Source organism: Halomonas sp. YLB-10 (assembly GCF_003856855.1).
GTDB lineage: Bacteria > Pseudomonadota > Gammaproteobacteria > Pseudomonadales > Halomonadaceae > Halomonas > Halomonas litopenaei.
Window position 1 is genome coordinate 283236 of the sequence record NZ_RRCU01000004.1, and the last position, 54911, is coordinate 338146.

Annotated in this window: 53 protein-coding genes (2 of these 53 cut by a window edge); 15 read left to right on the forward strand and 38 right to left on the reverse strand. The window is 65.9% G+C overall.

Annotated features, from left to right (window positions below):
• From EBB56_RS11220 to EBB56_RS11245, 6 genes are all read right to left on the reverse strand, one after another.
• A protein-coding gene (locus EBB56_RS11220; protein WP_108447706.1) for a sodium:solute symporter family protein crosses the window boundary here: on the reverse strand, positions 1-114 show its 5' portion. It extends 1479 nt beyond the left edge of the window; 114 of the gene's 1593 nt are visible here — the first part of the coding sequence; its start codon is at positions 112-114; the stop codon falls past the left edge of the window.
• Complete coding sequence (locus tag EBB56_RS11225; protein ID WP_045993193.1) at positions 111-311, reverse strand: hypothetical protein; 201 nt, start codon at positions 309-311, stop codon at positions 111-113. The genes EBB56_RS11220 and EBB56_RS11225 overlap by 4 nt, the downstream gene beginning before the upstream one ends.
• A 136-nt stretch (positions 312-447) precedes the next feature.
• Entirely contained in the window at positions 448-1701 is a 1254-nt protein-coding gene (locus EBB56_RS11230; RefSeq protein ID WP_045993194.1) for a M20 family metallo-hydrolase, read from the reverse strand.
• A 334-nt stretch (positions 1702-2035) separates the two neighbouring features.
• A complete protein-coding gene (locus EBB56_RS11235; RefSeq protein ID WP_124804388.1) occupies positions 2036-2695 on the reverse strand; it encodes an outer membrane beta-barrel protein in 660 nt (219 codons plus the stop codon).
• 363 nt (positions 2696-3058) lie between these two features.
• A complete protein-coding gene (locus tag EBB56_RS11240) occupies positions 3059-4072 on the reverse strand; it encodes a ketopantoate reductase family protein (RefSeq protein WP_045994244.1) in 1014 nt (337 codons plus the stop codon).
• On the reverse strand, positions 4069-6003 hold the full coding sequence (locus EBB56_RS11245) for a DNA topoisomerase III (RefSeq protein WP_045994243.1): 1935 nt from the start codon (positions 6001-6003) through the stop codon (positions 4069-4071). The genes EBB56_RS11240 and EBB56_RS11245 overlap by 4 nt, the downstream gene beginning before the upstream one ends.
• Before the next feature lie 206 nt (positions 6004-6209).
• Here EBB56_RS11245 and EBB56_RS11250 point away from each other — a divergent pair, with 206 nt between their 5' ends.
• Positions 6210-7454 (forward strand): AarF/ABC1/UbiB kinase family protein, encoded by a 1245-nt coding sequence (locus EBB56_RS11250; protein WP_108447712.1) that lies wholly within the window; start codon positions 6210-6212, stop codon positions 7452-7454.
• A 68-nt stretch (positions 7455-7522) separates the two neighbouring features.
• A complete protein-coding gene (locus EBB56_RS11255; protein WP_045994241.1) occupies positions 7523-9364 on the forward strand; it encodes an SEC-C domain-containing protein in 1842 nt (613 codons plus the stop codon).
• A 215-nt stretch (positions 9365-9579) separates the two neighbouring features.
• Here the strand turns inward: EBB56_RS11255 and EBB56_RS11260 are convergent, their stop codons facing one another.
• On the reverse strand, positions 9580-10956 hold the full coding sequence (locus tag EBB56_RS11260; RefSeq protein WP_045994240.1) for an AmpG family muropeptide MFS transporter: 1377 nt from the start codon (positions 10954-10956) through the stop codon (positions 9580-9582).
• 215 nt (positions 10957-11171) lie between these two features.
• Between EBB56_RS11260 and rfaH the strand changes: the two genes are divergently transcribed.
• From rfaH to ccoM, 3 genes are all read left to right on the forward strand, one after another.
• Positions 11172-11714, forward strand: a complete 543-nt coding sequence (gene rfaH, locus EBB56_RS11265) for a transcription/translation regulatory transformer protein RfaH (RefSeq protein ID WP_045994239.1) — start codon at positions 11172-11174, stop codon at positions 11712-11714.
• Positions 11715-11736: 22 nt separating this feature from the next.
• Positions 11737-12243: a peptidylprolyl isomerase gene (locus EBB56_RS11270; protein WP_108132719.1), complete on the forward strand. Its 507-nt coding sequence runs from the start codon at positions 11737-11739 to the stop codon at positions 12241-12243.
• Between the two features lie 195 nt (positions 12244-12438).
• Positions 12439-12552, forward strand: coding sequence for a cytochrome c oxidase subunit CcoM (gene ccoM / locus EBB56_RS22275; protein ID WP_286985057.1), 114 nt, complete (start codon positions 12439-12441; stop codon positions 12550-12552).
• Positions 12553-12734: 182 nt separating this feature from the next.
• On the opposite strand, the gene EBB56_RS11275 is transcribed toward ccoM, so the two are convergent.
• Positions 12735-14456 carry a proline--tRNA ligase gene (locus EBB56_RS11275; RefSeq protein ID WP_045994237.1) on the reverse strand — a complete coding sequence of 574 codons (1722 nt, stop codon included), beginning with the start codon at positions 14454-14456 and terminating at the stop codon, positions 12735-12737.
• A 305-nt stretch (positions 14457-14761) separates the two neighbouring features.
• Here EBB56_RS11275 and EBB56_RS11280 point away from each other — a divergent pair, with 305 nt between their 5' ends.
• Complete coding sequence (locus EBB56_RS11280; protein ID WP_260425336.1) at positions 14762-15247, forward strand: hypothetical protein; 486 nt, start codon at positions 14762-14764, stop codon at positions 15245-15247.
• A gap of 134 nt (positions 15248-15381) precedes the next feature.
• Here the strand turns inward: EBB56_RS11280 and EBB56_RS11285 are convergent, their stop codons facing one another.
• A complete protein-coding gene (locus tag EBB56_RS11285) occupies positions 15382-16593 on the reverse strand; it encodes a benzoate/H(+) symporter BenE family transporter (RefSeq protein WP_231498638.1) in 1212 nt (403 codons plus the stop codon).
• A 271-nt stretch (positions 16594-16864) separates the two neighbouring features.
• Between EBB56_RS11285 and EBB56_RS11290 the strand changes: the two genes are divergently transcribed.
• A complete protein-coding gene (locus tag EBB56_RS11290) occupies positions 16865-17458 on the forward strand; it encodes a helix-turn-helix domain-containing protein (protein ID WP_045994260.1) in 594 nt (197 codons plus the stop codon).
• Positions 17459-17477: 19 nt separating this feature from the next.
• Here EBB56_RS11290 and EBB56_RS11295 read toward each other — a convergent pair whose 3' ends face one another.
• The 6 genes from EBB56_RS11295 to EBB56_RS11320 all read right to left on the reverse strand — a co-directional run bounded on the left by EBB56_RS11295 (position 17478) and on the right by EBB56_RS11320 (position 23177).
• Positions 17478-18524 (reverse strand): N-acetylmuramoyl-L-alanine amidase, encoded by a 1047-nt coding sequence (locus EBB56_RS11295; protein WP_124804389.1) that lies wholly within the window; start codon positions 18522-18524, stop codon positions 17478-17480.
• 44 nt (positions 18525-18568) lie between these two features.
• Positions 18569-19375, reverse strand: a complete 807-nt coding sequence (locus EBB56_RS11300; RefSeq protein ID WP_124804390.1) for a DUF3307 domain-containing protein — start codon at positions 19373-19375, stop codon at positions 18569-18571.
• The gene (locus EBB56_RS11305; RefSeq protein WP_124804391.1) at positions 19372-20004 is read right to left on the reverse strand and encodes a hypothetical protein; all 633 of its coding nucleotides are present in this window, start codon (positions 20002-20004) and stop codon (positions 19372-19374) included. Before EBB56_RS11305 ends, EBB56_RS11300 begins: the two co-directional genes overlap by 4 nt.
• A gap of 157 nt (positions 20005-20161) precedes the next feature.
• A complete protein-coding gene (locus EBB56_RS11310; protein ID WP_124804392.1) occupies positions 20162-21340 on the reverse strand; it encodes a VWA domain-containing protein in 1179 nt (392 codons plus the stop codon).
• Complete coding sequence (locus EBB56_RS11315) at positions 21340-22185, reverse strand: MoxR family ATPase (protein ID WP_124804393.1); 846 nt, start codon at positions 22183-22185, stop codon at positions 21340-21342. Before EBB56_RS11315 ends, EBB56_RS11310 begins: the two co-directional genes overlap by 1 nt.
• Positions 22186-22259: 74 nt before the next feature.
• Complete coding sequence (locus EBB56_RS11320) at positions 22260-23177, reverse strand: NAD(P)-dependent oxidoreductase (protein ID WP_124804394.1); 918 nt, start codon at positions 23175-23177, stop codon at positions 22260-22262.
• A gap of 237 nt (positions 23178-23414) precedes the next feature.
• Here EBB56_RS11320 and EBB56_RS11325 point away from each other — a divergent pair, with 237 nt between their 5' ends.
• Positions 23415-24056, forward strand: coding sequence for a LysE family translocator (locus EBB56_RS11325; protein ID WP_124804478.1), 642 nt, complete (start codon positions 23415-23417; stop codon positions 24054-24056).
• A 22-nt stretch (positions 24057-24078) separates the two neighbouring features.
• Entirely contained in the window at positions 24079-24846 is a 768-nt protein-coding gene (locus EBB56_RS11330) for a metallophosphoesterase family protein (RefSeq protein ID WP_124804395.1), read from the forward strand.
• Here EBB56_RS11330 and EBB56_RS11335 read toward each other — a convergent pair.
• The 5 genes from EBB56_RS11335 to EBB56_RS11355 form a co-directional block, all read right to left on the reverse strand.
• Positions 24843-25691: an alpha/beta fold hydrolase gene (locus EBB56_RS11335; RefSeq protein ID WP_260425337.1), complete on the reverse strand. Its 849-nt coding sequence runs from the start codon at positions 25689-25691 to the stop codon at positions 24843-24845. The genes EBB56_RS11330 and EBB56_RS11335 overlap by 4 nt on opposite strands.
• Positions 25692-26200: 509 nt before the next feature.
• Entirely contained in the window at positions 26201-27334 is a 1134-nt protein-coding gene (locus EBB56_RS11340) for a nucleoid-associated protein (protein ID WP_124804396.1), read from the reverse strand.
• A gap of 73 nt (positions 27335-27407) precedes the next feature.
• Complete coding sequence (locus tag EBB56_RS11345; RefSeq protein WP_108132729.1) at positions 27408-28169, reverse strand: ABC transporter permease; 762 nt, start codon at positions 28167-28169, stop codon at positions 27408-27410.
• A complete protein-coding gene (locus EBB56_RS11350) occupies positions 28166-29098 on the reverse strand; it encodes an ABC transporter ATP-binding protein (protein WP_045994269.1) in 933 nt (310 codons plus the stop codon). The genes EBB56_RS11345 and EBB56_RS11350 overlap by 4 nt, the downstream gene beginning before the upstream one ends.
• A gap of 166 nt (positions 29099-29264) precedes the next feature.
• The gene (locus EBB56_RS11355; RefSeq protein ID WP_124804397.1) at positions 29265-29810 is read right to left on the reverse strand and encodes a cytochrome b; all 546 of its coding nucleotides are present in this window, start codon (positions 29808-29810) and stop codon (positions 29265-29267) included.
• 355 nt (positions 29811-30165) lie between these two features.
• Here EBB56_RS11355 and EBB56_RS11360 point away from each other — a divergent pair, with 355 nt between their 5' ends.
• On the forward strand, positions 30166-30618 hold the full coding sequence (locus tag EBB56_RS11360; protein WP_045994271.1) for a cupin domain-containing protein: 453 nt from the start codon (positions 30166-30168) through the stop codon (positions 30616-30618).
• 220 nt (positions 30619-30838) lie between these two features.
• Here EBB56_RS11360 and EBB56_RS11365 read toward each other — a convergent pair whose 3' ends face one another.
• On the reverse strand, positions 30839-31117 hold the full coding sequence (locus EBB56_RS11365) for a peptidylprolyl isomerase (RefSeq protein WP_045994272.1): 279 nt from the start codon (positions 31115-31117) through the stop codon (positions 30839-30841).
• A gap of 166 nt (positions 31118-31283) precedes the next feature.
• On the opposite strand from EBB56_RS11365, the gene EBB56_RS11370 reads away from it, so the two are divergent.
• Positions 31284-31820 (forward strand): DUF523 domain-containing protein, encoded by a 537-nt coding sequence (locus tag EBB56_RS11370; RefSeq protein ID WP_185696421.1) that lies wholly within the window; start codon positions 31284-31286, stop codon positions 31818-31820.
• An 11-nt stretch (positions 31821-31831) separates the two neighbouring features.
• On the opposite strand, the gene EBB56_RS11375 is transcribed toward EBB56_RS11370, so the two are convergent.
• A complete protein-coding gene (locus tag EBB56_RS11375; protein WP_185696422.1) occupies positions 31832-33127 on the reverse strand; it encodes a ChaN family lipoprotein in 1296 nt (431 codons plus the stop codon).
• Positions 33128-33456: 329 nt separating this feature from the next.
• Between EBB56_RS11375 and EBB56_RS11380 the strand changes: the two genes are divergently transcribed.
• The gene (locus tag EBB56_RS11380) at positions 33457-34665 is read left to right on the forward strand and encodes a methyltransferase (protein ID WP_124804399.1); all 1209 of its coding nucleotides are present in this window, start codon (positions 33457-33459) and stop codon (positions 34663-34665) included.
• Positions 34666-34828: 163 nt separating this feature from the next.
• Here the strand turns inward: EBB56_RS11380 and EBB56_RS11385 are convergent, their stop codons facing one another.
• Entirely contained in the window at positions 34829-36127 is a 1299-nt protein-coding gene (locus tag EBB56_RS11385; protein ID WP_045994275.1) for a sodium:proton antiporter, read from the reverse strand.
• A 558-nt stretch (positions 36128-36685) separates the two neighbouring features.
• Between EBB56_RS11385 and EBB56_RS11390 the strand changes: the two genes are divergently transcribed.
• Positions 36686-37345 carry a DNA-3-methyladenine glycosylase gene (locus EBB56_RS11390; RefSeq protein ID WP_108132734.1) on the forward strand — a complete coding sequence of 220 codons (660 nt, stop codon included), beginning with the start codon at positions 36686-36688 and terminating at the stop codon, positions 37343-37345.
• A 132-nt stretch (positions 37346-37477) separates the two neighbouring features.
• On the opposite strand, the gene EBB56_RS11395 is transcribed toward EBB56_RS11390, so the two are convergent.
• The gene (locus EBB56_RS11395; protein WP_124804400.1) at positions 37478-37951 is read right to left on the reverse strand and encodes a secondary thiamine-phosphate synthase enzyme YjbQ; all 474 of its coding nucleotides are present in this window, start codon (positions 37949-37951) and stop codon (positions 37478-37480) included.
• A 181-nt stretch (positions 37952-38132) separates the two neighbouring features.
• On the opposite strand from EBB56_RS11395, the gene EBB56_RS11400 reads away from it, so the two are divergent.
• Entirely contained in the window at positions 38133-38582 is a 450-nt protein-coding gene (locus EBB56_RS11400; protein WP_108447732.1) for a carboxymuconolactone decarboxylase family protein, read from the forward strand.
• An 87-nt stretch (positions 38583-38669) separates the two neighbouring features.
• Here the strand turns inward: EBB56_RS11400 and EBB56_RS11405 are convergent, their stop codons facing one another.
• The 5 genes from EBB56_RS11405 to EBB56_RS11425 all read right to left on the reverse strand — a co-directional run bounded on the left by EBB56_RS11405 (position 38670) and on the right by EBB56_RS11425 (position 45448).
• Complete coding sequence (locus EBB56_RS11405; protein ID WP_124804401.1) at positions 38670-39494, reverse strand: phytanoyl-CoA dioxygenase family protein; 825 nt, start codon at positions 39492-39494, stop codon at positions 38670-38672.
• Positions 39491-40693: an acetylornithine deacetylase gene (argE, locus tag EBB56_RS11410; RefSeq protein WP_185696423.1), complete on the reverse strand. Its 1203-nt coding sequence runs from the start codon at positions 40691-40693 to the stop codon at positions 39491-39493. The genes EBB56_RS11405 and argE overlap by 4 nt, the downstream gene beginning before the upstream one ends.
• 25 nt (positions 40694-40718) lie before the next feature.
• Complete coding sequence (locus EBB56_RS11415; protein WP_052704477.1) at positions 40719-42134, reverse strand: YfcC family protein; 1416 nt, start codon at positions 42132-42134, stop codon at positions 40719-40721.
• 91 nt (positions 42135-42225) lie between these two features.
• On the reverse strand, positions 42226-43764 hold the full coding sequence (hutH, locus tag EBB56_RS11420; protein WP_124804403.1) for a histidine ammonia-lyase: 1539 nt from the start codon (positions 43762-43764) through the stop codon (positions 42226-42228).
• Between the two features lie 286 nt (positions 43765-44050).
• Positions 44051-45448 (reverse strand): PLP-dependent aminotransferase family protein, encoded by a 1398-nt coding sequence (locus EBB56_RS11425; protein ID WP_124804404.1) that lies wholly within the window; start codon positions 45446-45448, stop codon positions 44051-44053.
• A 107-nt stretch (positions 45449-45555) separates the two neighbouring features.
• Here EBB56_RS11425 and EBB56_RS11430 point away from each other — a divergent pair, with 107 nt between their 5' ends.
• The gene (locus EBB56_RS11430) at positions 45556-46167 is read left to right on the forward strand and encodes a LysE family translocator (RefSeq protein ID WP_045994283.1); all 612 of its coding nucleotides are present in this window, start codon (positions 45556-45558) and stop codon (positions 46165-46167) included.
• Positions 46168-46214: 47 nt separating this feature from the next.
• Here the strand turns inward: EBB56_RS11430 and EBB56_RS11435 are convergent, their stop codons facing one another.
• The 9 genes from EBB56_RS11435 to EBB56_RS11470 form a co-directional block, all read right to left on the reverse strand.
• A complete protein-coding gene (locus EBB56_RS11435) occupies positions 46215-46631 on the reverse strand; it encodes a RidA family protein (RefSeq protein ID WP_045995003.1) in 417 nt (138 codons plus the stop codon).
• 138 nt (positions 46632-46769) lie between these two features.
• Complete coding sequence (locus EBB56_RS11440) at positions 46770-47111, reverse strand: MliC family protein (protein ID WP_108447738.1); 342 nt, start codon at positions 47109-47111, stop codon at positions 46770-46772.
• A 104-nt stretch (positions 47112-47215) separates the two neighbouring features.
• A complete protein-coding gene (locus tag EBB56_RS11445; RefSeq protein ID WP_221621165.1) occupies positions 47216-49132 on the reverse strand; it encodes a sodium:proton antiporter in 1917 nt (638 codons plus the stop codon).
• 332 nt (positions 49133-49464) lie between these two features.
• Complete coding sequence (locus tag EBB56_RS21890) at positions 49465-49635, reverse strand: hypothetical protein (RefSeq protein WP_157033145.1); 171 nt, start codon at positions 49633-49635, stop codon at positions 49465-49467.
• 17 nt (positions 49636-49652) lie between these two features.
• The gene (locus EBB56_RS11450; RefSeq protein WP_124804405.1) at positions 49653-49862 is read right to left on the reverse strand and encodes a hypothetical protein; all 210 of its coding nucleotides are present in this window, start codon (positions 49860-49862) and stop codon (positions 49653-49655) included.
• A 176-nt stretch (positions 49863-50038) separates the two neighbouring features.
• Positions 50039-50953, reverse strand: coding sequence for a hydroxymethylglutaryl-CoA lyase (locus tag EBB56_RS11455; RefSeq protein ID WP_124804406.1), 915 nt, complete (start codon positions 50951-50953; stop codon positions 50039-50041).
• Entirely contained in the window at positions 50953-53103 is a 2151-nt protein-coding gene (locus tag EBB56_RS11460; protein ID WP_124804407.1) for an acetyl/propionyl/methylcrotonyl-CoA carboxylase subunit alpha, read from the reverse strand. Before EBB56_RS11460 ends, EBB56_RS11455 begins: the two co-directional genes overlap by 1 nt.
• A complete protein-coding gene (locus EBB56_RS11465) occupies positions 53100-53957 on the reverse strand; it encodes an enoyl-CoA hydratase-related protein (RefSeq protein WP_409360209.1) in 858 nt (285 codons plus the stop codon). Before EBB56_RS11465 ends, EBB56_RS11460 begins: the two co-directional genes overlap by 4 nt.
• A gap of 29 nt (positions 53958-53986) precedes the next feature.
• Positions 53987-54911, reverse strand: the 3' portion of a protein-coding gene (locus EBB56_RS11470; protein ID WP_124804409.1) for a carboxyl transferase domain-containing protein. It continues 683 nt past the right edge of the window; 925 of the gene's 1608 nt are visible here — the last part of the coding sequence; the start codon falls outside the window, past its right edge; its stop codon occupies positions 53987-53989.

The window sequence follows — 54911 nt, forward strand, 5'->3', positions numbered from 1 at the left end:
CGAGCCCTGCTCACCCATGACGTAGAAGTCGTCCTTGTTCTTGATACGGCGTGCCAGCAGGGCCGCCACCGCCACGTAGGCGGTCAGTACGATGGCGAAGATGGCCAGGGTCATGACAGGTCTCTCAGGTCAGATGAAGTCTTGTTGTGGTTGGTGGTGTCGGCTGAAGACGAAGCCGCTGCCTCGTCCTTCAGGCGACGAATGGTCGGCCGGTATTCGCGCAGCAGGATGACGCCGACGATGACCACCGACAGGGCGGTGGTCAGAAAGGCGTTGGCAAACAGCAGCAGCACATGGGAGTTGATGTCCATAAAATGTCTCTTGTTGTGAATGGCCTGAGCGTCCGGGGAGCGAGTCGGCTGATCGGGCAAAGGGCCTTTGATGCTATTCCGACTCGATGAATCGAAATCGATTCATTGTGTGTTGTTCAGGGCGCTGATGGCGATCTCAGTCGCGCTCGGCGCGTGCCAGCACCGCGTCGCACAGCAGTTGGGTGCCCAGCGCGCAGTGCTCAGGCTCGGCGTATTCGGCCTCGTTGTGGCTGATGCCGTCGCGGCAGGGCACGAAGATCATCACCGTGGGGGTGACGTGGGACAGGTGCACGGCGTCGTGCCCGGCACCGCTCATCATGCAGGGGGCATCGAGCTCGCGCGCCTTGACGGCCTCGCGCAGGGAGTCGATCAGGGCGTCGTCGAAGGGGGTGACCGGAGAATGCCAGCGGCGCTCGAACGTCAGCTCCACGCCCTCGGCGTCGGCGGCGTCCCTGGCCAGACGTTCCAGTTCGGCATCCAGTGCATCGAGGCGTTCGTCGCTGACGTGGCGCAGGTCCAGCAGCAGGCGGACCTCGCCGGGGACCACGTTGCGCGAGGGCTCGACCACCTGGAAGTCGCCCACGGTCAGGCGCGCAGCGCTGTCCGGATCCGCCATGACCACCTCGCGCATGCGCTGGATCATGGCGGTGGCGGCGAGCAATGGGTCACGGCGATAGCTCATCGGCGTGGGGCCCGCGTGGGCCGACTGGCCGCGCAGGCTCAGGTCGTACCAGCGGATGCCCTGGACCCCGGTGACGATGCCGAGGGGATGGCCCTGCTCCTCGAGCACCGGGCCCTGCTCGATGTGCAGCTCGAAGTAGGCGTCGAGCTCGGGTTCGCCCAGGGGCAGATCGCCGGCCTCGCCGCAGGCCGCGATGGCCTCGCCCAGGGTGACGCCCTTGCTGTCGCTGGCGCCGAAGAAGGTCGCCTCATCGAGGCGGCCAGTCCAGACGCCGCTACCGCCCATGGCCGGGGCGAAGCGGCTGCCTTCCTCGTTGGTCCAGACGATCAATGACAACGGTCGGCGGGTGGTGATGGCGTTGTCGTGAAGGCTGCGCAGCACCTCCAGGCCCGCCAGTACCCCCAGCACGCCGTCGAAGCGTCCGCCCAGCGGCTGGGTATCCAGGTGGCTACCCATGGACACCGGGGGCAGGTGGTCCTCGCGTCCGGCACGCCGGATAAACAGATTGCCGGCCTTGTCACGCTGCCAGGTGCAGCCCAGCGCCTCGACCCAGTCCAGCAGCAGGCGGCGCCCATCTGCATCTTCAGGGGTCATGGCGAGGCGGCGGCTGCCGCCGTTGGGGGAAGGGCCGACCTCGGCCATCTGCATCAGGCTGTCCCACAGGCGGTTGGCGTCGATATCGATGGAACGGTGGGGTGTCGATGACATGGCAGGAGATTCCTTGTGATTTGGTGTTATGCCAAACCACCAAGCTATTCTCATGCCGTACTCAGAAAAATGTCATTAAAACAAGCGCATAAAGATGAGGTATGGCGCAAGGCGACGTCAAGAGTCACTGCGTGTAACGCGAGCGAGTCGATTCCGACTCGGTTTGCCGGCGGTGTTAGGCTCAGTCCGAAAAGTCGACGAGCGAAGGTTAGACAAGGCAAAAATCGGTGAGACAGCGCAGTTTACGTGGTGTAAATGAGCATGTTGACCGGGCTGGCGCACCAGCCGATTTTTAACGCCGTATTACCGAGCGCAGGCACTTTTCAGACGAGCCCTAGAAAGGGAGGTGGAACGAGGCCGTAATCATATTCAGATGCTCAAGCTCGGGGTCATTGACCTCCTCGAACTCGACCTGGCCGATCCAGCTGCGGGTCATCCAGCGGGCCCCGAGACCCTGGACCCGAGTGGAGCCACTGGTGGAATCGAAGGTGTTGCGACCGGTGACCGGATCGCTGACCCACTGGGCCATGCCGGTCTTGCCGTAGACGCCGAAGTGGCCGACACGGAAGCCGGCGACCAGGCTGCCCCCCAGGCTGGTCACGTCCTGGACATGCTGGCTGTCGCTGGAAGACATGGGTACGTCATCGCTTTGTCGATAGCGCAACTCGGCCCCCAGGTCCCAGCCGCTTTCCTGCTGTGGCGCCATGCCGGCGGTCAGGCGGAAGCCGGAGGTGTAGCCGTCGGGGGTGTGGACCTTGTCACCCTGCACCAGGACGCCGCTGTCGAGCCTGACGATTTCCTGGCCCATGCCGGAGAAGGCCGGGGTGGCCGAGTGGGAAGCGTCATTGTCGGCCAGCGGGTCGGCAGCGTCTTCGCTCGCCAGGACAGGGGCCGAGAAGGCGACAAGGGTCAGTGCCGCAAGCAGGCCCGCCAGCAAGGTGTGCGACGTCGGGCGTCGAGCGGGGAGAGAGGGCAAGCGACAAGCAGTCATCATGGTTGTCCTGGCGGAATAGCCTCCGCGGGTGGCACCTGATCGATCATGCTTCGGTTTTATTCAAGGGCTCGGCACTCAATTCTAGACTCAGCCAACTTAAATCTCAGCAACCTCAGCTCTCACCTTGGCTCTCAATCTTGACGCGGCTCATTTTGACCGAGGCTGATCGAGAACACGGCGCAGTGTGAGCGCAGCTCGTAGTGAACATGGCTCACAAGGGCAAGACCGTATGCGGGGACACGGACTTGTTCGAGGGCCGGCCCGGCAAGGTGATTCGAGTCGATATTCAGGTGGGAGTCGAATCACTGCCAACCGTTAAAATAGCAATCGCTTTTGTGTACCGCCAGCCTGGGTTTGCTCGTTTCAGGCATTCAGAAAGCGCCAATGCGCGTCGAGCTGGGGGCAAGGGAGGCCCAGGCGTGTGGCGGCCTCGCGCAGCGGGCCGAGGATGGCGTCGTGTTCGGTGGGCCGGCCGGCCTCGATATCCTGCAGCATCGAGGCACGGTTGGCGGCGGTCCGCTCGATGACCTGCCAGACCAGGGCGCGCCAGGCGCGGTTGCCATCGTTGACGTCGCTGGCAGCAATGTTGATGGAGGGAACGTCGATGGCGGGAGCGGGAATCTCCAGTGCCGCCAGGATCTGCGCCACCTCGTCGACGGTGGCGTCGACCATGTCGCGGTAAGGATGCCCGCGCAGCTCGCCATTGCGCAGTCGGTAGCGTGCCACCAGGGGGTTGATGGCGGCGTTCACCGCCAGCTTGTGCCACAGCCGGGTGGCGATATCGTCCACCGCCTCGGTGGCCAGGCCGGCGGCGCTCAGGGTGGTGGCCAGTGATCTGGCCAGGGCTTGGGTCTGGAGGGCTTGGGTCTGGAGAGCGTCAGTCCGGAGGGGGTGGGTGTGGGGGCCGTGGCCTTCGCCTGGATGGCCGTCGAGGCCACCGTCGAGATGACCGATGACGGTCTGACCCTGGCCGGCGTGGACGACGCTGTCGTCCGCCTTGATAAAGGCGCCCTCAGTGGTGGAGGCGCACAGCACCGGCCCGCTCCAGGTATCGGTCAAGGGTCGCTGCACGCGCAGCCCGTTCTGCCACAGCACCAGCGGTGTGGCGGCAGGCAGATGGTCGGCCACCGCAGCGAAGGCTGCCCTGGCGGCGTAGGCCTTGGTGGTCAGCATGACCTGGTCGACATCGACACAGGCAAGGCGTGGCTCGGTGGTGGTGGCCAGTTCAAGGCGCTGGGTCGTGCCATCCGGTGAGGTCAGGGTCTGGTTCGTCGGCAGCGGTCGCCGCCCCAGCAGGCGTACGCTCTGGCCGCCAGCCGCAAGCCGACAGGCCAGCAGGCGGCCGATGGCGCCGGGACCGATGATCAGTGTGGTCATGTGGTGCTGCCTTTACGGGAGGGGCGGCGTTTACGCCCGGCGCTGCGGCGTGGCGAGTTGGTGCGGCGGCCTCGCTTGCTGGCGGGGCCGGCTTCCGGCGACTCGCCCTGGGCGGCGCCGAGGGCGGCACTCAGCCGCTGACTGTCGGCGCTGCCCACCAGCGTGCGAAGGTCCTCGACCAGCTGGGCGACGAAGGGTTCCGGTTCGGCCTGGGCTTCGGCGATGCCTTCCAGCCGCTGTTCCCACAGGGCGGTGCGCTCCGGGCGGCTGACCGCTTCGGGCAGCGAGTGGATCAGACCCACCCCCAGGCGTGTGGCGCGCAGCGCCTTGGCCTTGCGCACCAGATAGCCGCGCTCCAGCAGCGTCTCGATGATGCCGGCACGGGTGGCCTCGGTACCCAGACCGTCGGTTTCCCTGAGGGTGCGGCGTACCTCGGGGTCCTCCACGTAGCGGGCGATATTCATCATGGCCTTGATCAGGCTGGCATCGGTAAACGGCTCCGGTGGGCGCGTCTCGCGCTGTTCGACCTGGGCCTCCAGTGCCTGACAGGCCTCGCCCTCGACCAGCGCCGGCAACGGCGGTGGCTCGTCACGGGTGGTGAACAGGGGCTTCCAGCCGGGCACCAGCAGCGTCTGGCCGGAGGCCTGGAAGCGCTCGTCCAGCAGGCGGAACTCGGCCTTCACCTCCTGGGTTTCCAGCGTCGGATAGAACTGGGCCAGCACGTTGCGCGCGATCAGACGGTAGACGTCGGCTTCCTGACGCGACAGGCGCTCGGCAACGAAGGGCTTGCCGGTGGGGGCAAGAGCGTGGTGGGCGCCGACCTTGGCGTCGTCGAAGGCGCGTGAGCGAAGCCCCATGTCGGCGTTGGCCAGCCAACCGGACAGGGTGGTGTCATCGCGACAGGCGCTGGCCAGTTGGCCCGGCAGGCTCGCCAGGTGTTCACGCGGCAGGTAGCGACAGTCCGAGCGCGGATAGGTGATCAACTGATGGCGCTCGTAAAGGCGCTGGCAGATGTCCAGCACCGCCTTGGCCGAGAGCCCGTGGCGGCGTGCCGCATCGACCTGCAGCGCCGACAGAGAGTAAGGCAAGGGCGGCGGCTGGCGACGACGACGGGAGTCCACGCTGCTCACCTGGCCTTCAGCACCCGGCAGGCGCTCTGCCAGCGTCTGAGCAGGAGCGGCGTCGAGCAGCCGACCGCGCTCGTCCAGGCGATGGGACTCGCCGGGGACCCACCAGGCCTTCAAGGTGCCGGCGCCGACGCGCAGGTGAGCCCACAGCACATAGAAGGGGTAGGGCGTGAAATGACGGATCTCCTCATCGCGGCGCACCACCAGGCCGAGCACCGGCGTCTGCACGCGCCCCACCGACAGCACGCCATCGTGGCCCGCCTGGCGGCCGATCAGGGTCCAGGCGCGGGTCAGGTTGATGCCGTACAGCCAGTCGGCGCGGGCGCGGGTCTGGGCGGCGCGGTAGAGCGGGTAATACCTGGCATTGTCCTCGATCCGCCCGAGTGCTCGAGCCACCGCAGGCCGGTTGAGGTCGTTGATCAGCAAACGCTGGACGGGCCCCTTCCAGCCCAGGTGCTCGATCACCTCCTGGACCAGCAGCTGGCCCTCGCGGTCCGGGTCGCCGGCGTGTACCAGTTGGCGTGCCTGTTTCAGGCGCGCACGAATCACCGACAGCTGACCGCGGGCCTTGGGCCTGGGCACCAGCTTCCACTGACCGGGCACGATGGGCAGGTGGTCGCGTCGCCAGGGCTTGAAGGCCGGGTCGTAGGCATCCGGCGGCGCCTGCTCCAGCAGGTGGCCGAGGCACCAGGTGACCTCGGTGTCGCCGACGGACAGGTAGCCGTCTTTTTTCTGTGCTGCCCCGGGCAGCGCCTCGGCGATGGAGCGAGCCAGGCTCGGTTTTTCCGCAATGATCAATCGCATAGCGCACCGGTGCGGGTGAATCGTCTGGATATTCTTCCAGTATGTGTGATGAGATGCCAGGTGTACCATGGAGTGAAAAGTGTACAAGTCCTATATCATTTTTGTGTGCAGATGCGGGTAAGGTGACCGTCTTGTGACGCGCTATCCTCCCGGTGAGGCCAGCGTTGCCAGCATCTTGCAGGGCGCCCGTACGGGCAGGAGGCAGCATGCGTCAGTCAGGCCGGACACGCCGGATGCTCGGGTTGTCCGCTCGTACCGGATCGACCCTGCTGCGCTCGAGAATCGGCGGCAAGGCCGATTGGCAGGCGCTCGGCGAGTCGCTGTTTGAAGGCCTCTCCGAGCTCAAGGGGCCGGCGATGAAGATCGCTCAGGTCATGTCCCAGTGGGATGACCTGCTGCCCCCGGCCCTGGCCGAAGAGCTTGCCCGGCTACAGAAGGATGCTGCTCCGGCGCCCTGGGCCGAGATCAAGGTGGCGCTTGAGGCAGAGCTCGGCGACCTCGATGCCCTGTTCGACGAGATCGAGCCCGAGCCCTTTGCCAGCGCCTCCATGGGACAGGTGCATCGGGCCCGGACCCGGGACGGTCGTACCCTGGTGCTTAAGGTGCAGTACCCGGGGCTCGATCGGGTGCTGGAACAGGACCTGGTGCAGGTCAGAAGGCTGCTGCGACTGGGTCGCTGGCTCAAGGTGTCCCAGGCACGCCTCGATGCTCTATTCGACGAACTCGCCGATGGACTGCGGCGCGAGCTCGACTATCGCGCCGAAGCGGACGCACTGGAGCGCTACCGGCGGCGCTATGCCGATCACCCCGACCTGGTGATGCCGCAGCCCGTGAAGGAACTCAGTGGTCCAAGGGTGCTGGCGATGGAGTATCTGCCGGGGACGCCCCTGCGTGACCTCGAAGGTGCCGACGATGCCCTGCGGCAGCGGGTGTCGCGCACCCTGGCGGACTGGATCACCGAGGAGCTGTTCACCCACCACGAGTTGCACGCCGATCCCCACGCCGGCAATTTTGCCGTCGATGAACAGGGCCGGCTGGTGGTGTATGACCTGGGTGCCGTGATCGCGGTCCCCCGGGAGCGGCTGGCCGGTCTGGTGGCGCTGCTTGGGGCAACCCTGGACGGCGACCCCATGGCCATGGATGAGGCCGTGCGCGGGCTCGGCGGTCGACAGGGAGAGGGCGCGCCGCTGGCGCTGTATCGCGAATCCGCGGAAGCGGTGTCGCCGCTGTTTGCGCCCGGTGAGCAGGACTTCGGCGATGTACGGGTGCATCGGCGTCTGCGCGAGCTGAGCCCCCGGGTGTGGGGCGCGCTGGACCGCCTGCAGCCCCCTGCCGGCATGCTGTTGCTGGCGCGTACGCTCAATGGTCATTACTGGAACCTGGTGCGGCTCGAGGGGCGCCTGGACATGCATTCACGGAGTGCACAGTTGCTGGATGCCTACGCCGTCTGAGGCGCGGGTCTGCCCAGCCGGTGCATGCACTGTTAGACTGTGCCGTTTTCAATTTCGGGGAGATAGCGATGCTGGCGTTATGGGTGGATCAACTGCTGGGTTTTGCCGCGGGCGCCCTGGCAGCCATTCGGCAGGATGAACGCTATCCGAGCTTGATGAGCTGGGCGCGCGAGGAGGGGCCTGCCTGCGTGGGCGGTGACAAGGCCCTGGCCCAGGCGCTGGCTCCCGAACTGTGGTCCCAGACGCCCCTGGCACGTCTCGACTTCGCCTGTGAAACCCTGGCACGCCCTGGCCGCAACGAGCCTTGCTGGTGCGACTCTGGACGCAAGATGAAGCAGTGCTGCGGTGCCGTCAGCCTGCCCGGTCACCTGCCGCCTCATCTGATGTGGATGCTGTCGCTGCGCGAGTGGAAAGGGGAGACGCTGAAGGCTGCCCTGGCCAGTGGTCGCGCCCCTGCCCAGGCGCTATTGGAGGCGGGGCTGATCGCCGCCGAATCGGGCCAGCGAGGACGTGCCCAGCAGATCCTCGAGTCACTGTTCGACAATGCCGACTGGGAGCGCCTGCCGGAACAGGCCGAGCCCGCCTTCGAGATCCTGCTGGACCTTTTCCAGGAGCGCGGTTTCCACCGCAAGCGCGAGGCGCTGCTGGACGAGGTGCTGGAGCGGGGACCGATGTTCCTGCGTGGCGTGGCGCTGGAGCGGCTGTGTCTGATGCACCTGGACAACGACGATCTCGACAGTGCTCGCTCGGCCTTCGTGCGTGCCCAGCAGGCCCTTCCCGATTCGCCGACCCTGGCCTATATCGAGGCCATGCTGCTGCTCCACGAAGGTCACGACGAGGAAGCCATGGAGCGCTCGCGCTTCTGGCTGCGGCGGCTGACCCGCCAGGGTGATCTCGACCCCGACCAGCTGCAGTTCCTGGCCGACCTGGCCGACAACCCCGGCGCCACCCTGGCCGATCAGCTGCTGTGCGCCGAAGAGGATCTCGGCGAGCCCCTGGTGGGCCTGCAGACCCTGCTGGCGGAGTTGCCGCCGCCCCCGCCGATCAAGGTGGTGGAGGAAGATGGGCAGTTGCTGTATCGCTCCACGGCGCGGGAGGACACGCTGTTCGCCGCCTTCCAGGAGGGTTTCCAGGTCGACGTGGACCCGGATGCGCCGATGGGCTTTCTCGGAGATCCCTGGTTCAATGCCGCAGCCTGGTTGCCGGCGCTGTGTGCCAACCCCGAACAGCTTGATTCACCGGCGGTACTGCAGTCGGTGTCGCTGGCGCTGACCAGCCGTTTTGGCAGTCTTCCGTGGATGGCGCCGAGTCTGTTCGAGCCCCTGGCCGAGCGTCTCGAACGCTGGCTTTTGCAGATTCGTCAGAGTGGCGACGGCGCCTTCCAGTGGGACCAGGAAGACAACGCCCAGCTGCTGCGGGCGGGGCTTGCGCTGGTGGTGGGCATGGAGCGCGGCTCCCGCCAGCACTCGCGGGAACTGGCCGAGCTGCTGCTGTCGCTGGACGAGCAGGACAGTCTGGGTCTGCGCGAGCTGGTGCTCGACCAGTTGCTGCGTGAAGGCCGCGACGACGAGGCGCTGGAGATCAGCCGCCAGGCCCTGGAGGTCGGCCCTGCCGATGACGAGACGCCGCTGCTGGGCATGTACATGGGTCAGGTGCTGGCGCTGTACCGACTGGGCCAGCTCGACGACGCGGCCCTGGCATTGGAGAGCGCCCAGCGCCACAACGCCCACGCGGTGGCGCTTCTCTGCAGCGACAACCCCAAGCGTGGCGCCACCCCCGGCAATGGCCAACTGGCCGAGCCCGGCACCCGCGCCGAGGCCTGGCAGTACCGTACCCTGATGCGCGATCAGTGGCGCAGCACACCGGGCGCGCTGGCCTGGCTTGAGGAGCGCAGCGGACGGCGCGGTTGATCGCAAGCCCCGCTCAAGGCGCGCACTACAAGGCGGGTTCAGCAATGGGGGGGATCGCTGCCTGCGCTGGATGACGGCTCCGGCTGAGCCTGGGAGCGCGTAGCGCCGAAGGTCTACTCAGACCCCCAGTTACGGGGCCAAACGCTGAAGCACCATGGAAAAAGAGGGCCGACAACGTCGGCCCTCTTTTGGTTATGCACGCTGCATCGATGGCGTCATGGCTTGTCGAGGCTGACGGCGTGATCCCCTGGGTCGCGCACATGGTGTCGCCAGACCCACAGCGCCATCAGGATGGCCGGTACGCCCAGCGCCGAGGCCAGCACAAAGAAGCTCGGGTAGCCCATGCCCTCCACCACCAGGCCGCCAAAGCCTGACAGGAACTTTCCGGGCAGCGTCATCAACGACGAGAACAGGGCGTACTGGGTGGCGGTGTAGGCCCGCGAGGTCAGGCTCGACAGGAAGGCGATGAACACCGCGCTTGCCAGGCCATTGCTGAGGTTGTCGCCGACGATAGTGAGCACCAGCAGCGAGTGCTGGGCGCCACTGAGCGCCAGCCAGGCGAACATCAGGTTGGTCAGCACGGTGGCCGTAGCGCCGAGCACCAGGATGCGTCCGATGCCGTAGCGCACCACCAGCACCCCGCCGACCAACCCGCCGAGGAGACTCATGATGACGCCGAACACCTTGGTCACGGTGGCGATGGTGTCGAGGCTGAAGCCCAGGTCGACGTAGAGCGGATAGGCCATCGAGGCCATCGCCAGGTCGCTGATGCGATAGATGCCGATAAACAGCAAAAGTCCCAGTGCGCCCAGTCCGAAGCGCCCGAAGAAGTCGAGAAAGGGGCAGACCACGGAGCCGATCAACCAGGCGCCGGTGCGCCGGACCCATGCGGGCCGGCCGCGGCTGGCCCGCAGGAAGGCGCGCACCCGGGGCTCCTTGGCCAGGCGACTGGCCAGCGGTTGGCGCGGCGGCTCGGGACGCAGCAGTACGGTGATCATGCCCACCGCCGTCAGTGCCGCCATGCACTGGTAGGACACCTGCCAGGAGAAGGCCGACGCCAGATACAGCGCCCCTGCACCGGCCATGATCAGGCCGCCGCGATAGCCGATGATGTAGGTGGACGCCATCGCTGCCTGGACCTCGTCCTCGGCCGACTCGATACGAAAGGCGTCGATGGCGATGTCCTGGGTGGCCGAGCCGAAGGCCACCATCAGCGCAAACAGCGCCACCGCGCCGAGCTGGGAGGCCGGGTCGAGTGACGAAAGGCCCAGCAGGCCGCCCATGATCAGCGCCTGGCCGGCAAGCATCCAGCTGCGCCGCTGGCCCAGCAGGCGGGTCAGCAGCGGCAGGCGGAAGGCGTCCACCACCGGTGCCCAGAAGAACTTTATCGAGTACAGCAGTCCAATCCACGAGAAGAAACCGATGGCGGCGACCTCGACCCCGCTGGTACGCAGCCAGGTGGTCAGGGTGGAGAACACCAGCAGAAAGGGAAGGCCCGCAGAAAAGCCCAGAAACAGCATGGCCAGCACGGGTAATCGCAGGTAGACGCGCAGGGCGTCGACCCAGGGATGCTGGCCGGACGAGGTGGGCATGGATAGCCTCCTTGCAGTTGGTCGGCCACAGGCCGCCTTCCGAATGGTAAAATGCGCGCAACATCTCGGTGCGGCTCGACGAATTGTTGCAAAGCCGCAGGGGCGATACCAGCGGTGATCATCAAGGGTCGTTCGGGACGCACCGGGAACCGCGTCAATGACAGGCGATACTGCCGGCTTGGTGGCTGGTGGTGGTTGAGTCTGGAAGGAGTCACATGAGTCACAGCAATATCGAGGCGGGCCTGGGGGGCGATGCCACCCCGCGCTGGTACGTGGTCCAGTGCAAGGGCGGAGAGTCGTTCCGGGCCGCCGAGCATCTGGCCAACCAGGGATACGAGCTCTTTCATCCGGTGCTGGAGGTGCAGAAGAAGCGCCGCAACAAGCTGACCTGGGTCGAGGAGCCGTTGTTCCCCTACTATCTGTTTCTGCGGCTCGACCAGGTCGAGAGCAACTGGCGCCCGATTCGCTCGACCCGCGGAGTGTTGAAGATCGTGACCTTCGGGCTGTCGATGCCGGTGCCGGTCAGCGATGAGCTGATCGACCTGCTGCGCCAGCACGGCGAAGCCAAGGACGACGATCCTGGCCAGCTTTACTTCCGGGCCGGAGAGTCGGTGGAGATCACCGACGGACCCTTCAAGGACCTCAAGGCGGTGTTCGAGAGCCACAAGGGCGAAGAGCGGGCGATCGTGCTGCTCAACATGCTGCATCGCCAGCAGCGCCTGGAAATGCCCGTCGCCGCGCTCAAGCGCCAGGACTGATGTCGACCCCAAGGAGCCCGAGATGAGAGTTTCTCCCCAGTGTGTGGTGCGTCTGCACTATGTCCTGAGCAACCAGCAGGGCGACGTCCTGGATGATTCCTGGAAGCGCGATGAGCCGCTGGAGTATCTGCACGGCCACGGCAACCTGATGGAAGGCCTCGAGCGGGCCCTGGTCGACGCCGAGGTCGGCAGTCGCCTCAGTGTCACCCTGTCCCCGGCCGAGGCCTATGGCATGCGCGACGAGTCGCTGGTGCGCGAGGTGGGACGCCAGGCCTTTCCTGGTACCGATCTGCGCCCCGGCATGTGCTTCCAGACCCCCGGCGATGCCGGCCCGCAGATCGTCAGCGTGGTGGAGGTCAAGGGGGACAGCGTGGTGGTGGACACCAACCACCCCCTGGCCGGGGAGACCCTGTCGTATCGCCTCGAGGTGCTCGATATTCGCCAGGCGACCCGCGCCGAACTGGCCAAGGGGCACCCGCTGCCGCCCGGCACCGAGGCCTCCGAGGTGGAGGACCGCAAGGTCCTCTAGGGTCCCGGCAGTGGTAGCTGGAGGCGCTTTCGCTGAAAGGGTGCCACAGACGACGAAAAAGCCGCCTGTTGAAGGCGGCTTTTTCGTCGTCATGGCGGGCCGATGTCTCGCGGTCACCCTTGACGCAGGTCAGCACAATTCAAGGGCCGACCGGGTACCATGAATTCATCGACACAGAGACAGGAGGACAGCGCCATGTACGTCGACAACGCCGTCATTTTCGGGCTGGGTGCCGTCGCTCTCTCTGTGGCCTTCATGGCCGGCTGGATCGCTTTTATCATCCGCGACGCTCACCGTCGCAAGCGATAGCCGTCAACCAGCGTCAGGGGAGGGGGAGTCATCCCCCTTTTTCAACCGACCCTTCGGGGTCGGTTTTTTTTGCTTTATTGCACCTGAGCGCACCTGAACTCGCCTGAATTCCTCTGGACCCGCCTGCCAGGCGCGCCGCGACAAGCCGCGGCGCGACAAGCCGCGGCGCGCCAGGCGGGGCCTTAAAGGGCGATGCGCTGCTTGAGGAACTCGACGATCTCGTCGGCGGGCACCATGGTGGCCTCGCTGTCACGGCGACCCTTGTACTCGAGCTCACCCTTGTCGAGGCTGCGATCGCCCACCACCAGCCGATGGGGCAGACCCATCAGTTCCTGATCGGCGAAGCGCACGCCGGGACGCAGATCACGATCATCCAGCAGCACGTCGAAGCCGGCGGCGCTGAGTTCGTCATGCAGGCGCTCGCTGGTCTCGCGCACGCGCTGGGACTTGTGGGCGTTCATCGGCACGATGGCGATATGGAAGGGGGCGATGGCGTCGGGCCAGATGATCCCGCCCTGGTCGTGGTTCTGCTCGATGGCAGAGGCCACCACGCGGGTGATGCCGATGCCGTAGCAGCCCATCCAGGGGTGAACCGCCTTGCCTTCGTCGCCCAGCACGGTGGCATTCATCGCCTCGCTGTACTTGCGACCGAGCTGGAACACGTGGCCTACCTCGATGCCGCGCTTGATCGACAGCACGCCCTTGCCGTCGGGTGACGGGTCACCCTCGACCACGTTACGCAGGTCGGCGACCTTGGGCAGGGCCACGTCGCGCTCCCAGTTGATGCCGAAGTAGTGCTTGCCGTCGACGTTGGCACCGGCGCCGAAGTCGCTCATCAGCGCCACGCTGCGATCGATGACGATCGGCATCTCGAGCCCCACCGGGCCCAGCGAGCCGGGGCCGGCGCCCACGGCGGCGCGGATCTCTTCTTCGCTGGCCATGGTCAGCGGCGTCGCCACCTCCTCGAGGTGCTCGGCCTTGACCTCGTTGAGTTCATGATCACCGCGCACCAGCAGCGCCACCAGGCCGCCCTCGTGGCCGTGCACCATCAGGGTCTTGATGGTCTTCTCGATGGGCAGGCCGTGCTGCTCGACCAGGGTGGCGATGGTCTTGGCATTGGGGGTGTCGACCAGCCTCAGCTCCTCGGCGGGCTCGGCGCGGCGGGCATCGCTGTCCAGGGGCGCAGGCAGGGCCTCGGCCTTTTCCATGTTGGCGGCGTAGTCGGACTCGGTGGAGAAGACGATATCGTCCTCGCCGGAGTCGGCCAGTACGTGGAATTCGTGGGAGCCGGTACCGCCGATGGAGCCGTTGTCGGCGATCACCGGACGGAAGTCGAGACCCAGGCGAGTGAAGATGCGCACGTAGGCGTCGTACATCTTCTGGTAGGTGTCCTTGAGCGAGGCCTCGTCCAGGTGGAAGGAGTAGGCGTCCTTCATGATGAACTCACGCGAGCGCATGACCCCGAAGCGCGGACGGATCTCGTCACGGAACTTGGTCTGGATCTGGTAGAAGTTGGCCGGCAGCTGCTTGTAGCTGGCGATCTCCTTGCGTACCAGGTCGGTGATCACCTCTTCGTGGGTCGGGCCGACGCAGTAGTCACGCTGGTGTCGATCCTTCAGGCGCAGCAGTTCCGGACCGTACTGCTCCCAGCGGCCGGACTCCTGCCACAGCTCGGCCGGCTGCACCGCCGGCATCAGCAGCTCCTGGGCGCCGGCACGGTCCATCTCCTCGCGCACGATACGCTCCACCTTGCGCAGGGTGCGAAGGCCCAGCGGCAGCCAGGTGTACAGGCCGGAGGTGAGGCGGCGAATCATGCCCGCGCGCAGCATCAGCTGGTGGCTGATGACCTCGGCGTCGGCAGGAGTTTCCTTCAGGGTACTGATCAGAAGTTCGGTGGCGCGCATGGGTCCGCAGGTTCCTTCACATCGAGTCTGGTAAGCGCTGGAGGCGAGCAGGACAGCAGGCTGTCCCGTCGATGGCCGTCGAGGGGCATCCTCGGCGACTCGCATCCGGCCATGAAAGTGACGTGCATTGTACGGGGAAGGTGTCATGCCGGCAAAAGCAACCGCCACCGTTGGTGGCGACAAGGAGCGAAGGGTGGCGAACGTGATAGGATGCGCATGAGTTTTATCATGCTGGGCAGCGGTCGAGTCGTTGCCGGCACCGCTTTCCGTCATTTATGCCAGATTACTGCAAGAGGAAGTTGTTCATGCTGCGTCCGCCCCGTCTGCTTACCGGCCTGGTGCTCGCCACCACCCTGACCTCGCTCGTCGGCTGCGGCACCGTCTTTCACCCTGAACGCAAGGGGCAGATCAGTGGTCGCATCGACCCGGTGGTGGCGGTGGCCAACGGCGTCGGCCTGCTGTTCTTTATCGTGCCCGGGGTGATCGCCTACGCGGTGGACTTCTCCAACGGCACCATCTACCTGCCGGGCACGGGCTCCGCCAGTGTCGATTCTCTGCCCATGGGCGAGGGGCGTGATCTGGCGAGCCTCGAGCGGCTGGTTAGCGAACGTGTCGGTACCGAGGTCAAGCTGAGCGACGAGCTGGTGCGTGTCGAGCAGGTCGAGAGCCTGGATGAGGCCCTGGCCATGGTGCGCATGGCCAGTGACGAGGCGACCCACGCTGGCCGTGGTTTGCCAGCCAATGCCTTGCCAGCCAGTGCCTCGCCCGACAGCGTGTCGCTGGACGGCTGAGATCGATCACGCCGGGTGCGCCCACAGCACCCGGCGGTTGCTCCTGTGGTTCTTCCCTTGTCTTGTGGTTCTTCCATCGCCGCCTGAGCGGCCGCCCCCGCAGCATCCTTCCCGCAATCTCTACCGCCCCCGACTCAGCGCCTGCGCTGCAGTCTCAGCACGATCAGCCCCGCCACCAGGCCCCAGAAGGCCGAGCCGATGCCCGCCAGGGTCAATGGCGATGCGGTGATGGCGAAGGTGACCAGCACCGCGTCCAGGTTGTCGCCGTCGCTGAAGGCGGTACGTAGCGCACCGCCCAGGGTGGCCATCAGCGCAAGTCCCGCCACCACCGCGATCATGGCGCTGGGCAGGGCGTCGAACAACGACGCCACCGTCGCCCCCAGGGCGCCCAGCAGCAGATAGCCCATTCCCGCCGCAATGCCGGCGGTGTAGCGTCGCCCAGGCTCGCGGTGGGCCTCTTCGCCAAGGCAGGGGGCCGCGCTGATCGCCGCCATGTTGACGCCGTGGCCACCGAAGGGTGCCATCAGCAGCGACGCCAGGCCGGTGGCCCCCAGGCTTGGCGCCACCGGTGGCGTAAAGCCCGCGCTTCTGACCATGGCGAACCCCGGCAGGTTCTGGGTGGTCAGGGTGACCGCGAACAGCGGTATGCCGATACCCAGGCACACCACAGGATCGAAGGCCGGGGTCACCCAGGCGGGACGGGTCAGACTCACGGCAACACCCGCCAGACTCAAGTCGCCGCGGCCCAGGCACAGCGCCACCCCCGCGGCCAGGACCGTGACGATGGCCAGGCGTGGCGCCAGGCGGCGGCACAGCATCCATACACCCAGCAGAGCCAGCGGCAGCCAGGGGTCCGTCTGCACGGTGGTGAAGACTTCCAGCACGAAGGGCAACAGGATGCCGGCCAGCATGGCCGAGGCGATCGACGCCGGCACCACCGCCATGATGCGCTCGACCAGGCCGCTGGCGGCGACGGCGAGCATCAGCAGCGATGACAGCAGGAAGGCACCGACGGCCTGGTCGAAGGGCACGCCGGGCAACTGGGTCACCAGCAACGCCGCCCCGGGCGTCGACCAGGCGGTCAGCAGCGGCATGCGATAGCGCCAGGACAGCCCCAGCGATGTCACACCCATGCCGATGCCCAGGGCCCACATCCAGGAGCCGATCTGGGCCTGATCGATAGCGGCGGCCTGGGCCGCCTGGAAGATGATCGCGGCGGAACTGGCGTAGCCGATCAAGACCGCGGCGAACCCGGCGGCCAGCGTGGAGGGATGAAGGTCGTCGAGCATCTTCGGGCGATGCGTCTGGCCAGCCTTGGCGGCCAGTGAACTTGGCGAAGCTTTCATGAGACGGTCCAGAAAAAGCCAGGGAAACCGCGGAGCGGGTACATTCGTGCTTGTGCGTTATAACGTCCAAGGCTAGCAGTGGACGTTATAACGCACAAGCATGCTGAAGTGAGAGAAGAGAGAAGAGGGAAGAGACGAGAGACGAGGAACAAGAGAAGAGGAACAAGAGGCAGGAGTCGTGGCGCGTAAGGTGTGGTGTGCTGACCGCAAGCGACGGCGGGCCAGCGGCGTAAACCTTGCGTATACTGGGCCGACCTTTCTGGAGGCCGCCATGCAGGATATTGCCGACCATATCGCCACCACCCTGAAGGGACTGCGCCAGGCTCAGGGCTGGAGTCTCGAGCGTGCCGCTCGCGAAACCGGCGTCAGCAAGGCCATGCTCGGCCAGATCGAGCGTGGCGAGTCGAGTCCCACCGTCGCCACGCTATGGCGTATCGCCAGCGGCTTTCGGGTCAGCTTCTCGTCGCTGTTCGGAAGCCCGACACGGGCCATGGACGGCCCCCTGGAAGAACGGCGCGTGAGTATCGACGATTCGGTATGGGGCAGGGACAGCGCCGGCATGCGCGCCAAGCTGCTGTTTCCCTATGATCCCATGCTGGGTTTCGAGATGTTCGAGATCGAGCTGGCCGAAGGCGCCGAGAGCGCTTCGAGTCCCCATGCGCCGGGGGTGGTGGAGCATCTGGTGGTGGTGGAGGGCGAGCTGGTGCTGGCGATCGACGACGACTGGCATCTGTTGAAGGCGGGGGAGGGGCTGCGCTTCTTCGCCGATCGTCCCCACCTGATGCGCAATGAGGGGCCGGGGACGCTGCGCTTTCACGATGTGATCCACTATCTACCCGGCGCGGCCAGCGACGGTTCCGGTTGAAGCTCGTCCCGTCACGTCGTCAGAGTGCTTTCCGTTGCGCTCCTTGTTCCAATTGCTCCAGCGCCTCGGGTCGATAGCGCTCGAGCAGGGCCCATAGCCTTGCCGCGCTGTCGGCGTCTGGCTGGCCATCGAAGTTCGCCGGTCGAAAGTGCAGTTGGAAGGCCCGCAGGGTGGCGCGACTGGCGTCATCCCACACGCCACTGGCTTCGATCCCGTAGCCCCAGGCGGCCAGCGCCCGCTGCCATTCGATCAGCGCCGGTGGTTCACGCTCGAAGCGGCTGCGGTAGTGGGCGACGCGCGGGGCCTCGGGCCAGGCGCCGATGCCGGCCTCGTGAAGCTTGCGCCAGGGAAAGGCCGGCCCCGGGTCGAGCTTGCGCAGCGGTGCCACGTCGGAGTGCGCCAGCACGTGCTCCGGGGCGATCCGGTGACGCTCGATGATATCCCGGGCCAGCGGAATCAAGGCGTTGAGCTGGTCATCGGGGTAGCTTGCCCAGCGCACCGGGCCCTCGGGGGCGTCTAGCTCGCTGCCGACCCAGGCGCGATCGGGCCCCTGGTTGACGATCTCGATGCCGATGGAGGTGTCGTTGAGCCCCACGCGATTGCCCCAGCGGCTGGCGCCGGCGTGCCAGGCACGGCGGCTCTCGGGCACCAGCTGGAACACCACCGGGGTGTTCTGCAGGCGTCGCGTGGGCAGCGGCACCAGATAGTGGCTCGATACCCGGGGCCCGGTCAGGGCGCGCAGGGAGTCGGCCTGGTTCTCGTCGGTGTAGTGCAGGATCAGGAAGTGCACGCGGCTATTGTGGCCCCGAGCCGGATGGCGATGGTCCACCACATAGCCGTCGCGCGGCTCCAGGGCGGGGCCCCGCTGGATCAGCGCCTCGGTGGCCAGGCCGCCGGCAAGGTCGCAGCCGGCAAGCCCGATCAGTGAAACGAGCAGGGCGCCTACAAGCAGCCCAGGCCTGCGTCGATCGCGGAGATGCCCCGGCGCAGTCACGAAGACCGTGGCGTTTTTCCTTGTCCACTTCCTTATACACTTGGTCAGCCACCCGATCAGCCACCTTGTCATGCGCTTTGGCATCCGTTCTGTCATGCACTTTGGCATCCGTTCTGTCATCCGCCTTGGCCTCCGAGCCACAGTCGCACCAGCAGGCCAAGCACCAGGGTGCTGGTGACGCTGGCCAGGGTTCCCAGCAGCACATACTCGGTCAACTTGCGGTCTCGGCTCTCCTTCAGGTCACCAAAACGCAGCACGGACTTGGCCGCCAGCAGAAAGCCGACGGCGGTGAGTTGGTCGAGCAGGGTCAGGGTCAGTACCAGCAGGCGCTCGAGGATGCCGATGCGGGCGCCGGCCCGATCCAGCGTACCGGGTGCCTTGAGTTGTCGAGCCAGGGGGGCCATGGCCAGGGCGATGGCGACCGCCATGGGCCGGGTGACCAGCAAATAGGCGAGCAGCAGGAGCAGCGAGGACGGTGTACTCAGGTGTGCAAGCATCGCTGTCAGTGGCGACAGGCTACCGACGAGCCACAGCCACACCACCACGATGGTCGCGCCGTGCAGGCCCTGGTCGAGCATGAACAGGCCAAGTTGCCGGGTGGGCCAGCGTCGCGTCGCCTTGGTCTTGGCGGCGTCGATCGTCCAGTGGGCGAGCCCCAGCATCATGGCCGCCAAGGTGGCGTCGATGCCGTCGTCGATACCGGCGACAGACTGCAAGGCGCACAGCGCAAGCCAGGCAAGGACGGCATGCACCAGAGCATGCAGTGCCAGACTGGGACTGCGTATGCCGCGGGCCTGTCTATCCGCTACCCAGCGATCCGGTTGCAGCACGAAGTCGCCAAGCAGGTGCGCCAGCAGCAGGGCCAGTAGAAGCGACAGCGACGACGATGACGCTGGTGCGAGATCCAGGACCAGAGTGTTCATGTGCGCTCCTGCGCCGCCGACGCCAGACAGGCCAGGGTATCGCTCAGCAGTGCCCAACGGGCGGTCTTCAGTCGCTTGTGGACACTGGGCTGGCGGATGCCCAGTCGGCCGGCCATCTCGGCCTGGGTCAGCTCGGGCTCGGCCAGGCTGAGGGCCACCACCTGAGCGGAGGGGGCGGACCAGGCGTCGATCATCTCGTCGAGATAGCGTATCAGCAGCGACTCGGCGGTGGTCCCGGACGGGGCGAAGCCAAGGTGAGCGCCATTGGCGGACAGACCGTCCAGGGCCTGCCCTGAGGCCATGAAGGGGGGATCATCGGCGTCGGCCAGGGGGGCGCCTGGGGCCCAGTCCGCCGGGCCCCGGGCGACGGCGACACGAGCGTCCCAGCGTTCGTGGGCTGGACTCTGGCCGATCAGGCTGGCGCGCAATGCCACCGCCGCCTCAAGGCCCCGGTCGCCCTGGCGGATGGCCAGTTGGAAGCCATCGCCACGAAAGCGGTGGAAGTCGCCGTCGTGGCGTCTGGCCAGGGCCCCGAGGGTGTCATCGAGGCAGCGGTAGAGGGCCTCGCGATCACGTTGACGAGAGGCAATCAGGTCGCCGGTGAGTACAGCGATGATGGGATCGGACATGACGCGGATGGCTCCGTGGTGAGCGCGGATAGCGCTAGAGACCTATTACGCCTATTTATAGCTTTTTTCGGCTATTTTCTCACGAAATTGCCTGTTGTGGTTATTGCGGGCGACGGCGAGGTGGTGCCAACTGTCCGGTCCCCCAGCAACACCATGGTCAGCGCGCCAGTTCGCGCATCGCTTCATCCAGTCCCTCCAGCGTCATGGGATACATGCGCTCGTGGATCAGCTCGCGAATCAGCCGGGTCGAAGGAGTGTACTCCCAATAGCGTGGTGGGTTGGGGTTGAGCCAGACCAGTCGCGGGTAGCGCTCGGCCAGGCGCCTGAGCCAGACCCCGCCCGGTTCCTCGTTGAAGTGCTCCACGCTGCCGCCGGGGTGGGTGATCTCGTAGGGCGACATCGACGCATCGCCGACCACCACCACCTGATAGTCGGCACCGTAGGTGCGCATCAACTCCCAGGTCGAGAAACGCTCCTTGTGGCGTCGGGCGTTGTTGCGCCAGACGCCCTCGTAGAGGCAGTTGTGGAAGTAGAAGTGCTCCAGGTGCTTGAACTCGGAGCGCGCCGCCGAGAACAGCTCCTCGCAGACGCGGATGTGGTCGTCCATGGACCCGCCCACGTCGAGAAACAGCAGCACCTTGACCGCGTTGTGACGCGGCGGGCGCATGCGCAGGTTGAGCAGACCGGCGTCCCGTGCGGTATCGCGGATGGTGGCGTCGATGTCGAATTCCTCGAGCGCCCCCTGGCGGGCGAAGCGACGCAGGCGACGCAGCGCCATCTTGATGTTGCGCGGCCCCAGCGCCTGGTCGTCGTCGTAGTCGCGAAAGCGCCGCTCGTCCCAGACCTTGACCGCACGCCGATGGCGCGAGCCATCCTGGCCGATGCGTACGCCCTCGGGATTGTAGCCGTAGGCGCCGAAGGGGCTGGTGCCGCCGGTGCCGATCCACTTGTTGCCGCCGGCGTGGCGCTCCTTCTGCTCGGCCAGGCGTTGCTTGAAGGTCTCGATCAGCTTTTCAAGCCCACCCAGCGACTGGATCTGAGCTTTCTCCTCGTCGCTGAGCTGACGCTCGAATTCACGGCGTAGCCATTCGTCCGGGATCAACGCATCGATGGCCGCATCGAGGCCTTCCACCGACCCCATCCAGGCGGCAAAGGCGCGATCGAAACGGTCGAAGTGGCGCTCGTCCTTGACCATCACGGTACGCGCCAGCTGGTAGAAGTCGTCGATATCGGCGAATACTACGCCGGCTTCGACGGCGGCGTGCAGATCCAGCAGCTCGCGCAACGAGACGGGCACCTGGTGGCGGCGCAGGGTGTCGAATAGATCGAGAAACATCAGCGACCCTGACGCCGCACCATGAAGGCGAGGCGCTCCAGCAGAGCGGTGTCCTGCTCGTTCTTGACCAGGGCGCCGGCCAGCGGCGGCAGGCTCTTGGCCGGATCACGCTGGCTCAGGGCCTCGCGGGCGACTTCGTCGGCCATCAAAAGCTTCAGCCAGTCGACCAGTTCCGAGGTCGACGGGCGCTTCTTGAGCCCCGGCGCCTCGCGCAGCTCGAAGAACACCTCCAGCGCCTGGCTGACCAGCCGCGGTGCGATATCCGGGAAGTGCACCGCGACGATGCGCTCCATGGTGGCGCGGTCGGGAAACTCGATGTAGTGGAAGAAGCAGCGGCGCAGGAAGGCGTCGGGCAGCTCCTTCTCGTTGTTGGAGGTGATCACTACGATGGGCCGGTGACGGGCGCGAATGGTCTCTCCGGTCTCGTAGACGAAGAACTCCATGCGATCGAGTTCCTGCAGCAGGTCGTTGGGGAACTCGATGTCGGCCTTGTCGATCTCGTCGATCAACAGCACCACCCGTTCGTCGGCGGTGAAGGCTTCCCACAGCTTGCCCGGACGCAGGTAGTTGGAGACGTTGTCGACGCCTTCCACGCCAAGCTGGGAGTCGCGCAGGCGACTGACCGCGTCGTACTCGTAGAGCCCCTGGGCGGCCTTGGTGGTGGACTTGATGTGCCAGGTGACCAGCCGGGTGCCGAGCGAGGCGGCGAGCTCCTCGGCCAGCAAGGTCTTGCCGGTGCCCGGCTCACCCTTGATCAACAGCGGGCGCTTCAGCGTTACCGCGGCATTGACGGCCTGCTTGAGGGCATTCGTGGCGACGTAGGTGGAAGTCGAGTCAAACGCCATGGGCGAGGATCCTGAATAACGAAGTGATTTCAAACGAGTGTACGGTAGCCCCGTGGGCGGAACAATCCTCGGCGTCAGTGCTGGGCGTCGTCGTCTCGATACAGGCGAATCAGCGTTGCCGGGTCCTTTTCACCCTCGCCGCGGGCGAGCCGGCTGCGCATCAGCTGGGCGGCCAGGGCCGCCATGGGCGTGGCGCTGGACTGACGATGGCCCTGGGCGGTGGCCATGTCGACGTCCTTGAGCAGGGTGCGCAGGTGCCAGCTCGGCGCCTCGAAGTCGCGACTGGCCATGCGCGGGGTCAGCATGCGAAAGGGCGTCGAGTCGGCGAAGCCACCGGCCAGGGCGTCGGGCAAGCGACTGGCGTCGACCCCGCTGGCCTCGGCCAGCGCCACCATCTCGGCGATGGCCGCGGTGGTGCAGCCGACCAGTAGCTGATTGCACAGCTTGGTGACCTGGCCCGAGCCCACCGGGCCCATGTGGGTGATGCGTGAGGCCAGCGGGGCGAGGACCTCTCGGGCCGCCTCCACGTCCGCCGCGTCGCCGCCACACATGATCGCCAGGCTGCCCGCCTCGGCGCCGGCCACGCCGCCGGAGACCGGCGCATCCACCCAGCTCACGCCCGCCTCGCTGGCGGCCTGGGCCAGCTCCCGGGTGGCGGCGGGGTCGGCGCTGGTCATGTCGATGATGCGCTGTCCAGGTCGCGCCCGGGCGATGACGCCGTCGCTGCCGAGCATCACTTCGCGCAGAACCTCGGTATTGGCCACGCAGCTCAGGATCACGTCCACCTCCGCGGTCAGCTCGGCGACGCTGTCGGCTACCCGGGCACCGGTGTCGGCGGCCACCACCTCGGCTTTGGCCCGGGTGCGGTTATACAGCGTCAACGGATGCCCGGCCTCGGCCAGCCGGCGGCTGAGTGGATCGCCCATCAGGCCGATACCGATAAAGCCGAGGCGAGGCAGCGCAGATGATGTGGTCGAGCGGGGAAGCGGCATGACGAACTCCTGTGCAGGGGCGGGTGGTCGTGACACCCCGGTTGGCCAGTGCCAGGGGGGCGTGAGTGGGGGGAAGCGTCTAGCATGCGTCAGTCGGTCGTGCTCCCTCAACTGATAGTGTGGACGCGCCCGGACGCGCGACCTAGTCTGGGGATTCACCCCATGCCCCCATCGGGGCGTCTGGCGTGTTCCTTTATTCGATACTCCACCTCTATCTCTATCCAGGCCAAGACCGCGATGCTCGAGTACTCCCTGGCCCACTGGGTCACGTTTCTGTCGGCGGCGCTGCTGCTCAACCTTTCCCCGGGGCCGGACATGGCCTACGTGCTGGGCCAGACCGCACGCCATGGCCGCCGTGGTGGCTTTGCCGCCATGTTCGGGGTGTGGAGCGGGGCGGGGCTGCACGTCGTCATGGCGGCGCTGGGTCTGTCGGCGATCCTCGCCACCTCGGCGCTGGCCTTCAGTCTGGTGAAGTGGCTGGGCGCCGCCTATCTGGTGTGGCTGGGGCTCAAGTCGCTGCTGGCGCGGGGGACAGAGGACACCGCCACGGCGCCTGTGGTTCCTGCCAGCGGCACCCGCATCTACCGCCAGGGAATCATGATCTCGCTGCTCAACCCCAAGGTCGCGATCTTCTTTCTGGCCTTCCTGCCCCAGTTCGTGGTGGCCGGGGCGGGACCCGTCAGCCTGCAGCTGGCGCTGCACGGGCTGGCCATCATCCTGGTGGCGGCCGTGGTCGAGCCTCCGCTGGTGATCGCCGGGGCCAGGCTGGCCAAGGCCCTGCGCGGCAGTCGCAGGCTTGGGCTATGGTGTGAACGAGGGCTGGGCGCCTTGTTCGTGGGATTGGGCGCGAGGCTTGCCCTGACCGAGCGTAACCTCTAGCCGGGAACCGGGAGGCGACACCATGCGCCTGAGAATACTGTCCGACCTGCACCTGGAACACTTCGACGGAGATCGTGAGTTGCCGGAAGTCGAGGCCGACGCGGTCATCCTGGCCGGGGATATCCACCTCGGGCTCAAGGGGCTCGAGTGGGCGGCCAGGCGCTTTGCGGATCAGCCGGTGATCTACGTGCCCGGCAATCACGAATTTTACAAGCACCGCATGGGCGCCCTGCGCCGGGAGATGGCCACACGGGCCGGGGAGCTTGGCATTCACCTGCTCGACAACGCACGGCTGGAACTCGGCGGCGTGCGCTTTCTGGGCACGACACTGTGGACCGACTTCGCGCTCTACGACGAGCGTCCCGACCCGCAGGACATTCCCACCGAGACGCTGTCCGCTGCACTGCGACAGATGCCCGACTTCGCGGTCATCGAAGAACCCGAAGGTGAGGTCTTCTCGCCGGAACGCAGCGTCGAGCTGCACCGCGAGAACCGGGCCTGGCTGGAGGCCGAGCTTGCCAGGCCGTTTGGCGGTGCCACGGTGGTGGTCAGCCACCACGCCCCCCTGGCCGAGAGCATTCCCGCCCACTATCAGGGCGACCCGCTGTCGCCGGCCTTCGCCTCACGCCTCGAGTCGCTGATGGAGGGCGTGGCGCTGTGGGTCCACGGCCACGTCCACGACCCGGTGATGCTGACGGTGGGGGACACCCGGGTGGTGGCCGTGCCCGGCGGCTATCCCGGCGAGCGCCCGGAGGATGACCTGCGCCTGGATCGTGTGGTCGAGGTCTAGGCAGACCTGTCGAGAAATTCGAGGATATGACGGCTGGTCGCCTCCGGCTGCTCGTCGGTCACCCAGTGGCCGGCGTCCTTGATCCACTCAAGTCTGGCACCGGGTATGGCATCCGCCAGCATCGGTGCGTAGTCCGGCTTCTGGAAGTTGTCCTTGTCGCCCCATAGCACCAGGGTAGCGATCTCGAGGTTCTTCAGCTCACCGGCGATGGCCTGGGTGTATTCCTTGTTGAGGCGGCGCATGTTGCGGAAGAAGGCCGCCTTGCCCTCGGCGCTGTTCCACGGCTCGACGTAGATTTCCTTCAGGCGCTCGGTCGCCGCCTCGGGATCGTGGACACCCTTGGGCATGAAGTCGCGCATGGTCGCGATGAAGTCCTCGACGCTGGTGGACGCCTCGACCCCCGGCTCCAGCATCTGCTTGAACTCTGGTATCGGCCAGGAATCGAAGCACACGCTGTCGATGAGCACCTGGCGGCGTATCCGCTCTGGATGGTTGACCGCGATCAGCTGGCTGACGCCACCACCGATGTCGTGGGAGACGATGTCGGCGCTGGGCACTCCCAGGGCATCCATCAGCTTCACGAGGAGGCGGGCCTGGGCATTAATGGAGACGTCGGCATCCGTGGGCATGTCCGACTCGCCGTAATTGAGCATATCCGGTGCGATCACGCGATACTGCCGGGCTAGTTCCGGCATCACATGCCGCCACATCAACTTGTTGGTCGGAATGCCGTGGATCAGCAGCAGCGGTTGGCCTTGTCCCATCTCCTTGTAGGCGAGGCGATGGCCTTCGATCCAAGTATGGCGCGTTTCGACATGTTCCATTACGTCGCTCACGTTGCTCATCTCCCTTGCACCTTGGTGGCGGTGCGTCGATGTACCTGAGGTCACGGACTGACCTTTGCGATGTCGCGTCGCCACCCTAACGGTCATTGAGCGATCACTCAAACTATTTTTGAGTGATCGCTCTAAAATGATTCAAGAGATGCGCATGCCCGCAATGCAGGGCCCATGGCGTTGCGGCATGAAGCGTTGTGGGAAGAGGTGTTGTGGCAAGGGACGTTGCAGAAAGGGGCGTTGTGGGAAGAGGTGTTGTGGCAAGGGACGTTGCAGCAAGAGGAGCTGCAGAAAGGGGCGTTGTGGCAAGGGACGTTGCAGCAAGAGGAGCTGCAGAAAGGGGCGTTGCGACAAGAGAGGTGAGTTGCGGGAAGGGACTGGATGCAGCGAGAAGAGCGACGACAGGAGGACCCGATGGGCGCCGCTCCCGTCGTTGGCCAGGGATCGTCATGCACTGAGGCTGAAGCAGGGCCAAGAAGGCTCTTCTGGCGAGCCTTCTTGGCCCTGATAGAGGACCTTTAGCCGCCCTGGAGCTGTTCCTTGAGCTTGTTGGGCAGCTTCTTGATGATCAGCCGGTCGCGCTCTTCGTCGTACTCGATGCTGTTGCCGAGCAGATGGGAGTCGAAGCTGATCGAGACGCCCTCGGCGCGGCCGGTGAAGCGGCGGAACTGGTTCAGGGTGCGCTTGTCCGGCGGAATCTCCGGCGACAGCCCGTAGTCGGCGTTGCGGATGTGCTCGTAGAAAGCCCGCGGCTTGTCGTCGTCCACCAGCGCGGACAGCTCGTCCAGGGTCATGGCCTCACCACGGCTGGCCTGATCCTGGGCGTAGTCGATCAGCGCGTCGGTCTTCTCGCGGGAGGTCTCCTCGGCCATGTCCTCGCGCTCAACGTAGTCGCTGAACGCCTTGAGCAGGGTGCGGGTCTCGCTCTTCGGGTCGACCCCTTCGCTGGCGCCGAGCAGCGCCTGCAGGTCGTCCGCCAGCTTGCGCGCACCACGGTCGGCCAGCAGTGACAGGTACTGGCTCGACGGGCCGCCTTCCTGCCATTGGGTCAGGTTGAGGCGAAAGGCCAGCGACATCTGGCTGTGGTTGACCTGACCGGTAATGGCGACGCGGCCGTCGTCACCGATGACGAAGCCGTCACGATGGTGCACCAGCGCCAGAAACAGGTGGCGGGTTTCGCCCTGGCGCTGGTCGGCGAGGATCAGGTGCCCACCGGTGGGCAGGTGGTCGTCGACCAGTTTCTTGATCGCTTCACCCAGAGACGCCGCGAGCGTCTGCAGGTCGCGTTCGTCCTGAAGGTAGGCCTTGAACTCGGCCGGGAAGCGGCTGGACGTGGCGACCGGGCCGGTGGGTTCAGCCGCGGCGTCGTCCCAAGGCGGGGTATCATCAGCCGGGGGCTCGTCAACAGGGGGCTCGTCAACAGAGGCATCGCTGGCGCCCACAGCGTCCTGCGCTACGTCGCTCACCGCGACAGTATGCTCATTGAGCCGTCCCCAGCGCTTGGCCTTGCCGTGGTAGGCATCGGTCAGGCGGGTGACCAGGCTGTCCAGGGCGTCACTGTCGGGATGCAGTTCGCTTGCGGGCACAAGGGTCGCCGGACTGTCGCTGGCGCTCTTCTCGAGGCGCTGGATGACACAGGCGGATATCGGCATGGGGACCTCGTGGGCAGGGGGCGGCGGCAGATGATAACGCAAGCGACAGGGTGGGTCGAAAAGGTCCCTTTATTCAGGGCTTGAGTCGATAGCCGCTTCTGAAGATGGCGTGGATCACCACCAGGGCCACGGCCATGAACAACAGGATCATGCCCAGGCTGATCCACACGCTGACGTCACCGAGCCCGTAGAAGCTGTAGCGAAAGCCCGACACCAGATAGACCACCGGATTGAACAGGGTCACCGTCTGCCATAGCGGTGGCAGCATGTCGATGGAGTAGAAGGTGCCGCCGAGGAAGGTCAGCGGGGTGATCACCAGCAGTGGCACCAGCTGGAGCTTCTCGAAGCCGTCGGCCCAGATACCGATGATGAAGCCGAGCAGGCTGAAGGTCAGGGCGGTGAGCACCAGAAACAGCAGCATCATCAGTGGATGCTCGATGGTAAAGGGCACAAACAGGCTGGCGGTGCCCAGCACGATAAGCCCCAGGACGATCGACTTGGTGGCGGCGGCGCCGACAAAGCCCAGCACGATCTCCAGCGGCGAGATCGGCGCCGACAGGATTTCGTAGACGGAGCCGGAGAAGCGTGGAAAGAAGATCCCGAAAGAGGCGTTGGAGACGCTCTGGGTCAGCAGCATCAGCATGATCAACCCAGGCACGATAAAGGCCCCGTAGGGAATGCCCTCGACCTCACTGATGCGTGACCCGATGGCCGAGCCGAACACCACGAAGTACAGCGAGGTCGACAGCACCGGAGAGACCACGCTCTGCAGGATGGTGCGCAGGCTGCGGGCCATTTCGGCCCGATACAGCGTCTTGACCGAGGTGAGGTTCATGTCCGTTCCTTGACCAGATTGACGAAGATCTCTTCCAGCGAGCTCTGACGGGTGTGCAGGTCCTTGAAGGTGATGCCGGCGGCGTCGACCTCGCCCAGCAGGTCGGCGATGGCGCCTTCGCCGTCGTCGGCACCGTCGTAGCGATAGACCAGAGCGTGGCCGTCATCGGCCAGGGTCAGGCTGCGGTGGGCGAGCGCCTCGGGCAACTGGGAGAGCGGTTCGCGCAGGTGCAGGGTCAGCTCCTTGCGCCCCAGGCTCGCCATCAGTGTCTGCTTGTCCTCGACCAGCACCAGTTCGCCTGCGCGAATCACGCCGATGCGCTCGGCCATTTCCTCGGCTTCTTCGATGTAGTGGGTGGTGAGGATGATGGTGACGCCGCTCTGCCTGAGTCCACGTACCACCTCCCACATGTCGCGCCTCAGTTCGACGTCGACCCCGGCGGTGGGTTCGTCGAGAAACAGCACCTGGGGCTCGTGGGCCAGCGCCTTGGCGATCAGTACTCGTCGTTTCATGCCGCCGGACAGGGTGATCAGGCGATTCTTGCGTTTCTCCCACAGGCTCAGCTGGCGCAGTACCTTCTCGATATGCGCCGGGTCCTTCGGCTTGCCGAACAGGCCGCGGCTGAAGGAGACGGTATCCCAGACGGTGGAGAAAGCCTCGCTGGTCAACTCCTGGGGCACCAGCCCGATGCGCGAGCGGGCGGCGCGGAAGTCGTCGAGGATGTCATGGCCATCGACCAGCACACGCCCGGAGGACGGATTGACCAGGCCGCAGATGACGCTGATGAGGGTGGTCTTGCCGGCGCCGTTGGGTCCGAGCAGGGCGAAGATCTCGCCGCGACGAATCTCAAGATCGATGCCCTTGAGCGCCTCGAAACCGCCGCTGTAGACCTTGGTCAGTCCCTTGACGTCGATGATCGGGGCGCTCATGTCTGGGCCCCTTCGGCGGCGGGTACAGGCCGCCCGGGTGCGACCCGGGCGGATAGAGATGCTGAGGGATGCGGGCGAGGCATGGAGACGTCCTTATCGATTGACCCCGCCCATCCTAGCGCGACCGCTCTGATCTGCACACAGTCGGGCGCCGTCCCGGCGCGTCTCAGTCGCGTGGGGTGACGTTGGTCATCCGCGGCAGTACGTCGGGACTGTGGCGGCTGACGCGATGGAGCACCGCCATTACCACATGGCCGAGAGTGAGGGCGAACAGGGCCCAGCCCAGCCAGCCATGGAGCAGGTTGGCGGGGGCCTCCATCCAGGCGATCTCGTCTCCTTCGAAGCCGGCCATCAGTTCGATGCCGAAAGGCGAGAAGGCGCGGCCGGAGCCGTACTGGCGAAGGAGCGCGATGGAGGGGATGAGAATCAGCAGTCCATAGAGCGCGACATGGCCAAGGTGCGACGCCAGGTTGACCCGTGCCGGGCGACGCCGCTGGTTGATCAGCGCCCAGCTCACGCGTAGCAGCATCAGTACCAGAATCGTCAATCCCACGGGCTTGTGGCTGCCCCACAGCAGTTCATCCAGCCAGGAGTCCTCGAACAGGAACCTGGCGCTGGCGGTAACGAGCTGCCACACCACCAGCGCGGCGATGGCCCAATGGAAGAAACGGCTGATGCTGCCGTAACGGTCGGGAGTGTCGGTGATCGGCATAGGGGTGTCCTCATCATCGGGTAACAGATAGCGTCGCGGTTCATTGGTTCTTGTTTTTTTGCCTAGGCTAACCCAGCCCAGCGGACCAGGCGGGTGAATTCTCCCAAGAGACTGTGCAAGAACCGGCAGTCACGCGTGGAACACGGTGTTCGACGATGTGCGTTGGACAGACTCGTGTAAGGAAGGCCGCCGTAGCGCCACTTAAGGATTCCCAATTCAACGGCGTCTTCGGCAAGAGGATCGATCCATGGCTCGAGTGTCCCCCCTGACGTATAAAAAAAATGTGGCTGAAGCAATGGCAAGCAGAGCAATCGCAAGCGGTGCTATGGCAAGCAGTGCATTGGCAAGTCAGCTAATGGCGAGCAGGGCAGTGGCGCTGGCGCAGTCACCCTGGCGATCGCTGGTGCTGCTGGGGCTCGGCCTGGCGCTGATGGTCGCGGTCTCGCCCCAGGCGTCGGCGCAGGCGGGCGAGCAGGTGACGCCGAGCGTGTCCCAGAACATCATGCAGCAGAAGTGGGTGTCCGATGACTCGAATCTGATCTCGACCATGGTGCTGGTCACCCTGGACCCGGGGGCCAGCCTGCCGCCTCACCGTCACGCAGGGCCGGCCTACGTCAAGGTGGCCACCGGCGAGGTGATCTCGCAGCTCGAAGGCGGGGAAGAAGAACGCTTTGGCCCCGGAGACGAATGGCGAGAACCCGAGGGCGTGCGCCACGTACAGCTGGTCAATGCCAGCGACGACACACCGGCGGAACTGATCGTGGTGATGATCCACACCCGTGGCGAACCCCTGACCCGGGTGGAATGACCCTGTCCGTGTCGCTCTGATAGCCCCGCTCTGACGGCATCGCTCTGACGGTATCGCTCTGATAGCCCCGCTCTGATAGCCCCGCTCGGATCGTGCCCTGCGGATTATTCGACACGCCGACACGACAACGCCGCGATCTCTCGCGGCGTTGTCGTTGCTACCCAGGCGGGTCTGAGGCTCGGTCGAAAGGTCGCCAGGCGCAGGCGCCTTTTTGGCAAGCCTAGCCGCGGCTGGTGACTTCCAGCAGATGATAACCAAACTGGGTCTTCACCGGGCCCTGCACCTTGTTGAGGTCGGCGGAGAAGACGACCTCGTCGAACTCACGCACCATCTGGCCGGGGCCGAAGCTGCCCAGGTCGCCGCCCTGGCGGCCGGACGGGCAGGAGGAGTGCTCGCGGGCAACCTCGGCAAAATCACGACCGTTCTCGATCTCGGTCTTGAGGGTTTGGCACTTTTCTTCGCTGTCGACGAGGATGTGGCGGGCGGTGGCCTGGACCATGGGATGACTCCTGAACTTCACTGAAGGTTGGCTGATGTTGCGAGACGCGAGCTTACCACGGGTGCCGCCGAGGCGGCACCGGGCTTGGTTTGTGTCCAGGTCCGGTGCACCATGGGACTGTCGTCGCCGCCCTTGCGCCCTCTCTTGTGTAGAACGAGTAGATACGATGGACCCGAAATCATCATCCGCCGCCGCAGAACTGACCCCACTTCTGGTCAGCGCCTGCCTGCTCGGGGATCCGGTGCGATATGACGCCGGGCACAAGTGGCTCGGCGACGAGCGTTTGGCGCTGTGGCGTGACCAGGGGCGGCTGGTGCCGGTGTGCCCCGAGGTGGCGGGAGGCCTGCCCACACCGCGGCCCGCGGCGGAGATCGCAGGAGGCAGCGGCGCTCAGGTGCTGGCAGGCGAGCTCAGGATCGTCGATATCGACGGCGGTGATCCCACCGAGGCCTTTGTGGCGGGCGCCAGGCGAGCGCTCGCCACCGCCAGGCGCTACCACTGCCGGTTGGCGCTGTTGACCGATGCCAGTCCGTCCTGTGGCAGCACCCAGGTGTACGATGGCCGCTTCAGTGGCAGCAGGATCGCCGGTGAAGGCGTGACCGCCGCGCTGTTGCGCGATGCAGGCATCGAGGTCTTCGCCCCGCATCAGCTAGAGGAATTGGCTCGCCGTCTGGTCGAGCTGGATACCGACCGGCGGCGTTGAATGTCGGAGCGCTATTCTTGGGGCTCCTGCTCTTGTTGCTGCTCTTGTTGCTGCTCTTGTTGCAGTGCGGGTCGCTGGTGCTGTCGAGTCCCTTCACCTCGCTCGACGTCCAGAGCGGGTTCCACGATCGGGAAACGCACCGTTAGCGTCTGGCGCTGGTGATCGCGCGTCACCGTGATGCTGGCCTGGGTGCCTGGCAGTACGCGAGGCACCAGTGCCTTGAGCTGGTAGGGATGCGCGATGCCATGCCCGGCAAAGTTCAGGATGCGGTCGCCGACGCGCAGCCCCGCAGCCTCGGCGGGACTGTTCGGTACCATCTCGGTCACCACCAGGCCCGGTCGGTTCTCGCTTGATTCGACACCTACCCCGAGTCGCGGCCCCTCGCTCTGCTTGTCTTCGCGTACCACAAAGACGGCGTCGGCAAGTCCCGCTTCGGCCTCGCAGGCGTCGTCGGCAGACAGCGGCAAGAGGCTCGCGACATCGGCGATACCCAGGCTCTTAAGCTGTGCCTCGATTCCCTCGCCGTGGCTGGCGTGACCCATTCCCACCAGGCCCACCGCCAGGTGGCCATCTTCGACCAGGGCGGCGAGCCCCTGGGCCATGGCCATGTCCCACACCTGCTGGGCGTAGACGAAGCCGTCGATCATGTCGTCGTCGAAGCCCTCGCCAAAGCCTTCGCCAGCAAGTTCCAGGGCGTGTTCCTCGAGACTCGCCTCGAGCCGTTCACGGTAGGACGGCATGGCCGGTACGGGTTCGGGAATGCCGTGGCGTTGTGCCGGCGGCAGTGTGGAGACGCCATCCTCGACCAGCCGTTGGCGCAGCTCAGGGGTGACGTTCAGTGCCTTCAGCGGCAGCGCCTGGTCCCGGGCAAAGCGCAGCACCGGCAGGTACAGCTCGGGGTCGAAGCCCCAGTAGCGGTACCACTGGCTCTGCTCGAGCAGGGCGGCCTCATCGATGTCACCGGCGATCCAGGCGTCCAGTGCCGGTTGGCTTTCTCTCGGCAGCATCTCAAGGCCAATGGCCAGATCCGGCTGATGGGCGTGCAGGGCGGCCAGGCTCGCCAGCTGGAATCGATGGTGGTCGGGACGATCGTGCTGTTCACCCAGCAGGACCACCTGCTGGCGGGCGAGCATCGGCCAGCCCATCGTCGGCGCCGTATGGGTGCGAGCGTCACCGGGCGTGATCCAGTCGCCGGGCGTGATCCAGTCGCCGGGCGCTAGGCCAGCGCCTGTTGCAGTGTTGGTGCAGGATGCCTGGGCATCGAGGCCGAGCACCAACAGCATCGTCAGAGTAGCCAGCCTCGGCATCGTCCATCGGCGTGGGAGAGAGCAGCGATGTGACGGTCGAAATCGCAGAAGGGGCATGAGCGGAGCCAGCGTGAATCCAGCGTGAATCAAGAGAGAACCAAGAGTGAACAAGAGCGGAACCAGCGCAGCTTCGGACCGGAACGACGCCGAAACCAGACCGAAGCGAGAGTCGAAAAGGTTCAGGCTAGCCGCCCCGGCGCCGACGATCCAGTGTGGTCTGCCCATCGCTTGATCGATGTCCCGCCTGCGGCCTGCTGGTACCATGACGCACGCCGTCCACTGTCCATCGCCCAACACCCACCTTTAGCTACCATGATCTTCGCGACCGCATGAACACTCCCTCGCTCCACGCCGAGCGCCTCGAGGCCTTGACCCGATTGCTCGCCGACTGGCACTGGCTCTGGTCGCCGGCGCCCTTTACCCATGCCGGGACTCCCTGGCCCGAGCGGGCGCCCGCCGGCGATATCGCCGCTTGCCTGCAGGCGCTGGACGACGCTCGGTGCCAGCGCTTGCAGCAGAGGCCTTTCGATGCCTCGCCGCTGGCCGCCTGGCTACCGGTGGATGAACTGGCGCGCCTGGTCAGGGTTCCCGATGGAGCGCCGCCGATCCAGGCGCCCGAGGCGTGGGCGGCCCACGTGGGAGGTCGCAAGTGGCAGCAGATGCTGGCCTTTGCGCCCCAGGTGGCCATCGGCCAGGGGCAGCGGCTTGTCGAGTGGTGTGCCGGCAAGGGACATCTTTCGCGTCTGCTGGCGCGCCGCCACGACGGCTCCATTTGCGCGCTGGAGTGGCAACCGGCGCTGTGCGAAAGCGGCCAGGCGCTGGCCGAGCGGCAGGGACTGGAGGTGACGCTGGTCGAGCAGGACGTGATGGCGCCCAGCGTGAGCCGACACCTCGGTGACGCCGATCGGGTGGTGGCGCTGCATGCCTGTGGCGATCTTCACGTGCGCCTGCTGGAGCTGGCACGTGAACAGAAGGTGGCGATCAGTCTGGCTCCCTGCTGCTACCAGCGTACCCGTGACAAGATCTATCGCCCCCTGTCGCGTCAGGCGCAGCAACAGGCAGAGCGCCATGGTCTGTCGCTGGACCGAGAGGCGCTGGCGCTGTCGGTGCAGGAGACCGTGACCGCCAGCCAGGGAGAGCGACGCAAGCGTGAACAGGCGAACGCCTGGCGACTGGGTTTCGATGCTCTTCAGCGCCGGCTGCGCGGAGTCGACGACTATCTGGCGGTGCCGAGTCTGGCCTACGGCAGGATGCCGGAGCGCTTCGAGGACTTCTGTCGTTGGGCCGCCCGGGAGAAGGGACTGACAGTGCCCGACGGGATCGACTGGGACGCCTATCGACGTCGTGGCGAAGCGTGTCTTCAGCGGGTCAATCGACTCGAGCTGGTGCGCCATCTGTTTCGCCGGCCGCTGGAGGTGTGGCTGGTGCTGGACCGGGCCCTGTGGCTCGAGGAGGCCGGCTTCGAGGTCAGTCTGAGCCAGTTCTGCCCGCGCGCGCTGACCCCGCGCAATCTTGCCCTGGTGGCGCAACCGACGTAAGGCCGCGAGATCACCAGCCGGTCGCGACGTTCCCGCAGGCGCGGCAAGTCCAGTTACTGGCGCTGCCGTGGTGGTCGAGACGAGGCGGCCCCGGACACTTGAACTGTCCGGGGCCGTGTTTTCTTCAAGGGAGGGGATAGCTCGGCTGGCGCCGCACGCCGGATCAGCTGCGCTTGCTACGCCTGAATTGCTCGGTTTCCCAGACCTTGGCGCGCTTGATCAAGGGGGTGATGCTGGATCCCTGGATCAGGATCGAGAACACCACCACCGAGTAGGTCATTACCAGGATGATCTCGCGCACGTCGATGTTCTTTTCGGGAATCACGGTGATCCCCGACGGAATCGACATCGCCATGGCCAGCGCCAGACCACCACGCAGTCCGCCCCAGGTCAGGATGCGCACCGAGTAGGGGTTGTAGCGACGAAAGCGCCGGAAGCCCAGGTAGGCCAGGCGCACGCTCAGATAGCGCGACAGCAGCACCAGCGGCACGGCGGCGATCATCAGCACCCAGTCCTCCGGGTGGAAGCTGAACGACAGCATGGTCATGCCGATCAGCAGGAACAGCACGCCATTGAGGAACTCGTCGACCAGCTCCCAGAAGTGGTCGAGATGCTGCCGGGATTCCTCGGAGAAGCCCTTGCGACGGGTACGGTTGCCGATGATGATGCCGGCCACCACCATGGCCAGGGGGCCGGAGACCTCGAGAAACTCGGCGAACACGTAGCCGGTGGTGGGCACCAGAAGCGTCAGCATCAATTCCATGGAGTGGTCGTCGGTGTGACGGATTAACTGGTGAAACAGCTGACCGAGCACGAAGCCGTAGACGATGCCGCCCAGCGCCTCCTGCAGAAACAGGTGGCCGACGCTGGTCACCGTGGGGGTGGTGCCGCCGAAGGCGACGGCGAACAGGGTGACGAAGAGCACCAGACCGAAGCCGTCGTTGAACAGCGACTCGCCCTCGATCTGGGTCGAGATGCGCCGGGGCGCGTTCATCTTCTTGACGATGGCGAGCACCGCGATGGGATCGGTGGGAGAGATCAGGGCACCGAACAGCAGGCAGTAGATCAGATCGAAGTCGATACCCAGCCAGCCCACCAGCAGCCACAGGCTGTAGCCGATGAAGAAGGTCGAGAACAGGGTGCTGCCCATGGCAAGGATGGCGATTTCCCACTTCTGGTCACGCAGGTGGGGGAGCTTGATCCCCAGCGCACCGGCAAACAGCAGAAATCCGAGGATGCCCTTCAGCAGGAAATCCTCGAAATTCAACTGATTGATGGCGGTTTTAGCGGTTTCGTCGAGGGCGAACCAGCCCGCGTGACCGGCGATGACGATGGCCAGCGACAGTATCAGAGCGCCAGCAGTGATCGCGATGGTGGTCTGAAATTTTCCGATCTTGCCGTTGATCAGGGAGATCACCATCGCCATCGCGGCGAGCAGGCAAAGGGTGTCGTACACCGACATGGAGGGAGGCCTCTAGGTAGGATGGGTGAGTCGTGTCGGCTCGAGCGCTGGCTCGAGGCCGTAAAAGGGGGGCAGCAGCAGGCACATCGGCTCGGCCCGTCGCATCACCCGAGGAGGTCAGGCGCTGGTGTGACGGGGGAGGCGATTGTGACGTGTCCATCGCGGGAGTTCGGTCCTGAGCGTGGTGTGCTACGCCCTGGCCGGTTGGACCAGGGGGAGCGGATAGGGCTTGCGAACAGGTCTTGCAAACTGGGCTTGCGAATAGCGCCTGTACGCTGGATACGGATGTCCCGGCGGTCAGCATCTGCGGCGTCATGCTCGGAGGCGCTGAAGCCAGGCGTCAAGGCCTTCGACGCGTGAGACGCGAGTCGGCTATATCGGCGTTTCGCAGTGCAACAAAGTATACGCGGGTCGCGGTGCGGGTACATCCCGGATGTCGCTTTTTTTGAAGCGCGTGGGCGAGGATTGACAGGCGCCTGGCTTGTCTACGACAAAGGTCTGAAACCAAAGGCGTGTGTCGCTCGGTTCAAGCGAGCGCCCTGACGACAAGGAACCTCTATGCAAGTACACGATATCGCCGTACACCTGGGTCCTGCCCAGGCCCATCTGCGCCAGTTGGATGACGGTTGGGCGGGGCTGATCGATCGGGTGGGCGACTGCGGACTGACCACCGCCCTCGATCGCAGCCCCTACGAGTCGTTGTCCAGGGCGGTGGCCTATCAGCAGCTCCATGGCAAGGCGGCGGCGGCGATTGTCGGCCGTCTGACGGCGCTGTTCCCGGGGCAGGATTTCCCCAGTCCCCGGCAACTGTCCGAGCTCTCCTCGGAGGAGCTTCGAGCCTGTGGCTTCTCGGCACGCAAGCAGGCGACCCTCCAGGGCCTCGCCGAGGCGGCACTGGACGGTCGAATCCCCAACCGCGAACAGGCCGCCGAGATGGAGGACGAAGAGCTGATCAAGCGTTTCACCGCCATCAAGGGTATCGGCCGCTGGACCGTCGAGATGATGCTGATCAACACCCTTGGACGTCCCGATATCCTGCCGGTGGATGACTTGGGCATCCGCGACGGCGCGCGCTACCTGTTCGGCTGGGAACGCATGCCGACGCCAAGGGAGACCCGCGAGCTGTGCGAACCCTGCAGGCCCTGGCGCTCGGTGGCGTCCTGGTACCTGTGGCGCTGCAACGAACAACCGGATTACCGACGCCTGGCGAAGTCCTGAACCGGGCCAGGCAAGCCGAGAAGGCTAGGAAGGCAAGGAAGGCGCGGAAGCGAGGATGACCGGTGACAGCCGTGCAGGGTGCGCGGCCGAAGCTCTGCACGCGGGGCCCGCTGATGGCGACAGCAGGGTGACTTAGTCGCGACGGCGGTAGGGGTCGGGCATCGCCTGTTCCGGGCGCCAGCGGGTGCGTTCGCCGTTCAAGGTCAGCACAAGCTGGCGAGGCCCGGCGTGGTCGCGGTGCTCGCACAGATAGATACCCTGCCAGGTGCCCATCGCCAGGCGCCCCTCGGTGATGGGAATGCTGAGTGATGGCCCCAGCAGGCTGGCCTTGAGGTGGGCCGGCATGTCGTCGCTGCCCTCCTGGGTGTGACGGTAGTAGGGTGCGTTCTCCGGCACCATCACATTGAAGTGACGCTCGAAGTCGCCACGTACCGTGGGATCGGCGTCTTCGTTGATGGTCAGCGATGCCGAGGTGTGCTGGATGAAGGCGTGGAGCAGGCCGATGCGCATGCTCGGCAGGTCCGGCAGTGCCTGAACGACCTCATCGGTGATCAGGTGAAAGCCCCGGGGGCGGGCAGCGAGGCGAAGGGTGCTCTGGAACCACATCTAGGACGGTCTCATTGTCGGCGTTGACGCTGGAGGCCATGGCACGGCAAGGCCCTTGCGCAGGAAAGCCCCTGTGCAGCAGGGCCATCGCTCGAGGCAGACAGGCGCGATCAGGCGGCCAGCGGTAAGGAATTCAAACGCGCAAAGACTACCTCCTTTACCGTCCTGTGAGGAGTCCCGAATGAAAGATCAACGTCTGACCCGGGCCGACGTCTTTCGCCACCAGCCGATGCTGGCCAAGTCCCTGGTGGAACTCGAGCGCGCCGTGGCCGAGGCGGGCATCGAGTCTGAGCTGGTGCACCTGATCAAGCTGCGCGCCTCCCAGCTGAACGGTTGCGCCTTCTGTCTGCGCATGCACAGCCAGGAAGCACGCGAGGACGGTGAGCAGCAGTCGCGTCTGGATGTTCTGTCGGCGTGGCGAGAGACCCAGCTCTTCAGTCGCCGTGAACAGGCAGCGCTGGCCTGGACCGAGGCGCTGACGCTGGTCAGCGGCCAGGAGATCGGCGGCGGCGACTACACCCGCCTGGCCGCGGAATTCACCCCCGAAGAGCAGGTCAACGTGACGGCGCTGGTGGTCTCCATCAACGCCTGGAACCGGATCGCGCTGGCGTTCGCCTTCCCGGTGGAGTGACGTCCTGCGGCGCGACCGAACGTCTCCCGCGCGGGTAGGCGACGTCGTCTTGCCCCTATGCCCCGCCAAGCAGGCCGGCGGGAAAGATCATCCTGCCAGCAGCGGAAACAGCGGATGCTCCATGGGGCTGCCCGCGGGCAGTTCGTCGGCGAGGCCGGGAAAGGGCGGCGAGGTGGTCCAGGCCCGCGGTGCGTGGACCATGTCGTCACCCAGCAGACGCACCGAGAAAGCGCGACGGCGATGAGGGCCACTGACGCCACCCGAGGCGTGCAGGGTCAGCATGTTGAAGAATACGGCGTCGCCGGGTTCCAGCGCCCAGCCAAGGATGGTGTAGCGTTCACGCTGGGCCTCGATGTCAGGCAGCTCGGCCAGACTGCCCTCGGGGAACCAGCTGGCCTGGTGGTCCATGAAGGTCCGTGGCATCAGCCAGGGCCCCTTGTGGGACCCGGCCACAAACTCCAGGGTGGCCGCCCGGGATACCGGATCCACCGGTAGCCACATGCTGACGTTCTGACTGCCTTCCACGTTGTAGTAGGGCTGGTCCTGGTGCCAGGGGGTACGCTGGCGCGTGCCCGGTTCCTTGACCAGTAGATGGTCGTGGTAGAGGCGTACCTGGCGCGAGCCCATCAGGCGTTGCCCGATAAGCCCCAGCGGCGAGTCGAAGATGAAACCCCGATACGCTTCGTTGGTCTGCCAGTTGCAGAAGTCCTCGAAGAACCAGCCTGGGTCATCGGGTCGACTGGCGACCTTGGCCCGGGGGCTGGGATCGCGCAGGTTGTCCTCGATGCCCTCCGCCAGTCGCTTGAGCTCCTGGGGGCAGAAGATGCCGCGTAGACAGATGGCGCCGTCGCGCTGGAAGGCGGCGACGTCTTCGTCGCTGACCATGGTGTCGGGATGGATGCGCAGGTTCATGGGGCCTCCAGGCGGTGGAAGTCAGGAAGAGGAAAGGACAGCTGTGACAACAGCCGGTCGAAGAAACCCTCGCACTTCGTGATCTGATCGAAGGCGATGAACTCGTCTGGCTGATGGGCCTGATGGATGCTGCCGGGGCCGCAGATCACGGTAGGGACGCCCAGCTGGGCGAACAGCCCGGCCTCGCAGCCGAAGCCGAGCGCCAACGGCTCGACGCTGCATTCGGCCAGCTCGGCGATCCATGACAGGTAGCCTTGGCGGCGTTCGTCCAGCGGTGGGTACTGGCCGCGGCATTCCAGGGTCAGTCTGGCGCGACGGCCCAGGCCGATCAGGTCGCGATCCAGGCCGCTGGGAAAGTCCTTGCGCAGGCGCTCGAGGATTTCCATGGCGGGCTGCCCGGGCAGCGGGCGCATCTCGAAGTCGATGCGGCAGTGCTCGGGGATCTGATTCAGCGCGCTGCCACCCTCGATCAGCCCGACGTGGACCGTGGAGTAGGGGGGATCGAAGCGCTGATCGGTGAGCGACATCAGGCGCTTTTCCCGTGCCAGCTGGCGGATCTGCGCAACCACGCCCGCGCCGACGTCGATGGCGTTGACGCCTCGCCCCGGGTAGCCCGAGTGGCCTCCCACGCCCTCGATGGTGGCGCGCATGCCGACGTGGCCCTTGTGGGCGTTGGCGATGCGCATCGCGGTGGGTTCGCCGACGATGATGCCCCGCAGGCGTTCCTTGTGGACCTCGAGAAACGGCAGCATCAGCGGGGCACCCAGGCACCCGACCTCTTCGTCGAAGGACAGCGCCAGCAACACCGAGTGACGCGAGTGCTCTGCCTGCCAGGCGGCCAGTTTCGTCAGGGCCACGCCGATGAATCCCTTCATGTCCGCCGTACCGCGACCGTACAGGCGTTCAGCGTGGCGTTTCGGCGTGAACGGGGCGGTGACGCGCCAGTCCGCGTGGCTCGCCGGCACCACGTCGGTGTGGCCGGAAACCAGCAGGGCCGGGGCGTCGCGGGGGCCAAATTCGGCGATCAGGTTGGCCTTGTCGCCGCTGTCGTTGTAGAGCAGGGTCACCGCTGCCCCACGCGCCTCGAGCCAGCCGGCGACGTCGTTGATCAGTTCAAGGTTGGAGCGATGACTGGTGGTGTCGAAGGCCACCAGGCGTTCGATCATCGCAAGGCTCAAGGGTAGCGTGTTGCTGGTCAAGACGAAGCTCCGTGAGTGCAGACCGTCAGGCGAGGGGCCAGACCACCAGGGTCGCCAGCAGGATGAGCACAGCGCCGAGGGCATAGAGCAGGGCGATCAGCGGCAGCATGAAACGCATCCAGCGGCTCCAGGGAATGCCGGCGATGGTGAGTCCCGCCATCAACCAGCCGGCGGTAGGAGTAAAGGCATTGGAGATGCCGTCGCCAAACTGGAAGGCCAGCACCGCGACCTGGCGGTGTACCTCGGCGAGGTCCGCGATGGGCGTCATGATGGGCATGGTCAGCGCCGCCTGGCCGCTGCCCGAGGTGACGATGAAGTTCATCGCGCTTTGCATGGCGAACATGCCCAGTGCTGCGGCCGACGCCGAGGTGTCGCCGATCAGCGTGGAAAGCGAATGGATGATGGTGTCGATGATCTCGCTGTGCTGCACGATGACCACGATGGTGAAGGCCAGGCCCACCGCCAGGGCGCCATCCATCATGTCCTTGCAGCCGGTGGAAAAGGCTCCGGCGATGGTGTTGGCTCGCATGCCGGCGAGCAGTCCGGTGACGATACCCAGCAGCAGGAAGACGCCGGCCATCTCCTTGAGGTACCAGCCGAAGGCACTGACCCCGGCGATGATCGCCACCAGGGCCAGGGCGAAGGCGCCGAGGATCAGCAGGTGGCGAGGGGTCAGGTCGACGTGATCGCCCGGTCCTTCTTCATCGGGCGGGGCCAGGCCGTAGACCACACTGCGCTCTGGCCTTGCCTGCACGCGACGGGCGTAGAACATAACGTAGCCGATGCTCAGGGCGACGAACGCAAGCCAGCAGACGAAGCGGTAGCCCATGCCGGAAAACAGCGGCAATTCGGCGATGCTCTGGGCGACGCCGACGTTGAAGGGATTGAGAAAGGAGCCGGTGTAGCCGATGGCGGTGCCGATCAGCGGGATGGCGGCGGCGACCACGGCGTCGTAGCCGATACGTCGCGCCAGCGGCAGCAGGATGAAGATGTAGACGATGCTGCCCTCGATCATGCCGTAGGTACCGGAACACAGGGCGAAGAAGGTCATCATCAGCGGGATGATCAGGATCTCGCGGCCCTTGAGCTTCACCAGCAGGAAGTGGACCAGCCCTTCGATGGCGCGGGAGCGTCTCAGGACCCCGAAGGTACCGCCGACGATGACCAGAAAGAAGATGATCGACGAGCCGCTCTTCATCCCTTCGAAGAAGGCGTTGAAGAACTCGAAGGGACCGATGCCCGGGGAGTCGATGGCCTGGTAGGTGCCGGCGACGATGACGGAGCGCCCGTCGGCGTTGGTGATGCGTTCGAAGCTTCCGCTGGGGACGAACCAGGTGACGATGGCCGCCAGCAGGGCGAGAAAGAAGAGGATGACGAAGGCGTGGGGCAGCGGCCTCTGTTGCTCGACGTGTGGTCTGGCGGCCATCTTGTCATGATTCATCGGCTGACTCTCGCTGGTGGCGGGTTTGTGGCACCTGGGGCTGAGTTCATTGATCCTTTCGGTTTAGTCCGAACCAGCGAAGCCTGTCGAGTCAGGGCGCGCGGCTGGGCAGAAGATCGTCGAGAACGAGGTCACACAATGCGCCTTCGTCCAGCAGACGTGTGGCGGCCTCGATGTCCGGTGCGAAGTAACGATCGTGGTCATAGTGGGTCACCCGGCGACGCAGTCGCTGACGGGCCTGCTCCAGCAAAGGTGTCGAGGCAAGCCCCTCGCGCATGTCGAGGCCCTGGCAGCTTGCCAGCCATTCGATGGCCAGCACGCCGCGAACATTGGCCGCCATCTCCTTGAGTCGCCGTCCCGCCGCCGGCGCCATGGACACATGGTCCTCCTGATTGGCCGAGGTAGGCAGGCTGTCGACGCTGTGAGGGTGGGCCAGAGCCTTGTTCTCGCTGGCCAGCGCGGCGGCTGACACCTGGGCAATCATGAAGCCGGAATTTACGCCGCCGTTTTCGACCAGGAAGGGGGGAAGCCGGGACATGTGGGTGTCCATCATCAGCGAGATGCGTCGCTCCGACAGGGCCCCGATCTCCGCCAGCGCCAGCGCCAGATTGTCGGCCACAAGGGCAACCGGCTCGGCGTGGAAGTTGCCGCCCGAGAGGATGTCGCCGTTGTCGGCGAACACCAGCGGGTTGTCGGTGACGGCGTTGGCCTCGATCTCGAGCACCCTGGCCGCGTGGCGGATCTGGTCGAGCACCGCGCCCATGACCTGAGGCTGGCAGCGCAGCGAGTAGGGGTCCTGGACGCGGTCACAGTCGGCGTGGGAGGCCCCCACCTCGCTGGTGTCCTCGAGCAGGTGACGATAGGCCCTGGCAACGTCGATCTGCCCGGGTTGGCCGCGCAGTTCGTGGATGCGGGCGTCGAAGGGAACCCGTGAGGCCAGGCTCGCCTCGACGCTCAGGGCGCCGCACACGGTGGCGCTGGCAAACAGATCTTCGGCCTCGAACAGACCGCGCAGCGCCAGCGCGGTGGAGACCTGGGTGCCATTGAGCAGCGCCAATCCCTCCTTGGGTGCCAGGGTCAGGGGCGACAGGCCAGCCACGTTCAGGGCGTCCCGTCCCGAGAGGGTCTCGCCACGGTGGCGTGCCTGGCCCTCGCCCAGCAGCACCAGACTCATATGGGCCAGTGGCGCCAGGTCGCCCGAGGCACCTACCGAGCCCTTGGCGGGGATGACCGGCCAGACCTCGGTGTTGATCAGGGTGATCAGGGCGTCGAGGACTTCGCCGCGAATGCCGGAGTAGCCGCGTGCCAGGCTTGCCACCTTCAGCGTCATGATCAGCCTTACCAGCTCGTCGTCCAGGCGTTCACCGACGCCGGTGGCGTGGGATAGCACGAGCGAGCGCTGCAGGTCCTCCAGGCGTTCGCGCTCGATGCGGGTCTGAGCCAGCAGGCCGAAGCCGGTGTTGACCCCGTAGGCGGTGCGTCCCTCGTCGATGACGCCAGCCACCGTCGCCACCGAGGCGTCGATGGCGGCGTATGCCGAGGGCTCCAGAGACACCACTGTCGGTGACGTGAGGAGCCGGCGCATGTCTTGGAGGGTGAGTTGGCCTGGGGTGATGACGAGTCGATGCATGGTGGCGAGCTCCCGAGACTTGGCCGAACATGATGGAAAAATTTTAATGTATATACATTAACAGCAGGGCAATGGCGCGGCGTCAAGGCGGCTATCGTCGAACGGAAGGCAAGAATCGTCAGGGGGAGTGACGATGTGTGTCACAGACTGTGCCCGATCTTCTATACAGATTTCGCCACTGACATGAGCGGGGCGGGCGACTGGGTCGGCTAGCGCAGGGATGGGTCAATGGACGTCTGGACCTGGTTCACAACGTCAGCGAATTCAGGCAGGTGTCGGACCGTCGCTACAGTGTTGCCCAGGGGCTGGTGTCCCCCTGCTCCAGCACACGTCGCACGGTGGCGAGGGCCTGTTGCAGGGACTCGCGGCTGTCGGGGGCGCCCACGCACAGGCGAATGGCCTGGGGCGCCGGCTCGCTGCCGGTACAGAAGGGTTCAGGCGTTGCCACCAGCACGCCTTCGCTCTTCAGCAGGGCCTGTACCTCGCTGGCCCGGCGGCCTTCGGGCAGCGGTAGCCAGAAGTTGGCGCCATGGGTGAGATGGCGGGGCGTCAGGGCCTCGAAGCTTGTCCGTGCCAGACGCTGCCGAGCGGCCAGCTCTGCGGTCTGCCAGGCCAGCAGTTCGGGGTAGCGGGGTGAGGCGATCCAGCGCCGCGCCACCTCGGTCATCAGCGGCGGACACATCCATGACTGCGCCCGCAGCAGGCTGCCGATGCGCTCGCGCAGGGTGGCCGGCATCTGCAGGGTGCCGACCCTGAGGCCACCGGAAAGCACCTTGGAGGTGCTGAATACCTGCAGCGTGCGTTCCGGCGCCAGTTCCAGCAGAGACACACCGCGATCCTCCCGCGGCAGGTACTGGACGGCGTCCTCGATCAGCCAGAAGTCATGGCGGCGCGCCAGGGCGACGAGCTGTTCCCTGCGCTGCGTCGAAAGCACCGCGCTGGTGGGGTTGTTCTGGTCCGGGGTCAGGTAGACCAGGCGGGGCACCTGGCGTTGGCACAGGCGTGCCAGTGCATCGATGTCCATGCCGTCGTCGTCCAGGGGTACCGCCATCGGCTTGAGGTGAGCGTGGCGGGTGGCGGCGTTGAACCCCGGATAGGTGAGAGCGTCGGCGGCCACGCTGTCGCCGGGGCGGGTCAGGGCTCTCAGGCACAGGTCGATGCCGTGCTGGCCGCCCTGGGTGATCGCCAGCACCTCGTGCAGGGGAAAGCCGAGATCCTCAAGCCAACGTGACAGCGCCTCTCTGTGCTGCCGGGTGCCGATGTCGGGCTGGTAGGCGGCGACCATGGCAAGGCAGGCCGGGTCTTCGGTCACCTCCGCCAGGGCCTGCTGCAGACACTGATGACGCCAGGGGTGCGGCGGAGCAAAGCTCAGGCTCATGTCGACCACGCCATCGGAGTCGGCTGCGACGTGTACATCGAAGGGGCTGTTGCCGGCGGCGGCGTCATTGACGTAGGTGCCACTGCCGACCCGGGACGATACCCAGCCCCGTTGCTGGGCTTCGCTGTAGGCGCGGGTGATGGTGCCCACGGTGACGCCCAGCGCGTCGGCCAGGGCCCGTTGCGGGGGCAGTCGATCGCCGGCGGCGAGCTGGCCCTGGTCGATGGCCTCGCCGATGGCCGAGGCGATCTGACGATAGCGGGCCGAGCGGGAGTCGAATTCGAGGGAGGGAGTCCAGATTGTCATGGTGACAATAAACTCTTTGACGGCAATTGGTGCCTGAGTATGCTTTAAAAACCGGGGTCAATTCACCTTGTTTCACACCATAATGCAAAAATTGTAGGGGTACAATCATGGAAGAGACCGCTAGTCAGCTCGCCTTTCTGCTTCCGGCAGCGCTGTTCATGGTGTCCATGACCATCACGCCGGGTCCCAACAACGTGATGCTGACCGCCTCCGGCGCCAACTACGGCTTCCTGCGTACCCTGCCACACCTGTTCGGCATCCTGGGTGGCTGTTTCGTGCTGTTCGCCTCGATCGCGCTTGGGCTCGGGGTGGTGTTCGAGCGCTATCCGGTGGTGCAGGGCGGACTCAAGCTGGTCGGCAGCCTGTACCTCTTGTACCTGGCGTGGAAGATCGCGACGGCCCCGCCGCCGGACCTGCGGGTAGGCGATGCCCGCCCGCTGTCCTTCGTGCAGGCGGCGGCGTTCCAGTTTGCCAACCCCAAGGCGTGGGTCATGGGTATCGCGTTGATGGCGGGGTTCCTGCCGGACGGCGGCAACCCCTGGGTCAACGCCCTGTTGCTGGCGGGCGTGGCGGAACTGGTGGGGCTGCCCTGCATCGCTCTGTGGGCAGGGTTTGGCACCGCCATCGGCCGCCTGTTGAAGAGCGACCGATCCTGGCGGGTGTTCAATGGGGTGATGGGAGCGCTCACCGCGGCCTGCGTGGTGATGATCCTGGCCTGAACCTTTCAGTCTAACGCGGTTGGGGCGTCAGGCTTGGTCAAGAAGACTCAGCCCTCGCTGGGCTCATCAGGCGATGCCCCCTCGGGCCGCCGGGCGGTCAGGGTGATCTCCACTGCGGCGCCGCCATGCAGCTGTGGCGACACGGTGCAGGTACGCGCCGGATAGCGCGCAGCCTCGAACCACTCGGAATAGACATCATCCACCGCCTGTTGCAGCGACAGGTCGGTGAGGTGCACTTGAACACGCACGGTGTCGGCCAGGGTGCAATCCGCCTGCTCGAGCAGGTGAGACAGTCGCCTGAGGATCCAGCGAGTTTCTTCGGCGGCGTCACCGAGAATGGCGTCACTGCCCTGGATATCGGCGGCGGTCAGCCCCGACAGATGGACGTAGTGTTCGTCCATGACCAGATGGGAGCCCGGAAACTCGGGGCTGGGTAGGGTGGGGTCGTTGAAGTAGCGTGCCATCTTGCCTCCTGCTGCGGCTTGGTCGTTGTGCCGCTGGAGAAATGTCTGGCGAATGCCGCCGACTTTCCTTGCGGAAAGCAGGCGGCGGAAATGCGTTTGTCGGTTGACTGCGGAGAGCGTCCGGGAATAGCGCGGGCGTCAGCTGCTGACTTCGCACTGCACCGGCATGCGCCGGCCGATGGTCCAGGTGGCCTCGTTGCCCTTGCCACGGAAGACGTGCTGGCCGTTTTCCGAGGCGTAGTGCATGCCCGAGGCGGCGGGCTGACGTTCGAGCGGGAAGCTGTCGCCGTGCATCTGTACCTCGGCGCTGTCCTGACTGTCGAAGACGATGGTGAACTGGCTGCCATCCTGGCAGATGTAGTCGGCGGAGGGCGAGGCTGCGGCGTCGGCACTGTCATCATGGCCACTGCCGCCGGCACAGCCGGCCAGGGCGGTGAACAGCGCAGTGAAGGCGGCAACAGGGATCCAGCTGGCGTTCATGAAACATCTCCTTGTCATATGAAGGGAGCCGTGGAGAAGGCTCGCCTGGCGTTAGGCCTTCCCAGGCTACACAAGTTCCGCACCCGCCACGATACCTCGCCGGATCAGCCCTGCTCAGGCGGTTCGCGTCCGGGAGTCGTGTTGCCGCGGGAGTCGCCGTCGTTATCGTCATGGGCCCCGTCGTCAACGCTGACATCCGTCGGTTGTTGCTCCTGGCGTCTGGCGTGGCGCTCTGCCTTGTCGCGATGGGTGTCGTCGGGCACCAGGGCTAGCAGAGTCTCGCCGTCACCGGCATCGAAGCTTTCATCCTTGTGCATGACGCGTACTTCGCCATCCTCGCTGTAGGTCGAGATCACCCGGGCGTCGGGGTTGTCGCGTCGATAGTCCTCGAACGAATAGCTCTCGCTGAGGCGCGTCAGACGGACGCACCAGCCCTCGCGGATGTAGTTGGTGGCCTGTTCGAAGTCGAGTTCCTTGGCGAAGAAGCGCCCGCCCAGGGTCTGCTCGAGATGATCGCCACCGGCACCGCCCCCCGGGGCGAAGCGGTACACCTGATGGTGGCCGAATTCGGGAGCATAGTGCATGCACAGCAGGGCGTTGTAGTCGTCGTTGTCGGTCAGCGCCACCATGCTGTCGAAACGGCTGAACTCGAGTGTCAGCTCGGCCTCCTCGGTGAGTACCTCGCCGTAGTAGGTGGGAATGTCGCGGCCTCTGACCTGGCGCAGATGGTTGTAGTTGCGATCGGCGATCAGCACCGGGCGCCCGGTGGACTGGATGGCCTCGGCAAGGGCGACCGTGAAGGGGTTGGCGCCGATGATCAACAGCCCCTTGGTATCGGTGGACTGAAGATTGAAGCGACGGGCCAGGGGCTGCAGCGAGAAGCCGTGAAGCAGCACCGTGACCGCGACGATGGCAAAGGCCAATGGCGACAGCAGGGCGGCGTCCTCGATGCCGATGTCGACCAGGCGCGCGCCGAACAGACCAGCGATGGCCACCGCGACCACCCCGCGTGGACCGATCCAGCCGACCATCAGCTTCTCGCCGAAGGGCAGGTCGACCTTGATCAACGATATGAAGACCGCCAGCGGGCGGACCAGCAGCAGTACCACCGCGACGAACAGGATCTCGCGGGTCGTCAGGGTGGCCAGGGTGCCCAGGTCCACCTGAGCGGCCAGCAGGATGAATACCCCGGAGACCAGCAGTACGGTGATGTTCTCCTTGAAGCGGCGGATCTCGTCCAGCGACGACAGCGACGAATTGCCGATCACCACGCCCATCACGGTGACCGCCAGCAGGCCGCTTTCATGCAGCAGCGCATTGGGCAGGGCGTAGGTGGCCATGACGAAGAAGATGATCACCGGCACCTTGAGAAACTCGGGGATATGGCCGCCCTTGATCGCGCGGATCAGGCCCCAGGCGGTGGCCAGTCCCACCGCGCTCGCCACCGCGATGCCCAGCGCCATATGGCCGAGGGTCATCGACAGCGAGTGAGAGGAGTTGAGAACGATGGCGAGTTCGAAGGCCAGCACCGCCGCCAGGGCGCCCACCGGGTCATTGAGGATCGCCTCCCAGCGCAGGATCTCCCCCGGTCGTCGCTTGAGGCTGGCCTGGCGCAGCAGGGGAATGATGACGGTGGGGCCGGTGACGATCAGGATGCCGCCAAGCACCGAAGCCGATGCCCAGGTCAGTCCACCGATGTAGTGACCCGACAGGGTCGCCAGCAGCCAGACCAGCGGGCCGCCGAAGAACACCAGGCGCTTCACCGCAAGCTCCGCGCCCTTCAGCCGTGTCAGGTTCAGCGTCAGGCCACCCTCGAACAGGATCATCGCCACGGCGACCGCGATCAGCGGTTCGAGCAACTCGCCGAATACCGAGCGTGGGTCGAGCACACCGGTTACCGGGCCGATGAGTACGCCGCTCAGCAGCAGCAGAACGATGGCCGGCACCTTCCAGCGCCAGGCCAGCCACTGGGCGCCGATACCGAGCGCCGCGATCAGGCAGAAGACGAGAACGGGGGTCATGAGGGCTTCCCTGTGGTCGAATCGGTGCAGGCAGTGCTTTGCTTGCCAGGCTGGCGAGGTAACGTCGGCGAGCGCAGGCACTGTTCCTACAAGGCATAACGCTAGGCGGCGCCCGCTGCATTCACAACCAACCCTGTAAACGCTTGCGACCCGATCGGCACAGTTACCCGGAGACTCAGGGGCCCGCGCCACGCAGGCATTGAAGGAGCCTTCGTACTACCGAGGGCGGGGAAGTGTTCGCCCTGCGTGTTCTGTTCGTGAGGAATGAAGCAATCGGAAGCGATGCCATGGTGGCGGGAGGAGGAGGCGTTGCAGATAAAGTCCGGTTGCCATCAGCTGGCGAACAGCAAGGCGACCACCGCGACAATAAGAATGCCGAACTGCGCGGCACGAATGTAGAGCGACCAGCCATGGTAGAGGCTGATACGGATGCGCTCGGCAGGGCTTTCGGTGAGGTAGATATAGCCACACACCAGCACGGGAAAGATGAGCAGCCCGATCATGGTGGGCGGCTACGCTGCTACTGGCTGTCGTGGGAAGCCAGGGGGAAGCTCTGGTCGATGCGTTGGCGCTCGAGCTCGGCGGCGTCCTTGCTGGCGTACCTGCGCACCACCACGGTACCCGAGGCAGTGATATCCACGTCATCCCAGCCTGCCGTCTCTGCCGCCTCGGTAGATTGCTGCAGCTGCTGCTGAATCTGCTCGAGAATGCGTTGGCCCTGTGCGCTCATGTCCTGTTCCTCTCATGGACTGACACTGAGAATAGCACGATGCGATGTATGTCGCGGGATGGAAAGGAAGCGGAAGGCATGGGGAGGGGGAGGAAAGAGAGGGAAGGGAGAGAAAAGAAAGGAGAGAACCGCGCTGGCCCCGTTCCTTCCTCTCTTGCCTTCCCCCTCGGCATTGGTCAGCCCTTGGCAACCACCGCCACACCGGCCTTGGAGCGATTGGGACGCCCGATGGCGCGGGTGATCCAGTCGCCTACGGCGGCGATGCGCTCGAGGTCCACCGTGGTTTCGATGCCCAGGCCTTCAAGCAGGTAGACCACGTCCTCGGTGGCGACATTGCCGCTGGCGCCCTTGGCGTAGGGGCAGCCCCCGAGGCCCGCCACCGAGCTGTCGATTACCTGGATGCCGTCCTCGAGTACCGCGGCCAGATTGGCCAGCGCCTGGCCATAGGTGTCGTGGAAGTGGGCGGCCAGACGCTCGACCGGAACGTCACGGGCCACCGCCTCGAGCATGCGCCGGGCCTTGAGCGGGGTACCGGTGCCGATGGTGTCGCCAAGCGACACCTCGTAGCAGCCCATCTCGTCCAGCGCCCGGGCGACCGCCACCACCTGCTCGGGGGCGATGTCGCCTTCGTAGGGGCAGCCGAGCACGCAGGACACATAGCCGCGCACCTGGATCCCCTGATCGCGGGCGCGTTCCACCACCGGGGCGAAGCGATCGAGCGACTCGGCGATGGAGCAGTTGATGTTCTTTTGCGAGAACGACTCCGAGGCCGCGCCGAACACCGCCACCTCATCGACGCCGCACTCGATGGCCGCCTCCAGTCCCTTGAGGTTGGGGGTCAGTGCCGAATAGCGCACCCCTGGCTGACCTTTTCCCTCTCGCATCAGGGCGGTCATCACCTCGCGGTGGTCGGCCATCTGCGGCACCCATTTGGGCGACACGAAGCTGGCCGCCTCGATGTGGCGATGGCCGGCCTGGGCCAGGCGCTCGACCAGTTCGAGCTTGGTCGCCGTGGTGATCGGGTCCGGCTCGTTCTGCAAGCCGTCGCGAGGCCCGACTTCGACGATGCGAACGCTGGCGGGAAGGGCCATCAGCGGGACTCCTTTTGCTCGGTTTCGGGCTGTGTCTCTGACTGCGCCTCTGTTGGCGACGCGCCGGCGTCGAACTCCAGCAGCACGTCGCCCTGGCCGACGGTGTCGCCGGCGGCGAAGTGGAAGCTGGCCACGGCGCCGTCGGCCGGGGCGGTGAGGGTGTGCTCCATCTTCATCGCTTCCATCACCATCAGGGCGTCACCCTTGGCAACGGCAGCACCGGGCGCAACCAGCAGCGCCACCACGGTACCGTGCATGGGCGCGGTCAGGGTCGACTCGACCTCGTGCTGGCCGTGGTCGATGGCGTCGATACGCCGCCAGTAGAGGCGGACCTCGCCCTCGGGGCTCGACAGCACGATCTCGTTGCGCTCCTTGCCTTCGCCCACCAGGCGCGCCTGCAGGCGGCGGCGGTGGCCGTCCAGGGTGATCGCCACGGCGTCGCCGGGCAGATCGGTGAGGCTCGCCGATACCTGCTGGACCTCGTCGCGATTGGCCCCGCTGATGCTGAGCTGCCAGGCGTCGTCGCTGGCCCCATGACGTCCCTCGACCAGCGCCAGGCTCGCAGGCTCGGCGTCCAGCGCCTCGCGCGGGTCGCACAGTGCGATACGGATCTGGCGCGGGCCGTTCAGGCGAAAGCCGTCGTGGCGGTCCCAGGGCGAGTCGCTCTCGCACTCCCGAGACAGCTGATGCAGCGCCACCAGGGCGGCGCTGGCCAGGCTGTCCTGGTCGAGGCCGCGGGAGGCGAACAGGCTGTCCTCGTGGCGCTCGATAAAGCGGGTATCGAGGTTGGCCGCCTGGAAGTCCGGGTGGGTGGCCAGGCGCTGCAGGAAGCCGCGGTTGGTGACCACACCACGCACGTCCAGCGCCGCCAGGGCGCGGTTGAGGGTCGCCAGCGCCGAGGCGCGGTCGGGGCCGTGGGTGATCAGCTTGGCCAGCATGGGGTCGTAGTGCATCGACACCATGTCACCGCTTTCGACCCCGCTGTCCAGGCGCACCCTGGCCGGGTCCAGCGAGGCGCCCTCGAGGTCCAGCGAGAAGTGGCTGAGCAGGCCGGTGGCCGGCAGGAAGTCCTGGTCGGCGTCCTCGGCGTAGAGCCGCGCCTCGAAGCTGTGGCCGTCGATGGTCAGCTCATCCTGGCTCAGCGGCAGGCGCTCGCCCATGGCCACGCGCAGCTGCCACTCGACCAGGTCCTGGCCGGTGATCATCTCGGTGACCGGGTGTTCCACCTGCAGGCGGGTGTTCATCTCCATGAAATAGAAAGAGCCGTCCTGCCCCGGTGAGGCGTCGAGCAGAAATTCCACCGTGCCGGCGCCGACGTAGCCGATCTCCTGGGCCGCGCGCACCGCCGCCTCGCCCATGGCGTGGCGCAGTTCCAGGGTCATGCCCGGTGCAGGGGCTTCCTCGAGCACCTTCTGGTGACGACGCTGCACGCTGCAGTCACGCTCGAACAGGTAGACGCCGCCGCCGTGGCTGTCGCAGAACACCTGGACCTCGACGTGGCGAGGCTGGGTCAGGTACTTCTCGATCAACATGCGGTCGTCGTTGAAGGCCGCCCGGGACTCCCGTCGGCAGCCGTCCAGGGCCGCCTGGAACTCGTCGGCGTTCTCGACCACGCGCATGCCCTTGCCGCCGCCACCGGCGCTGGCCTTGAGCAGCACCGGGTAGCCGATGGCGTCCGCCTCGCGCTTGAGCAGGTCGTCGTCCTGATCATCGCCGTGGTAGCCCGGCACCAGAGGCACCCCGGCGTCCATCATGCGGGCCTTGGCGGCGGACTTGTCGCCCATGGCCTTGATGCTGGAGGCGGGCGGGCCGACGAAGACGATACCGGCGTCTTCGCAGGCGCTGACGAAGGCCTCGTTTTCCGACAGGAAACCGTAGCCGGGATGGATGGCGCCGGCGCCGCTGCGGCGGGCCGCCGCGATGACCTTGTCGACATCGAGATAGCTTTCCCGGGCCGGCGCCGGACCGATGCGGATCGCCTCATCGGCTTCGCGCACGTGGCGCGCGCCTTCATCGGCGTCGGAGTACACCGCCACCGTCTTCAGGCCCATGGCCCGGGCGGTGGCCATGACACGACAGGCGATCTCGCCACGATTGGCCACCAGCAGAGTGTCGAAGCGCGGCTGGCGGTCTGACGGATTCGAGCTCATGAGGCGCTCCCTTTTTTGCTGGTGGATGAGGGGGGGCTGGCGGATGAAGGGGGGCTGGTGGAAGAGGCGCTGTCGGTCCAGGCCGGACGGCGCTTCTCGAGGAAACTCGCCAGTCCCTCCTGGCCTTCGGCGCTGGTGCGCAGTTCACTGATGACCTGACAGGTGCGCTCGCGGGTGGCGTCACTGTCGGTGTCTCTGGCGACTTCCGCCAGCAGGCCCTTGGTGGCCCGGCTGGCCTGGGGCGAGGTGGCCAGCAGGGTGTGGAGCATCGCGTCGATGGCGGCGTCGAGTTCGTCGGCGGCGACCACCCGGTGGACCAGGTCCAGTCGCTGGGCGGTGGCGGCATCCATCACTTCGGCGCTGAGCGCGTAGCGGCGAATCTGACGGCTGCCGATGGCGCGCTGCACGTAGGGGCTGATGACCGCCGGCGACAGCCCGATGCGCACCTCGGACAGGCAGAACTTGGCCCTGTCGGAGGCGATCACGATGTCGCAGCAGGCGGCCAGGCCTACCGCGCCACCGAAGGCCGCACCCTGGGCCCGGCACACCGTCACGCAGGGCAGGCTGTCGAGGCCGTGCATCAGGCGAGACAGCTCACGCGAGTCGGCCAGGTTGTCGTCGACGCTGTAGTCGACCATGCGCTTCATCCAGTTGAGGTCGGCGCCGGCGGAGAAGCTTTTGCCCTCTGAACCCAGCACCAGCACTCGTACCTCGCCGCTGTCGGCGGCCTGGCGTACCTGATCCAGGTGGGCGTTGAGCTCGCCGATCAGGGCGTCGTCGAAGGCGTTGTGCACCTCGGGGCGGGTCAGGGTCAACCAGGCAACCCCCCGGGCGTCGATCCGTAGTTGGGACATGTCTGACATGGGATCCATCCTTGAGGGCATTACATGCGGAAGACGCCGAAGCGCGTCTGTTCGATCTCGGCATTCATCGCGGCGGCCAGCGACAGGCCCAGTACATCGCGGGTCTGGGCCGGGTCGATCACGCCGTCGTCCCACAGTCGGGCGCTGGCGTAGTAGGGATGGCCCTGGTGTTCGTACTGTTCGCGGGTCGGCTTCTTGAAGGCCTCTTCGTCCTCGGCGGACCAGGACTCGCCGGCGCGTTCGATCTGCTCGCGCTTGACCTGGGACAGCACGCCGGCGGCCTGCTCGCCGCCCATCACCGAGATGCGGGCGTTGGGCCACATGAACAAAAGGTTGGGCTCGAAGGCGCGGCCGCACATGCCGTAGTTGCCGGCACCGAAGCTACCGCCGATCAGCACCGTGAACTTGGGCACCTTGGCGCAGGACACCGCGGTCACCAGCTTGGCGCCATGCTTGGCGATGCCCTCGTGCTCGTACTTCGAACCGACCATGAAGCCGGTGATGTTCTGCAGGAACACCAGCGGAATCCTGCGCTGGGCACACAGCTCGATGAAGTGGGCGCCCTTGACCGCGCTCTCCGAGAACAGCACCCCGTTGTTGGCGACGATGCCCACCGGATGACCGTGGATATGGGCGAAGCCGGTGACCAGGGTATCGCCGTAGTAGCGCTTGAACTCGTCGAAGTCGGAGCCGTCGACGATCCGCGCGATGACCTCGCGCACCTCGAAGGGCTTCTTGAGGTCGGTACCGACGATACCGTAGAGCTCCTCGGGGTCGAGGCTGGGCGGGCGCGGAGCGGCCATCGCCAGCTCGCCGCGCTTCTGCCAGTTCAGGCGGGACACGCAGCGCCTGGCGATCTGCAGGGCGTGGGCGTCGTTGTCGGCGTAGTGGTCGGCGACCCCGCTGATCCGGGTATGGACGTCGGCGCCGCCCAGGTCCTCGGCG

Excerpts from the sequence above, each read along its gene's own strand:
- EBB56_RS11460 (WP_124804407.1), bottom strand. The coding sequence starts at position 53,103 with ATGAGCTCGAATCCGTCAGACCGCCAGCCGCGCTTCGACACTCTGCTG.
- EBB56_RS11275 (WP_045994237.1), bottom strand. The coding sequence starts at position 14,456 with ATGCGCGCCACCGAACTTCTGATCAGTACCCTGAAGGAAACTCCTGCC.
- ccoM (WP_286985057.1), top strand. The coding sequence starts at position 12,439 with ATGTACGTCGACAACGCCGTCATTTTCGGGCTGGGTGCCGTCGCTCTC.
- EBB56_RS11315 (WP_124804393.1), bottom strand. The coding sequence starts at position 22,185 with ATGGCGTTTGACTCGACTTCCACCTACGTCGCCACGAATGCCCTCAAG.
- EBB56_RS11450 (WP_124804405.1), bottom strand. The coding sequence starts at position 49,862 with ATGAGCGCACAGGGCCAACGCATTCTCGAGCAGATTCAGCAGCAGCTG.
- EBB56_RS11465 (WP_409360209.1), bottom strand. The coding sequence starts at position 53,957 with ATGTCCCAACTACGGATCGACGCCCGGGGGGTTGCCTGGTTGACCCTG.
- EBB56_RS11375 (WP_185696422.1), bottom strand. The coding sequence starts at position 33,127 with ATGCCGAGGCTGGCTACTCTGACGATGCTGTTGGTGCTCGGCCTCGAT.
- EBB56_RS11300 (WP_124804390.1), bottom strand. The coding sequence starts at position 19,375 with ATGAACACTCTGGTCCTGGATCTCGCACCAGCGTCATCGTCGTCGCTG.
- EBB56_RS11255 (WP_045994241.1), top strand. The coding sequence starts at position 7,523 with ATGCTGGCGTTATGGGTGGATCAACTGCTGGGTTTTGCCGCGGGCGCC.
- EBB56_RS11240 (WP_045994244.1), bottom strand. The coding sequence starts at position 4,072 with ATGACCACACTGATCATCGGTCCCGGCGCCATCGGCCGCCTGCTGGCC.
- EBB56_RS11385 (WP_045994275.1), bottom strand. The coding sequence starts at position 36,127 with ATGTCGGTGTACGACACCCTTTGCCTGCTCGCCGCGATGGCGATGGTG.
- EBB56_RS11325 (WP_124804478.1), top strand. The coding sequence starts at position 23,415 with ATGCTCGAGTACTCCCTGGCCCACTGGGTCACGTTTCTGTCGGCGGCG.
- EBB56_RS11250 (WP_108447712.1), top strand. The coding sequence starts at position 6,210 with ATGCGTCAGTCAGGCCGGACACGCCGGATGCTCGGGTTGTCCGCTCGT.
- EBB56_RS11225 (WP_045993193.1), bottom strand. The coding sequence starts at position 311 with ATGGACATCAACTCCCATGTGCTGCTGCTGTTTGCCAACGCCTTTCTG.
- EBB56_RS11360 (WP_045994271.1), top strand. The coding sequence starts at position 30,166 with ATGGCGAGCAGGGCAGTGGCGCTGGCGCAGTCACCCTGGCGATCGCTG.
- EBB56_RS11365 (WP_045994272.1), bottom strand. The coding sequence starts at position 31,117 with ATGGTCCAGGCCACCGCCCGCCACATCCTCGTCGACAGCGAAGAAAAG.
- EBB56_RS11310 (WP_124804392.1), bottom strand. The coding sequence starts at position 21,340 with ATGTTTCTCGATCTATTCGACACCCTGCGCCGCCACCAGGTGCCCGTC.
- EBB56_RS11290 (WP_045994260.1), top strand. The coding sequence starts at position 16,865 with ATGCAGGATATTGCCGACCATATCGCCACCACCCTGAAGGGACTGCGC.
- EBB56_RS11445 (WP_221621165.1), bottom strand. The coding sequence starts at position 49,132 with ATGACCCCCGTTCTCGTCTTCTGCCTGATCGCGGCGCTCGGTATCGGC.
- rfaH (WP_045994239.1), top strand. The coding sequence starts at position 11,172 with ATGAGTCACAGCAATATCGAGGCGGGCCTGGGGGGCGATGCCACCCCG.
- EBB56_RS11350 (WP_045994269.1), bottom strand. The coding sequence starts at position 29,098 with ATGAGCGCCCCGATCATCGACGTCAAGGGACTGACCAAGGTCTACAGC.
- EBB56_RS11435 (WP_045995003.1), bottom strand. The coding sequence starts at position 46,631 with ATGGCACGCTACTTCAACGACCCCACCCTACCCAGCCCCGAGTTTCCG.
- EBB56_RS11405 (WP_124804401.1), bottom strand. The coding sequence starts at position 39,494 with ATGAACCTGCGCATCCATCCCGACACCATGGTCAGCGACGAAGACGTC.
- EBB56_RS11230 (WP_045993194.1), bottom strand. The coding sequence starts at position 1,701 with ATGTCATCGACACCCCACCGTTCCATCGATATCGACGCCAACCGCCTG.
- EBB56_RS11305 (WP_124804391.1), bottom strand. The coding sequence starts at position 20,004 with ATGTCCGATCCCATCATCGCTGTACTCACCGGCGACCTGATTGCCTCT.
- EBB56_RS11380 (WP_124804399.1), top strand. The coding sequence starts at position 33,457 with ATGAACACTCCCTCGCTCCACGCCGAGCGCCTCGAGGCCTTGACCCGA.
- EBB56_RS11320 (WP_124804394.1), bottom strand. The coding sequence starts at position 23,177 with ATGCCGCTTCCCCGCTCGACCACATCATCTGCGCTGCCTCGCCTCGGC.
- EBB56_RS11425 (WP_124804404.1), bottom strand. The coding sequence starts at position 45,448 with ATGACAATCTGGACTCCCTCCCTCGAATTCGACTCCCGCTCGGCCCGC.
- EBB56_RS11340 (WP_124804396.1), bottom strand. The coding sequence starts at position 27,334 with ATGCCGATATCCGCCTGTGTCATCCAGCGCCTCGAGAAGAGCGCCAGC.
- EBB56_RS11330 (WP_124804395.1), top strand. The coding sequence starts at position 24,079 with ATGCGCCTGAGAATACTGTCCGACCTGCACCTGGAACACTTCGACGGA.
- EBB56_RS11260 (WP_045994240.1), bottom strand. The coding sequence starts at position 10,956 with ATGCCCACCTCGTCCGGCCAGCATCCCTGGGTCGACGCCCTGCGCGTC.
- EBB56_RS11235 (WP_124804388.1), bottom strand. The coding sequence starts at position 2,695 with ATGATGACTGCTTGTCGCTTGCCCTCTCTCCCCGCTCGACGCCCGACG.
- EBB56_RS11295 (WP_124804389.1), bottom strand. The coding sequence starts at position 18,524 with ATGACAAGGTGGCTGATCGGGTGGCTGACCAAGTGTATAAGGAAGTGG.
- hutH (WP_124804403.1), bottom strand. The coding sequence starts at position 43,764 with ATGCATCGACTCGTCATCACCCCAGGCCAACTCACCCTCCAAGACATG.
- EBB56_RS11395 (WP_124804400.1), bottom strand. The coding sequence starts at position 37,951 with ATGTGGTTCCAGAGCACCCTTCGCCTCGCTGCCCGCCCCCGGGGCTTT.
- EBB56_RS11400 (WP_108447732.1), top strand. The coding sequence starts at position 38,133 with ATGAAAGATCAACGTCTGACCCGGGCCGACGTCTTTCGCCACCAGCCG.
- EBB56_RS11280 (WP_260425336.1), top strand. The coding sequence starts at position 14,762 with ATGCTGCGTCCGCCCCGTCTGCTTACCGGCCTGGTGCTCGCCACCACC.
- EBB56_RS11285 (WP_231498638.1), bottom strand. The coding sequence starts at position 16,593 with ATGAAAGCTTCGCCAAGTTCACTGGCCGCCAAGGCTGGCCAGACGCAT.
- EBB56_RS11355 (WP_124804397.1), bottom strand. The coding sequence starts at position 29,810 with ATGCCGATCACCGACACTCCCGACCGTTACGGCAGCATCAGCCGTTTC.
- EBB56_RS11270 (WP_108132719.1), top strand. The coding sequence starts at position 11,737 with ATGAGAGTTTCTCCCCAGTGTGTGGTGCGTCTGCACTATGTCCTGAGC.
- EBB56_RS11390 (WP_108132734.1), top strand. The coding sequence starts at position 36,686 with ATGCAAGTACACGATATCGCCGTACACCTGGGTCCTGCCCAGGCCCAT.
- EBB56_RS11415 (WP_052704477.1), bottom strand. The coding sequence starts at position 42,134 with ATGAATCATGACAAGATGGCCGCCAGACCACACGTCGAGCAACAGAGG.
- EBB56_RS11370 (WP_185696421.1), top strand. The coding sequence starts at position 31,284 with ATGGACCCGAAATCATCATCCGCCGCCGCAGAACTGACCCCACTTCTG.
- EBB56_RS11335 (WP_260425337.1), bottom strand. The coding sequence starts at position 25,691 with ATGAGCAACGTGAGCGACGTAATGGAACATGTCGAAACGCGCCATACT.
- EBB56_RS11245 (WP_045994243.1), bottom strand. The coding sequence starts at position 6,003 with ATGCGATTGATCATTGCGGAAAAACCGAGCCTGGCTCGCTCCATCGCC.
- EBB56_RS11430 (WP_045994283.1), top strand. The coding sequence starts at position 45,556 with ATGGAAGAGACCGCTAGTCAGCTCGCCTTTCTGCTTCCGGCAGCGCTG.
- EBB56_RS21890 (WP_157033145.1), bottom strand. The coding sequence starts at position 49,635 with ATGATCGGGCTGCTCATCTTTCCCGTGCTGGTGTGTGGCTATATCTAC.
- EBB56_RS11455 (WP_124804406.1), bottom strand. The coding sequence starts at position 50,953 with ATGGCCCTTCCCGCCAGCGTTCGCATCGTCGAAGTCGGGCCTCGCGAC.
- EBB56_RS11440 (WP_108447738.1), bottom strand. The coding sequence starts at position 47,111 with ATGAACGCCAGCTGGATCCCTGTTGCCGCCTTCACTGCGCTGTTCACC.
- EBB56_RS11345 (WP_108132729.1), bottom strand. The coding sequence starts at position 28,169 with ATGAACCTCACCTCGGTCAAGACGCTGTATCGGGCCGAAATGGCCCGC.